Origin of the sequence: Delftia sp. WSY_16 (assembly GCF_043104415.1) — a bacterium.
GTDB lineage: Bacteria > Pseudomonadota > Gammaproteobacteria > Burkholderiales > Burkholderiaceae_C > Comamonas > Comamonas tsuruhatensis.
Genome location: NZ_JBICKS010000041.1, coordinates 1 through 57,373, shown reverse-complemented (window position 1 = coordinate 57,373; position 57,373 = coordinate 1). Strand labels below are relative to the sequence as shown.

At 64.9% G+C, this 57,373-nt stretch carries 48 protein-coding genes and 1 tRNA gene (1 of these 49 cut by a window edge); 14 read left to right on the top strand and 35 right to left on the bottom strand.

Translation table 11 applies throughout. The features are described 5' to 3' along the window. Window positions 1-809, bottom strand: the 5' portion of a protein-coding gene (locus ACF8O7_RS24990; RefSeq protein WP_160851911.1) for a TIGR03862 family flavoprotein. It extends 568 nt beyond the left edge of the window; only the first 809 of its 1,377 coding nucleotides appear in the window; its start codon is at window positions 807-809; its stop codon lies beyond the left edge, outside the window. 271 nt (window positions 810-1,080) lie between these two features. Here ACF8O7_RS24990 and trxA point away from each other — a divergent pair, with 271 nt between their 5' ends. Both trxA and rho read left to right on the top strand, forming a co-directional pair. Further along, complete coding sequence (gene trxA, locus ACF8O7_RS24985) at window positions 1,081-1,413, top strand: thioredoxin TrxA (RefSeq protein ID WP_016447450.1); 333 nt, start codon at window positions 1,081-1,083, stop codon at window positions 1,411-1,413. 267 nt (window positions 1,414-1,680) lie between these two features. Beyond that, the gene (gene rho / locus ACF8O7_RS24980; protein WP_016447451.1) at window positions 1,681-2,943 is read left to right on the top strand and encodes a transcription termination factor Rho; all 1,263 of its coding nucleotides are present in this window, start codon (window positions 1,681-1,683) and stop codon (window positions 2,941-2,943) included. Window positions 2,944-3,007: 64 nt separating this feature from the next. Here the strand turns inward: rho and ACF8O7_RS24975 are convergent, their stop codons facing one another. After that, window positions 3,008-4,417 carry a CoA transferase gene (locus ACF8O7_RS24975; RefSeq protein ID WP_392444544.1) on the bottom strand — a complete coding sequence of 470 codons (1,410 nt, stop codon included), beginning with the start codon at window positions 4,415-4,417 and terminating at the stop codon, window positions 3,008-3,010. 100 nt (window positions 4,418-4,517) lie between these two features. On the opposite strand from ACF8O7_RS24975, the gene ACF8O7_RS24970 reads away from it, so the two are divergent. The 4 genes from ACF8O7_RS24970 (at window position 4,518) to ACF8O7_RS24955 (ending at window position 9,330) form a co-directional block, all read left to right on the top strand. Next, window positions 4,518-5,711 carry a citrate synthase family protein gene (locus ACF8O7_RS24970; RefSeq protein ID WP_016447453.1) on the top strand — a complete coding sequence of 398 codons (1,194 nt, stop codon included), beginning with the start codon at window positions 4,518-4,520 and terminating at the stop codon, window positions 5,709-5,711. A gap of 114 nt (window positions 5,712-5,825) precedes the next feature. After that, the gene (locus ACF8O7_RS24965) at window positions 5,826-6,071 is read left to right on the top strand and encodes a type B 50S ribosomal protein L31 (protein WP_012206708.1); all 246 of its coding nucleotides are present in this window, start codon (window positions 5,826-5,828) and stop codon (window positions 6,069-6,071) included. A gap of 155 nt (window positions 6,072-6,226) precedes the next feature. Further along, window positions 6,227-7,966, top strand: coding sequence for a hypothetical protein (locus ACF8O7_RS24960; protein ID WP_392444540.1), 1,740 nt, complete (start codon window positions 6,227-6,229; stop codon window positions 7,964-7,966). Further along, window positions 7,963-9,330: an MATE family efflux transporter gene (locus ACF8O7_RS24955; RefSeq protein WP_392444538.1), complete on the top strand. Its 1,368-nt coding sequence runs from the start codon at window positions 7,963-7,965 to the stop codon at window positions 9,328-9,330. Before ACF8O7_RS24960 ends, ACF8O7_RS24955 begins: the two co-directional genes overlap by 4 nt. 28 nt (window positions 9,331-9,358) lie before the next feature. Here ACF8O7_RS24955 and phoR read toward each other — a convergent pair whose 3' ends face one another. The 7 genes from phoR to pstS form a co-directional block, all read right to left on the bottom strand. Continuing rightward, a complete protein-coding gene (gene phoR, locus ACF8O7_RS24950) occupies window positions 9,359-10,753 on the bottom strand; it encodes a phosphate regulon sensor histidine kinase PhoR (RefSeq protein WP_016447456.1) in 1,395 nt (464 codons plus the stop codon). Window positions 10,754-10,873: 120 nt separating this feature from the next. Further along, entirely contained in the window at window positions 10,874-11,569 is a 696-nt protein-coding gene (phoB, locus tag ACF8O7_RS24945) for a phosphate regulon transcriptional regulator PhoB (protein WP_016447457.1), read from the bottom strand. Between the two features lie 20 nt (window positions 11,570-11,589). Further along, window positions 11,590-12,291: a phosphate signaling complex protein PhoU gene (gene phoU / locus ACF8O7_RS24940; protein WP_016447458.1), complete on the bottom strand. Its 702-nt coding sequence runs from the start codon at window positions 12,289-12,291 to the stop codon at window positions 11,590-11,592. Between the two features lie 13 nt (window positions 12,292-12,304). Continuing rightward, window positions 12,305-13,087 carry a phosphate ABC transporter ATP-binding protein PstB gene (pstB, locus tag ACF8O7_RS24935; protein ID WP_016447459.1) on the bottom strand — a complete coding sequence of 261 codons (783 nt, stop codon included), beginning with the start codon at window positions 13,085-13,087 and terminating at the stop codon, window positions 12,305-12,307. Window positions 13,088-13,125: 38 nt separating this feature from the next. Then, window positions 13,126-13,989 carry a phosphate ABC transporter permease PstA gene (gene pstA / locus ACF8O7_RS24930; protein WP_034347746.1) on the bottom strand — a complete coding sequence of 288 codons (864 nt, stop codon included), beginning with the start codon at window positions 13,987-13,989 and terminating at the stop codon, window positions 13,126-13,128. Window positions 13,990-14,006: 17 nt separating this feature from the next. Beyond that, entirely contained in the window at window positions 14,007-14,945 is a 939-nt protein-coding gene (gene pstC, locus ACF8O7_RS24925) for a phosphate ABC transporter permease subunit PstC (protein ID WP_016447461.1), read from the bottom strand. Between the two features lie 172 nt (window positions 14,946-15,117). Further along, entirely contained in the window at window positions 15,118-16,158 is a 1,041-nt protein-coding gene (gene pstS / locus ACF8O7_RS24920) for a phosphate ABC transporter substrate-binding protein PstS (protein ID WP_016447462.1), read from the bottom strand. A gap of 247 nt (window positions 16,159-16,405) precedes the next feature. On the opposite strand from pstS, the gene ACF8O7_RS24915 reads away from it, so the two are divergent. Further along, on the top strand, window positions 16,406-17,890 hold the full coding sequence (locus tag ACF8O7_RS24915; protein WP_126312156.1) for a Ppx/GppA phosphatase family protein: 1,485 nt from the start codon (window positions 16,406-16,408) through the stop codon (window positions 17,888-17,890). A 117-nt stretch (window positions 17,891-18,007) separates the two neighbouring features. On the opposite strand, the gene ppk1 is transcribed toward ACF8O7_RS24915, so the two are convergent. Next, the gene (ppk1, locus tag ACF8O7_RS24910; protein WP_047473911.1) at window positions 18,008-20,452 is read right to left on the bottom strand and encodes a polyphosphate kinase 1; all 2,445 of its coding nucleotides are present in this window, start codon (window positions 20,450-20,452) and stop codon (window positions 18,008-18,010) included. Window positions 20,453-20,661: 209 nt separating this feature from the next. Between ppk1 and ACF8O7_RS24905 the strand changes: the two genes are divergently transcribed. Beyond that, entirely contained in the window at window positions 20,662-21,633 is a 972-nt protein-coding gene (locus tag ACF8O7_RS24905; RefSeq protein ID WP_016447465.1) for a Ppx/GppA family phosphatase, read from the top strand. Between the two features lie 109 nt (window positions 21,634-21,742). Next, window positions 21,743-23,596: an EAL domain-containing protein gene (locus ACF8O7_RS24900; protein WP_016447466.1), complete on the top strand. Its 1,854-nt coding sequence runs from the start codon at window positions 21,743-21,745 to the stop codon at window positions 23,594-23,596. A gap of 86 nt (window positions 23,597-23,682) precedes the next feature. On the opposite strand, the gene glmM is transcribed toward ACF8O7_RS24900, so the two are convergent. The 4 genes from glmM to ACF8O7_RS24880 all read right to left on the bottom strand — a co-directional run bounded on the left by glmM (window position 23,683) and on the right by ACF8O7_RS24880 (window position 28,765). Next, a complete protein-coding gene (gene glmM, locus ACF8O7_RS24895) occupies window positions 23,683-25,026 on the bottom strand; it encodes a phosphoglucosamine mutase (protein ID WP_046984523.1) in 1,344 nt (447 codons plus the stop codon). 16 nt (window positions 25,027-25,042) lie between these two features. Then, a complete protein-coding gene (gene folP / locus ACF8O7_RS24890) occupies window positions 25,043-25,879 on the bottom strand; it encodes a dihydropteroate synthase (protein WP_016447468.1) in 837 nt (278 codons plus the stop codon). Between the two features lie 138 nt (window positions 25,880-26,017). Further along, on the bottom strand, window positions 26,018-27,940 hold the full coding sequence (gene ftsH, locus ACF8O7_RS24885; RefSeq protein ID WP_016447469.1) for an ATP-dependent zinc metalloprotease FtsH: 1,923 nt from the start codon (window positions 27,938-27,940) through the stop codon (window positions 26,018-26,020). A gap of 171 nt (window positions 27,941-28,111) precedes the next feature. Continuing rightward, entirely contained in the window at window positions 28,112-28,765 is a 654-nt protein-coding gene (locus ACF8O7_RS24880; RefSeq protein WP_026062160.1) for an RlmE family RNA methyltransferase, read from the bottom strand. Between the two features lie 31 nt (window positions 28,766-28,796). Between ACF8O7_RS24880 and ACF8O7_RS24875 the strand changes: the two genes are divergently transcribed. Both ACF8O7_RS24875 and ACF8O7_RS24870 read left to right on the top strand, forming a co-directional pair. After that, the gene (locus ACF8O7_RS24875; RefSeq protein WP_012206726.1) at window positions 28,797-29,270 is read left to right on the top strand and encodes a YhbY family RNA-binding protein; all 474 of its coding nucleotides are present in this window, start codon (window positions 28,797-28,799) and stop codon (window positions 29,268-29,270) included. 13 nt (window positions 29,271-29,283) lie between these two features. Next, on the top strand, window positions 29,284-30,078 hold the full coding sequence (locus ACF8O7_RS24870) for a hypothetical protein (protein WP_016447471.1): 795 nt from the start codon (window positions 29,284-29,286) through the stop codon (window positions 30,076-30,078). 77 nt (window positions 30,079-30,155) lie between these two features. Here the strand turns inward: ACF8O7_RS24870 and ACF8O7_RS24865 are convergent, their stop codons facing one another. From ACF8O7_RS24865 to rpsB, 20 genes are all read right to left on the bottom strand, one after another. Further along, window positions 30,156-30,599, bottom strand: coding sequence for a DUF4149 domain-containing protein (locus ACF8O7_RS24865; RefSeq protein WP_016451337.1), 444 nt, complete (start codon window positions 30,597-30,599; stop codon window positions 30,156-30,158). A gap of 44 nt (window positions 30,600-30,643) precedes the next feature. After that, window positions 30,644-31,120 (bottom strand): transcription elongation factor GreA, encoded by a 477-nt coding sequence (gene greA, locus ACF8O7_RS24860; protein WP_016447473.1) that lies wholly within the window; start codon window positions 31,118-31,120, stop codon window positions 30,644-30,646. Window positions 31,121-31,371: 251 nt separating this feature from the next. Further along, complete coding sequence (carB, locus tag ACF8O7_RS24855; protein ID WP_016447474.1) at window positions 31,372-34,620, bottom strand: carbamoyl-phosphate synthase large subunit; 3,249 nt, start codon at window positions 34,618-34,620, stop codon at window positions 31,372-31,374. Then, window positions 34,613-35,785: a glutamine-hydrolyzing carbamoyl-phosphate synthase small subunit gene (gene carA, locus ACF8O7_RS24850; protein WP_016447475.1), complete on the bottom strand. Its 1,173-nt coding sequence runs from the start codon at window positions 35,783-35,785 to the stop codon at window positions 34,613-34,615. The genes carB and carA overlap by 8 nt, the downstream gene beginning before the upstream one ends. A gap of 174 nt (window positions 35,786-35,959) precedes the next feature. Continuing rightward, entirely contained in the window at window positions 35,960-36,751 is a 792-nt protein-coding gene (locus tag ACF8O7_RS24845; RefSeq protein WP_126313126.1) for an RNA methyltransferase, read from the bottom strand. A 64-nt stretch (window positions 36,752-36,815) separates the two neighbouring features. After that, window positions 36,816-37,523 (bottom strand): ribonuclease HII, encoded by a 708-nt coding sequence (gene rnhB / locus ACF8O7_RS24840; RefSeq protein WP_016447477.1) that lies wholly within the window; start codon window positions 37,521-37,523, stop codon window positions 36,816-36,818. After that, entirely contained in the window at window positions 37,486-38,676 is a 1,191-nt protein-coding gene (lpxB, locus tag ACF8O7_RS24835; protein ID WP_043792023.1) for a lipid-A-disaccharide synthase, read from the bottom strand. Before lpxB ends, rnhB begins: the two co-directional genes overlap by 38 nt. Window positions 38,677-38,697: 21 nt before the next feature. Then, window positions 38,698-39,495: an acyl-ACP--UDP-N-acetylglucosamine O-acyltransferase gene (gene lpxA / locus ACF8O7_RS24830; protein ID WP_017404505.1), complete on the bottom strand. Its 798-nt coding sequence runs from the start codon at window positions 39,493-39,495 to the stop codon at window positions 38,698-38,700. Window positions 39,496-39,502: 7 nt separating this feature from the next. Next, window positions 39,503-39,943: a 3-hydroxyacyl-ACP dehydratase FabZ gene (fabZ, locus tag ACF8O7_RS24825; protein ID WP_012206736.1), complete on the bottom strand. Its 441-nt coding sequence runs from the start codon at window positions 39,941-39,943 to the stop codon at window positions 39,503-39,505. Then, a complete protein-coding gene (lpxD, locus tag ACF8O7_RS24820) occupies window positions 39,940-40,947 on the bottom strand; it encodes a UDP-3-O-(3-hydroxymyristoyl)glucosamine N-acyltransferase (protein ID WP_046238472.1) in 1,008 nt (335 codons plus the stop codon). Before lpxD ends, fabZ begins: the two co-directional genes overlap by 4 nt. 24 nt (window positions 40,948-40,971) lie before the next feature. Beyond that, window positions 40,972-41,481 carry an OmpH family outer membrane protein gene (locus tag ACF8O7_RS24815; RefSeq protein WP_016447481.1) on the bottom strand — a complete coding sequence of 170 codons (510 nt, stop codon included), beginning with the start codon at window positions 41,479-41,481 and terminating at the stop codon, window positions 40,972-40,974. Further along, window positions 41,481-43,778 carry an outer membrane protein assembly factor BamA gene (bamA, locus tag ACF8O7_RS24810; RefSeq protein ID WP_392444531.1) on the bottom strand — a complete coding sequence of 766 codons (2,298 nt, stop codon included), beginning with the start codon at window positions 43,776-43,778 and terminating at the stop codon, window positions 41,481-41,483. The genes ACF8O7_RS24815 and bamA overlap by 1 nt, the downstream gene beginning before the upstream one ends. Window positions 43,779-43,823: 45 nt before the next feature. Further along, entirely contained in the window at window positions 43,824-45,194 is a 1,371-nt protein-coding gene (gene rseP, locus ACF8O7_RS24805; RefSeq protein WP_026062158.1) for an RIP metalloprotease RseP, read from the bottom strand. 82 nt (window positions 45,195-45,276) lie between these two features. Beyond that, on the bottom strand, window positions 45,277-46,455 hold the full coding sequence (ispC, locus tag ACF8O7_RS24800; protein WP_046238471.1) for a 1-deoxy-D-xylulose-5-phosphate reductoisomerase: 1,179 nt from the start codon (window positions 46,453-46,455) through the stop codon (window positions 45,277-45,279). Then, complete coding sequence (locus tag ACF8O7_RS24795) at window positions 46,452-47,306, bottom strand: phosphatidate cytidylyltransferase (RefSeq protein ID WP_034365565.1); 855 nt, start codon at window positions 47,304-47,306, stop codon at window positions 46,452-46,454. Before ACF8O7_RS24795 ends, ispC begins: the two co-directional genes overlap by 4 nt. A gap of 13 nt (window positions 47,307-47,319) precedes the next feature. Next, the gene (gene uppS, locus ACF8O7_RS24790) at window positions 47,320-48,066 is read right to left on the bottom strand and encodes a polyprenyl diphosphate synthase (protein ID WP_016447486.1); all 747 of its coding nucleotides are present in this window, start codon (window positions 48,064-48,066) and stop codon (window positions 47,320-47,322) included. Window positions 48,067-48,101: 35 nt separating this feature from the next. Continuing rightward, window positions 48,102-48,662, bottom strand: coding sequence for a ribosome recycling factor (gene frr / locus ACF8O7_RS24785; RefSeq protein WP_016447487.1), 561 nt, complete (start codon window positions 48,660-48,662; stop codon window positions 48,102-48,104). Between the two features lie 43 nt (window positions 48,663-48,705). Continuing rightward, entirely contained in the window at window positions 48,706-49,428 is a 723-nt protein-coding gene (gene pyrH / locus ACF8O7_RS24780; RefSeq protein ID WP_016447488.1) for a UMP kinase, read from the bottom strand. A 65-nt stretch (window positions 49,429-49,493) separates the two neighbouring features. After that, window positions 49,494-50,390: a translation elongation factor Ts gene (gene tsf, locus ACF8O7_RS24775; protein ID WP_016447489.1), complete on the bottom strand. Its 897-nt coding sequence runs from the start codon at window positions 50,388-50,390 to the stop codon at window positions 49,494-49,496. A gap of 114 nt (window positions 50,391-50,504) precedes the next feature. Beyond that, window positions 50,505-51,257 carry a 30S ribosomal protein S2 gene (gene rpsB / locus ACF8O7_RS24770; RefSeq protein WP_016447490.1) on the bottom strand — a complete coding sequence of 251 codons (753 nt, stop codon included), beginning with the start codon at window positions 51,255-51,257 and terminating at the stop codon, window positions 50,505-50,507. A gap of 367 nt (window positions 51,258-51,624) precedes the next feature. Between rpsB and ACF8O7_RS24765 the strand changes: the two genes are divergently transcribed. Together ACF8O7_RS24765 and ACF8O7_RS24760 are read left to right on the top strand one after the other, a co-directional pair. Next, a complete protein-coding gene (locus tag ACF8O7_RS24765) occupies window positions 51,625-52,896 on the top strand; it encodes an FAD-dependent oxidoreductase (protein ID WP_047326725.1) in 1,272 nt (423 codons plus the stop codon). Between the two features lie 45 nt (window positions 52,897-52,941). Beyond that, the gene (locus tag ACF8O7_RS24760) at window positions 52,942-54,522 is read left to right on the top strand and encodes an NAD(P)H-hydrate dehydratase (protein WP_392444528.1); all 1,581 of its coding nucleotides are present in this window, start codon (window positions 52,942-52,944) and stop codon (window positions 54,520-54,522) included. Window positions 54,523-54,528: 6 nt separating this feature from the next. On the opposite strand, the gene rnr is transcribed toward ACF8O7_RS24760, so the two are convergent. Beyond that, complete coding sequence (gene rnr, locus ACF8O7_RS24755; protein ID WP_392444524.1) at window positions 54,529-57,096, bottom strand: ribonuclease R; 2,568 nt, start codon at window positions 57,094-57,096, stop codon at window positions 54,529-54,531. Window positions 57,097-57,130: 34 nt separating this feature from the next. Here rnr and ACF8O7_RS24750 point away from each other — a divergent pair. Further along, a tRNA-Leu gene (locus ACF8O7_RS24750) sits at window positions 57,131-57,215 on the top strand. The last annotated feature ends 158 nt before the right edge of the window (window positions 57,216-57,373 follow it).

Genomic DNA, 57,373 nt, shown 5'->3' with positions numbered 1-57,373 from the left:
CCATCATCAAAGGACAGCGCCACCGACTTGAAAGGCTGGCCGGCAAAGCGCTCGGTGAAATAAGGGCTCCAGCCGCGCGCAGGCTGGGGGCTAGCCCCCAGCAGCTCGGCCATGAACTCCCTGCGATCGATCTGCCCGCCCGGCGCCGCACCGCCCAGGCCCACATCGAACCCGCAGTTGGAGGGCTTCAACGCAGCGACTTCCACGCCGCGCTGCTCCAGCCAGGGCATCCAGGCGCCATCCGAGCCCAGCCGCGCCCAGCTGCCGCCGCCCAGCGCCAGCACCACGGCCTTCGCGTGCACCTGCAGCCGCCCTTCGGGGGTATCAAAGCCCAGCGCATCGCCATCCCGCCAACCCAGCCAGCGGTGGCGCGTGTGCAGGACCACGCCCTGGGTCTGCAGACGCACCAGCCAGGCACGCAGCAAGGGCGCAGCCTTCATGTCCTTGGGGAATACGCGGCCCGAACTGCCCACAAAGGTTTCCACGCCCAGCTCGCCGGCCCAGGCACGCAGCTGATCCGGGGGCAGCAGCTCCAGCCAGCGCGAGACCTCGGCACTGCGCTCGCCATAGCGGGAGACAAAGGCGGGCAGGTTTTCGGAATGGGTCAGGTTGAGCCCGCCCTTGCCGGCCATGAGGAACTTGCGTCCTGCGGAGGACTTGGCCTCGAACACATGGACAGTCAGCCCCTTGCCGGCCAGCCCTTCGGCCGCCATCAGGCCCGCAGGCCCGGCGCCGATCACCGCCACATCGCAGTCCATCGTGCGCGCCGCCGCGCTGTGTTCAAAAGCATCCATCACATCAGTTCCCATTCCAAGCTCGCATTCAACTTTGCGCTGCCGGCAGACTCATATGCCTGCAGCGCGGGCGCGCAGAATACCCTGCCGCAGGCCGGCCTGCGCGCAGGCGCCACTAATTCCCGATGACCCCGCAACCCTGCTGCCGCCCCGTAAACAGCTATGACAGTCATAGCATCCAGCTACCGCCCATACGGTGCAGCAGGTGATAGGTTTCTGTCACAATCATTTCGCGGTGCGGATTTTCCTGCGCCTTCCTCATTGCGAAAAATCAAGGACATCACCCATGGCCAGCGAACTGATCAAACACATCTCCGACGCAAGCTTTGAAGCTGACGTCTTGCAACCCGGCTCCACGGTGCTGGTCGATTACTGGGCCGAATGGTGCGGTCCCTGCAAGATGATCGCCCCCATCCTCGACGAAGCAGCCCAGACCTACAAGGACAAGCTGTCCATCGCCAAGATGAATGTGGACGAGAACCGCGAGATCCCGGCCAAGTTCGGCATCCGCGGCATCCCCACGCTGATGCTGTTCAAGGACGGCCAGCTGGCTGCCACCAAGGTCGGCGCGCTCAACAAGGCACAGCTGTCTGCTTTCCTGGACCAGCACCTGGCCTGATTCTCCTGGCTGCCCCCTACACCGGGGCAGCCAAACATGCGGCCCGGCGCTGACCGCTGCACCGCATCGCACTGGCGCACAAACCCTGCGCCAGCGCAAATTTCCCTATGACCTGCGGATTTTTTCCTGTCATAATGCCCTTCATCACCGGCCTTATGCATCGAAGGCCGCGCTGAGACCCTCAGGCAAGCCAGCCCACTTCCACAGTGTTTCGCTTGGCTCAACGCCTCCCCCTGGTTTCTTTCCACTCCGTTCTGGAGTCTCTCCATGCACCTTAATGAACTCAAGGCACTGCACGTGTCTGAAGTCCTGAAGCAGGCCGAAGCGCTTGAGATCGAAAACGTCGGTCGCATGCGCAAGCAAGAGTTGATGTTCGCCATCATCAAAAAGCGCGCCAAGGCCGGGGAACAAGTGTTCGCCGACGGCGTGCTGGAAATCCTGCCGGATGGTTTCGGCTTCCTGCGCAGCCCCGACACCAGCTACACGGCCAGCACCGACGACATCTACATCTCGCCCAGCCAGGTCCGCCGCTTCAACCTGCACACCGGCGACATGATCGAAGGCGAAGTGCGCACACCCAAGGATGGCGAGCGCTACTTTGCCCTGACCAAGCTCGACTCCGTCAATGGCGGCTCGCCCGAGCAGAACAAGCACAAGGTGCTGTTCGAGAATCTGACCCCCCTGTTCCCCACCCAGCAGCTGCGCCTGGAGCGCGAGATCAAGGGCGAGGAGAACATCACCGGCCGCATCATCGACATCATCGCCCCCATCGGCCGCGGCCAGCGCGCGCTGATCGTCGCGCCGCCCAAGAGCGGCAAGACCATGATGATGCAGAGCATCGCCCACGCCATCACGGCCAACCATCCCGACGTTCACCTGATGGTGCTGCTGGTCGATGAGCGCCCCGAGGAAGTGACCGAGATGCAGCGCTCGGTCAAGGGCGAGATCATCGCCTCCACCTTCGACGAGCCCGCCACGCGCCACGTGCACGTGGCCGAGATGGTGATCGAGCGCGCCAAGCGCCTGGTCGAACTCAAGAAGGACGTGGTCATCCTGCTGGACTCCATCACCCGCCTGGCCCGCGCCTACAACAACGTCGTGCCCTCGTCGGGCAAGGTGCTGTCGGGCGGCGTGGACTCCAACGCGCTGCAGCGCCCCAAGCGCTTCTTCGGCGCGGCGCGCAATGTGGAAGAAGGCGGCTCGCTGACCATCATCGCCACGGCCCTGGTCGATACCGGCAGCCGCATGGACGAAGTGATCTTCGAAGAGTTCAAGGGCACGGGCAACAGCGAACTGGCCCTGAACCGCCGCCTCTACGAAAAGCGCGTGTTCCCCGCCATCGAACTCAACAAGAGCGGCACGCGCCGCGAAGAACTGCTGCTGGCTCCCGAGATCCTGCAGAAGACGCGCATCCTGCGCCAGTTCATGTACAACATGGACGAGATCGAGGCCATGGAGCTGATGATCAAGAACATGCGGGCCACCAAGACCAACGTGGACTTCTTCGACATGATGCGCCGCGGCGGCTGATCTCAGAGATCCAGCCCACGGCACCTGCGAACGCCTCGCTCACGCGGGGCGTTTTGCATTCAGCTCACCATGCAGCGGCAGCCGTACCCAGGGCGCAAGCCGCACGCTCCCAGTGCATGGGGGCGCCCGCCACCTCCACCGGCGCCCGCAGGCGCCGCGCGGGCCCCCAGGAAGTGGCCTCGACGGCCGCGCCGAAATCCGCACAACCGTCCACCGGCGCCAGCGTGCAGGGGTCCGGATCACCGACGCCCTGCCCCGCCAGGAGATGGGCCGTGCGCGCCAGCGAAGCTCGCACCGAGCTTCCGCCCAGCCCCTGGCTGCGCCGCACCAGCGCCATCACCACGGCGGCCGCCATCAGATAACCCGTTGCATGATCCAACGCCTGCAGCGGCAACGGCATGGGCCGGTCGCGGCCCAGCCGGTGCATGCCCGCATCGGCAATGCCGGCGCTCATCTGCACCAGACTGTCGAAACCGCGCCGCTGCTGCCAGGGCCCGCTCCAGCCATAGGCATTGAGCGACACGTCGATGAGCGAAGGATTCACCTGCCGACGCCACGCGGCATCGAATCCCAGGCCTTCCAGCGCGCCGTCCCGGTAGCCATGGACCAGCGCATCGGCCCCGGCCAGCAGTTGCGCGAACACGGCACGATGCTGTGGCGCCCGCAGATCCAGCCGGGCACAGCGCTTGCCCAGCGTGACCTCGGGCACCGTGCCGGGCTCCTCCCAGCCCGGCGGATCGATGCGCAACACCTCGGCGCCGTGACCCGCCAGCCATCGCGTGGCAGCGGGGCCGGCCAGAATGCGCGTCAGGTCCAGCACGCGCAGCCCCTGCAGCGGGCGCCTGGCCGATGGCTGCCAGGCACCCGCATGCCGGCTCGATTGCGGATGCGGATGTGGATGCATCTGCCACGCCAGCAAGGGCTCCCGCTGCACTGCGCGACCCTGCGGGTGCGCGGCCCATTCAGACAGCCCGCGCATGGCTGCGGCACAGCCGCCTTGCGCCACAACGGCCGACTCCAGTTCTTGTGCTGCCCAGCGCTCGACCGCGGCAGCCACGGCCTCGCGTTCGGCGGGCGCATCCAGAACGGCCAGTGCCGCTGCACGGTGATGGGGCGCATTGGTATGCAGGCGAATCCAGCCGTCCGCCGTGCGGTAGTCGCCGGCCACGGAATCCCACAGCGCGGGCATCTCCCAGCCCTGCGGATGCAGGCTATGGCCAAACCACAAGGAGGCAAGCCTGCGATCCACCACCACACGCGGCGCTGCAGCGTCGAGCTGCGCGATCAACTCGGATAGGCAAAGGCCTGCCACGCCCAGGCTGGCGGCCGCCAGATCGGAGACTGGGAACACGGAGGCCAAGGACCCACGACCTCGCTGCTCCAGACGTTGGAGCGCCACCGGATCACCATCCAGCGCCTCCCAGATCTGGCCGGTGCAATGGTCGAAAGCGCAGGGAAAAGGGAGACGGGACATGGAGCACTCCTGGCAGCTGAAACAAGGCTTGGAGCTCGCACCATAGGTTCCTGGTAAATATTGTCAATATTGATTCAATTAATCAACATATGATCGACCCATGCCCGACTACCTGAACTCCACCGAGGCCACCGCGCTGCTGGGCGTGAGCCGTGCCACGCTGTACGCCTATGTCAGCCGAGGCCTGCTGCAGGCCCACGCCGCAGACACGCCGCGCCAAAGCCGCTACCTGCGCGAAGAGGTCGAGCAGCTCGCACGCCAGCGCGGCCAGGGCCGCAAGCCGCGCGAAGTGGCGCAGGCCGCGCTCAGCTGGGGCCTGCCGGTACTGGAGTCCACGATCACATTGATAGAAAAGGGCCGCCTGTACTACCGGGGCGAGGACGCCGTGCACTGGGCGCGAACCCGCACGCTGGAGGAGACAGCCGCCCTCCTGTGGCAATGCCCGACCCAGGCAGCCTTCGCTGCAAACGCCGTGGAGGCCGCGCCTTTGCTGTCCGACCTGCAGCAGCGCATGGCAGGCCAACCGTGCGAAAACACATTGCTGCCCCTGTTCACCGTCGCCAGCGATGACACGGCCACCGCTGCCTGGCAGCAATCACCCGAACGGCTGGCGGCAGGCTGCGGTGCGCTGTTGCGCCTGCTGGCTGCCTGCCTGCTGGGCACCGTGCCGGACAAGGCCGCCATCCATCTGCAGTGCGCACGGGCCTGGAAGCTGGATGCGCCAGGCGCGGACCTCGTGCGCATGGCCCTGGTGCTGTGCGCCGACCATGAACTCAACGCATCAGGCTTCACGGCGCGCTGCGTGGCCTCCACGGGCGCAAGCCTGCGCGCTGCCGTGGTGGGAGGCCTTGCCGCCTTGACAGGCGGGCGCCACGGCGGCACGACCGCGCGCGTGGAAGCGCTGTGGGACGAGGTGGGCGAGCAGCAGATCGCCACCCGCCTGCGCCAGCGTCTGGCGCGCGGCGAATCCCTGCCCGGCTTCGGCCACCACCTCTACCCAGATGGCGACGTGCGTGCCGCCCTGCTGCTTGACATGCTGCCGGCGCATGGCCCGGCAACGATGCTGGCCAAGGAGGTGATGGCGCTGACGGGGCAGGCGCCTTCGGTCGATTTCGCGCTGGTGGCCCTGCGGCGGCATCTGCAGCTGCCACCGGGCAGCGCCTTCGGCCTGTTCGCGCTGGGCCGCTGCGCCGGCTGGCTGGCGCAGGCGCTGGAGCAGCGCGCCACCCGGCAAATCATCCGTCCGCGCGCGGCGTACACGGGCCCCAGGCCTGCGGGTTTGGCACGGAACTGAGCACTATGCGATAATGCAGGGCTTTTTCTTGCGGAAAGTACGCTTGATTTGAACCGCTACAAAGGTTGCAGCGGGTCAGGCACGGCTACCGCACTTGCATCAGAAGGAAAGATCATGAAAGAAGGCATCCACCCCAACTACCGCGAAGTGCTGTTCGTGGACCTGTCCAACGGCTTCAAGTTCGTGACCCGCTCCTGCGTGAACACGAAGGAAACCGAAACCTTCGAAGGCAAGGACTACCCCCTGTTCAAGCTGGACACCTCGTCCGAGTCGCACCCCTTCTACACCGGCACGCAAAAGTCGGTGGACAACATGGGCGGCCGTGTGGAGCGCTTCCGCAACCGTTTCGGCAAGAAGTAAATCCTGCTTCTCCGGCCAGAAGGGCAGCACGGGCAACCGCGCTGCCCTTTTGTTTTTCGCAGTCCGGCCAATCCATGCCGGCCAGGCATGCCCCATTCTTTTCGAGGCCCTTGCTTCGCGTATTCTTGCGCCCTCCGTTGCAGAAAGTCCTGTGAGTGAACCAGCCCACCCCTGCCATCGTTGCCCAAAGCGCCGTGCGCCGCCTGCCGCGCTGGTCGCTGCTGCTGCTGTGCCTGGCCTATGTCGTGCCCGGATATGTGGGGCGCAGCCCCTGGCGCATGGCCGACATGGAGGCCTTCGGCTACATGCGGGAGCTGGCCCTGGGCCATACCTCCTGGCTGGCACCGCGCATGGCGGGGCTGCTGCCCGAATCCGAAGGCCTGCTCTCGTACTGGCTCGGTGCGCTGGCCATGCAGGGAGCACCTTCCTGGCTGCACCCGGAGATGGCGGCACGCCTGCCCTTCATCGCCATGCTGGTGATCACGCTGGCGGCCACCTGGTGGGGCGTGTACTACCTGGCGCGCACACCGGGCGCACGCCCCGTGGCCTTTGCCTTTGGCGGTGAGGCCCAGCCTACCGACTATGCGCGCGCCATGGCCGACGGAGGGTTGCTGGCCCTGGTGGCCTGCCTGGGCCTGGCCCAGCTCTCCCACGAAACCACCAGCTACATGACCCAGCTGGGCTGCGCGGCCCTGCTGTTCTTTGCCGCCGCCGCCATGCCCTACCACGGCCGCACGGCCACGCTGGCATTACTCCTGGGCCTGCCCGGCCTGGCACTGAGCGGCGCGCCGACCGTGGCCACGCTGTTCGGCCTGGGCGGTACCGCCATGGCTTTCTTCTCGCGCACCTGGGGCGACGAAGCCACGCCCGCCCCACGCGCATCACGCCTGTGGACCGTGCTGTGGCTGGCGGTGACGATCTTGGCGGCCGCACTGTCCTGGTGGCTGGACCAGTGGGCCTGGCGCGTGGTGGACAGCGGCACTGCCAAGGAATGGCAAAGCCTGGTCAGGCTGCTGCTGTGGTTCAGCTGGCCCGCCTGGCCGCTGGCACTGTGGACGCTGTGGGTCTGGCGTCGCCAGATCGCCACGCCCCGGCGCTATCCCCATCTGGCGCTGCCGCTGTGGTTTGCCATCATTCCGGTGATCGCTTCGTTGAGCACGCTGCCAGCAGACCGCGCCCTGCTGCTGGGCCTGCCCGCCATCGCCACGCTGGCGGCCTTTGCCCTGCCCACGCTGCGCCGCAGCATCAGCGCCCTGATCGACTGGTTCACCCTGCTGTTCTTCAGCGCCGCGGCCATTGCCATCTGGGTGATCTGGCTTTCGCTGCAGACCGGCATTCCCGCCAAGCCCGCCGCCAATGTGGCAAGGCTGGCCCCGCAGTTCACGCCGGACTTCTCGGTGCTGTCCTTCGCCGTGGCGGTGGCCGCCACCCTGGCCTGGTGTGTGCTCGTGGCCTGGCGCACCTCGCGCAACCGTGCGGCCATCTGGAAGAGCCTGGTGCTGCCCGCCAGTGGCGCCACGCTGGCCTGGCTGCTGCTGATGACGCTGTGGCTGCCGCTGATGGACCATGCGCGCAGCTTCGAGCCACAGATGCGCCTGGTACTGGCCGAACTGCCCAGGGACGGCAGCTGCGTTCAAACCTATGGCCTGCCGCGCGCCCACATTGCCGCGCTGCGCTACTACGGTGACATCGATACCCAGCGCCTGAGCATGGCCGGTGCCGCGCGCTGCGACTGGATGGTGGCCGAGGAAGAAACCTGGCTGGATCCTCACAGCGCACGTCTGCAGGCCACCTGGGAGACCGTGGCCCGCGTGGTACGCCCCACCGACCGCAAGGACTTCCTTCTGGTCTTGAAACGCAGGCCTGAGGCGAGGCCCGTCCAGGTCAAGCCATGAACCTGCCAGCGCACGCCCCCCTGAGCGCTGAGCGACGCACCATTGCCCAGCATGCCTTGACCGTGCTGGCCGGGCAGTTGGCCGTGATGGCCTTCGGCGTGACCGACACCATCGTGGCGGGCCGCTATTCAGAGGAGGCGCTGGCGGCGCTGTCCGTGGGATCGGCCATCTTCGTGAGCGTCTACGTCTCTCTGATGGGCATTTTCCAGGCCCTGCTGCCGCTGTGGGCCGAGCACCGCGGCGCCGGACAGCCCCAGGTCATAGGCCGCACGCTGCGGCAGGCCATGTACATGCTGCTGGCGGCCTGCGCCGTGGGCATGGGCGTGCTGCTGTTTCCCGATGCACTGCTGCGCTGGGCCGATGTTCCGCTGCCGCTGCAGGTGCAGGTGCGGGCCTATCTCTCGGTGCTGGCCTGGAGCCTGCCGGCCGCCCTGCTGTTTCGCATCTACAGCACGCTCAACCAGGCGCTGGGCCACCCCTTGCTGGTGACCTGGCTGCAGCTGCTGTCGCTGCTGCTGAAAATCCCCCTGTCGATCTGGCTGGCCTTTGGCGGCGCCGGCCTGCCTGCGCTGGGCGCCGAGGGCTGTGCCTGGGCCACGCTGGTGGTGAACTACGCCATGGTCGCCCTCGCATTCGTGCTGATGCGCAGCCAGAGTCTGTATGCGCCCCTGGCGCTGTGGCAGCGCATGGAGCCCCCGAACTGGCCGCAACTGGCGCAGTTCGCTCGACTGGGCGTTCCTGCAGGGCTGGCAATTTTGGTGGAGGTGACCTCGTTCACGCTGATGGCCTTGTTCGTGGCGCGCCAGGGCACGCTGGCCTCGGCCAGCCACCAGATCGCCGCCAACCTTGCGGCGCTGTGCTACATGGTGCCTCTGTCACTGGCCATTGCCACCAGCGCACGGGTCAGCTACTGGCGCGGCGCCGGCGACGAGGTCACGGCGCGGCGCCTGGTCGCCATGGGCTGGCGACTGGCGGCAATGGGCGGATTGGTGCTGGCCTGTGCACTGTTTCTTTCCCGCGAGGGCCTGGCCCGCATCTACAGCGGCAACCCCGAGGTGGTGGCCATCACCGCCAGCCTGCTGGCCTGGGTGGCTGCCTACCATGTGGCGGACGCCATCCAGACTTTCTGCATCTTCGTGCTGCGCTGCTACCGCATCACCGTGGCGCCGCTGGTCATCTATTGCCTGCTGCTATGGGGTGGCGGTCTGGCCGGCGGATACTGGCTGGCCTATGGCACGGACAGCGTCCTGCCCGCCTGGCTGCACCCGGGCACGCCCGCCCCCTTCTGGGCCGGCAGCGCCTGTGCGCTGCTGGTGACCGCCGTGGTGTTCAGCGCGGTCGTACGCAAGGCCACAAACCGCTGAGCGGGTAGCGGCCATCCGTCAGAGCGCGCTATGCGGCGCGGCTGCCCCGGCTGTCGCTGCTGTCACGGGCCTCGGGCGCAGGAATGCGTACCCGGCTGGCCGGAAAGGTCACCGAAAACTCCGATCCCTGGCCCGGCGCGCTGGTGATGCCCAGCTTGGCACCATGGCGCTGCAGCACATGCTTGACGATGGCCAGGCCCAGGCCCGTGCCGCCGGTATCGCGCGAACGGCTGCGGTCCACGCGGTAAAAGCGTTCCGTCAGGCGCGCCAGGTGCTTGGGCTCGATCCCTGGCCCGGAGTCCTGCACGGCAAAGCGTGCCGATCCATCGGGCAAGGTCTCCCAGGTGACGTCGATGCGCCCGCCTGCCGGTGTGTAGCGCATAGCGTTGGCCAGCAGGTTGGAGAAGGCGCTTTGCAGCTCGGCGCTGGCGCCAGCAACCTCGCCGGCCTGCGCCAGCATCTCGGCCGACGGAAAGCTCAGCGCATGCGGCAGGGATTGCTTGCGCGTCAGCATGGACGACAGGCCGCGCGCCTCGTTTTCGCAGCGCTGCATGAGCTGGGCCACGGGCACCCATTCGTTGCTGCTGGGCAGCGGACTGCCCTCCAGGCGCGACAGCGCCAGCAGGTCTTCCACCAGATGCTGCATGCGCTCGGCCTGCTGGGCCATCAGGCCCAGGTAGCGGTTGCGTTCCTCGGGCTCCAGCGGCAGGTTCTGCAGCGTCTCGACAAAGCCCACGAGCACGGTCAGCGGCGTGCGGATTTCATGCGAGACGTTGGCCACGAAGTCACGGCGCATGGCCTCGGCCTGCTCCACCGCGGTCACATCGCGCGCCAGCAGCAGCTTGCGCCCTTCGCCATAGCCGTACAGTTGCACCGACAGCTTGACGGGGCGCGAGGCCGTGCTTTCGCGGCCCTGCATGACCAGATCGCGCGAGAAATCCTGGGTGGCGAAATAGGCGCTGAACTCGGGGTCGCGCACCAGGTTGCCAATGCTTTGCAGCAGGTCGCGTTCGGCATCGAAGCCGAACTGGCGCGCCGCGATCTGGTTGCACCATTCGATGCGGCCGTCGGCATCCAGCAGGACCACGCCGTTGGGACTGGCCTGCAGGGCAGAAAGAATGTCATTGAGCCGCTGGTCGCCCTGCTGCACCTGCTGCACGCTCTGGCGCAGCCAGCGGCGCATGCGCACGCTGGCTTCTCCCCAGATGCCGCTGAGTTCAGGCGCCTCCCGCAGCTCCGACTGGCGCAGCCAGGACAGCAGGCGCATGGCGTTCCAGCTGTCCACCAGCCACCAGATCCAACCCGCGCACAACGCACCCGCCAGGGCCGCCACGGCCTGTGACGCCATGCCAGGGCTGGAGGCCGCCATGGCGCCCCACAGCCACCATCCCAGCAATGCGCCCGCGATCTGGGACGCCAACAAGCGAAAACCTCGCCAACCCATACTTGCGCCTTCTTTGCGTTGTATTCGCTGCCTGGGGCAGCGGCGCCCGGGCATGGCCTGCGGGGGCCATGCGTGGATTCATTGGAACGCAGGACCGCCTCAGGCCAGCGCCTGCGCGCTGAGCCGGTAGCCGGCGCCCCGCACCGTTTCGATCAATGCACCGGCCATGCCCAGCGCCTCACGCAGCCGCTTGACGTGGACGTCCACCGTACGCTCCTCGATGAAGACGTGATCGCCCCAGACCTTGTCCAGCAACTGGGCACGGCTGTGCACACGCTCGGGGTGCTTCATCAGATAGTGCAGCAGCTTGAACTCGGTGGGGCCCACCTTGATCATGTCGCCCTGCCAGCTCACGCGGTGCGCGGCGGCGTCGAGCACCAGCTCGCCGATGCTGACCTTGTCCTGGATCTGCTCGGGCGCGCGGCGCCGCAGCACGGCACGGATGCGCGCCAGCAGCTCCTGGGTCGAGAAAGGCTTGGTGATGTAGTCATCGGCACCCGCATCGAGCCCCGCCACCTTGTCCGGCTCATCGCCGCGCGCCGTGAGCATCAGGATGGGCACGGCCTTGGTGCGGCTGTCGGCGCGCCACTTGCGCGCCAGGGCCAGACCGCTGGCACCGGGCAGCATCCAGTCGAGCAGGATCACGTCGGGCAGCACGGCATCGAGCTCGCGCTGCGCGGTCACGCCGTCCTCGGCCCAGACCGGCTGGAAGCCGTTGTGCCGCAGGTTGACAGCGATCAGCTCCGCGATGGCGGGCTCGTCCTCGACGATAAGGACCATGGGCATCTTCTTCATCCGTTGTTCGCCTCCGGCACTTACAGCACTGCCGACTCGATGGCATCCATGGTCTGGTGGCGGACATCCTTGCCCTCCACCAGATAGATGATCAGCTCGGCCACATTCTTGGAGTGGTCACCGATGCGCTCAATGGCCTTGGCCAGGAACAGCAGGTCCAGGCTGGCCGAGATGGTGCGCGGGTCTTCCATCATGTAGGTGATGAGCTTTCGCACGAAGCCGTCGAACTCCTGGTCGATCAGGTCATCTTCCTTGAGGATGGCCACGGCCGCCTTGGTGTCCAGCCGCGCAAAGGCGTCCAGCGTCTTGCGCAGCAGGCCCGAGGCCATCTCGGCCGCAGTGCGCAGGTCGCCCGTGGGCAGGGAGCGTGCGGCGCCGCTTTCGATGATGGACTTGACCATGCGCGCCATCTTGTGCGCTTCGTCGCCCATGCGCTCCAGGTTGGCCGTGGCCTTGGAGAAGGCGATCAGCAGGCGCAGATCGCGCGCCGTGGGCTGGCGCCGGGCAATGATGGACGACAGTTCGTGGTCGATCTCCACTTCCATGGCATTGACGCGCTTTTCTGCGGCATCGACTTGCTCCACGGCCTCGATGCTGAAGCGCGACAGCGCATAGACGGCCTGGCGGATCTGGGACTCGACCAGGCCGCCGAGTTCCATGACGCGCGCCGAGACGCGGTTGAGTTCGCTGTCGAACTGGCTGGAAAGGTGTTTTTCGGTCATCGATGGCTCCTGCTCAGCCGAAGCGGCCGGTGATGTAGTCTTCCGTTTCCTTGCGCTGGGGCTTGAAGAACATCTGCTCGGTGTCTCCGAATTCCACCAGGTCGCCCAGGTACATGTAGGCCGTGTAGTCGCTGCAGCGGGCCGCCTGCTGCATGTTGTGCGTGACGATGACGACGGTGTAGTCGTTCTTCAGTTCGGCAATCAGCTCCTCGATCTTGGCCGTGGAGATCGGGTCCAGGGCCGAGCAGGGCTCGTCGAGCAGCAGCACTTCGGGCTTGATGGCAATGCCGCGTGCAATGCACAGGCGCTGCTGCTGGCCGCCGGACAGGCCCGAGCCGCTTTGCTGCAGCTTGTCCTTGACCTCGCCCCACAGGGCCGCCTTGCGCAGTGCCCATTCCACACGGTCGTCCATGTCGGAGGAGCTGAGGTTTTCAAACAGCTTCACGCCGAAGGCGATGTTGTCGTAGATGGACATGGGAAACGGCGTGGGCTTCTGGAACACCATGCCGACCTTGGCACGGATCAGCGCCACGTCCTGCTTGCTGGTCAGCAGGTTCTCGCCGTCCAGCAAGATCTGGCCTTCGGCGCGCTGCTCGGGATACAGCTCGAACATGCGGTTGAAGGTGCGCAGCAGCGTGGACTTGCCGCAGCCCGACGGGCCGATGAAAGCCGTGACCTTCTTTTCGGGAATGTCCAGGTTGATGCCCTTCAAGGCGTGGAACTTGCCGTAGTAGAAGTTCAGGTCGCGCACCGTCAGCTTGGAAGAGGTCAGCGCGCTGGAAGAGGTCGCAGTCATTGCGGAATCCTTGTCCTGGTTGATTGCTTGTTGCTGCATTACTTCTGGCGTGTCAGGAAACGCGCCAGGATATTGAGACCGAGCACCGCCACGGTGATCAGGAACACACCAGCCCAGGCCAGTTGCTGCCAATTCTCGTAAGGGCTCATCGCGAACTTGAAGATGGTCACCGGCAGGCTGGCCATGGGCTTGGACAGGTCGGCATTCCAGAACTGGTTGTTCAGCGCCGTGAACAGCAGCGGGGCGGTCTCGCCGGCAATACGGGCCACGGCCAGCAGCACGCCGGTGATCACGCCGGCGCGCGCTGCACGCAGCGTCACCATGATGATGACCTTCCACTTGGGCGTGCCCAGCGCGTAGGCGGCTTCGCGCAGGCTGGCAGGCACCAGCACCAGCATGTTCTCGGTGGTGCGGATGACCACGGGAATCACGATCAGCGCCAGCGCCACCACGCCCGCATAGCCGGAAAAGCTCTTGAAGCGCGCCACGACCACGGTGTAGACGAACAGGCCGATCACGATGGACGGCGCCGACAGCAGGATGTCGTTGACGAAGCGTGTGGTATTGGCCAGCCAGCCACGCGCATCGTATTCGGCCAGGTAGACACCGGCCATCACGCCGATGGGCGTGCCCACGAACGTGGCCAGGGCCACCATGATCAGCGAGCCGAAGATGGCGTTGGCAATGCCACCGGCCTCATTGGGCGGAGGCGTCATCTCGCTGAACAGTGCCAGGCTCAGGCCGCCGATGCCCAGGGTGATGGTCTCCCACAGAATCCAGATCAGCCAGAACACGCCGAAGGCCATGGCAGCCAGGGACAGGGTCAGCGCCACCTGGTTCACACGCTTGCGCTGGGCATACTTGGCCTGGCGCACGCGCGACAGCTCGGCGGCATTGATCATCTTGGTGGAGGTGCTGCTCACGAGCGTGCTCCTTCATTCTTTTGCAGGCGGTTGAGCAGGACCTTGGAGCAAGCCAGCACCACGAAGGTGATGAAGAACAGCACCAGACCCAGATAGATCAGCGAAGCCTGGTGCAAGCCCTCGCCCGCTTCGGCGAACTCGTTGGCCAGGGCCGAGGTGATGCTGTTGGCAGCCTCGAAGACCGACAGCGAGTTGAGCTGGTTCATGTTGCCGATCACGAAGGTCACGGCCATGGTCTCGCCCAATGCACGGCCCAGGCCCAGCATCACGCCGCCGAGCACGCCGGTCTTGGTGTAGGGCAGAACCACCTTCCAGACCACTTCCCAGGTCGTGGAACCCAGGCCATAGGCGGACTCCTTGAGCAGGGCCGGAGTGACCTCGAACACATCGCGCATCACGGAGGCGATGAAGGGAATGATCATGATGGCCAGGATGATGCCGGCCGACAGGATGCCGATGCCCACCGGCGGGCCGGACACGAAGGCCTCCAGATAGGGAACGCCCTGGAACAGCTTTTGCAGGGGCTGCTGCACATAGGTGGACAGCACGGGGCCGAACACCATCAGGCCCCACATGCCGTAGACGATGGAAGGCACGGCGGCCAGCAGCTCCACGGCCGTGCCCAGCGGGCGCTTGAGCCAGGCCGGCGACAGCTCGGTGAGGAACAGCGCGATGCCGAAGCTCACGGGCACCGCAATCAGCAAAGCGATGGCCGAGGTGGCCAGCGTGCCGTAGATCATGACCAGGCCGCCGAATTCGTTGCGAACGGGGTCCCAGACACTGCGGCCGAGGAAACTCAGGCCGTATTCATAGATGGCGGGCCAGGCACCGACCAGCAGCGAGGCCAGGATGGCCAGCAGCAGGCCCAGCGTCAGCAGCGCGGCCAGACGCGCGAGAGCGCCAAACAAGCGATCCGCTACGCGCCCCGACAGCATCGGGGGGCGTAGCGGAGAAGGTGTGCGTCGCTGGGAAGCCTGTGCAGAGGCGGCCAGCGAGTTCGAGGGCGACGTTGTGGACACGTGAGGCGCCTTTATTCGCGGTTTGTGAAGGGATCAGGGGAGCCATGATGCACCTGCCGGCGGTGCGCCATGGTCCCCTTTTCAGGGTTTACTTCAGGGAAATGGCAGTGCCGGAGGTGTCCTTGATCTGGCCCCAGGATTGGAAGATCACGTTCTTGACGGCGTCAGGCATGGGCACGTAGTCCAGGTCGGTGGCGGTCTTGTCGCCGGACTTGTAGGCCCACTCGAAGAACTTCAGCGAGGCAGCGGCCTGTGCAGGCTTGTCCTGGGCCTTGTGCATGATGATGAAGGTGGCCGAGGTGATGGGCCATGCCTCCTTGCCAGGCTGGTTGGTCAGGATCTGGTAGAAGCTCTTGGCCCAGTCGGCACCGGCAGCAGCGGCCTTGAAGGTGGCGTCATCAGGGGACACGAAGGTGCCGCCTGCGGTCTGCAGCTGGGTGTAGGTCAGCTTGTTTTGCTTGACGTAGGCGTACTCGACGTAGCCGATGGAGTTGGGCAGGCGACCCACGAAGGCGGCCACGCCTTCGTTGCCCTTGCCGCCTGCGCCCGTGGGCCAGTTCACGGCCTTGCCTTCGCCAACCTTTTCCTTCCACTCGGCATTGACCTTGGACAGGTAGTTGGTGAAGCCGAAGGTGGTGCCCGAGCCGTCAGCGCGGCGCACGGGAGCGATGGTGGCATCAGGCAGGTTCACGCCCGGGTTCAGGGCCTTGATGGCCTCGTCATTCCACTTGCTGATCTTGCCCAGATAGATGTCGCCCAGCACCTGGCCGGTCAGCTTGAGCTGGCCGGGCTGGATGCCCTTGATGTTGACCACGGGCACGATGCCGCCGATCACGGTGGGAAATTGCACCAGACCCTTCTTAGCCAGTTCTTCATCCTTGAGCGGCTCGTCGGAGGCGCCGAAGTCCACGGTCTTGGCTTCGATCTGCTTGATGCCGGCGCTGGAGCCCACGGACTGGTAGTTGATCTTCACGCCGGTGGCCTTGTTGTAGTCCGCAGCCCACTTGGAGTACAGCGGAGCCGGGAAGCTGGCGCCTGCGCCGGTGGCTTCCTGCTGAGCCAGGGCCTGGCCCACGCCGCCCGCAGACAGAGCACCAGCCACCAGAATGTGAATCACAGACAACTTCATGTACAGACCTCTTAGGGGTTGAAAGATGCGATGGCTGGACTGTAAGAAGGCTTTGTGACATTGATGTGACATGGAAAAAAGGCGTCACAAACAGCAGGCCTTCCCATGTAAGAACCCGGTCATCGCGATGTCACAATTCCGTCTTAGTCTTGTGTGTCGCACGAGCAGGCACCAGACAGGTGCAGCCCTGCCTCCTCGGACATCGCTGTGCAATCGTGCTCGACGAATCTTGATTGGCGTTTCTTTCATGGCACCAGAATCCCTGCTCGCTGCCGTTGACCTCGGGTCCAACAGCTTTCGCCTCGAAATAGGCCGCGTCGGCAGCCACCAGCGCATAGAGCGCGTGGAATACCTCAAGGAAACCGTGCGCCAGGGCAATGGGCTCAACGAGCGCCATGAACTGACTGACGAAGCCATGCAACGCGGCTGGGACTGCCTGGCACGCTTTGGCGAACGGCTGGCCGGCTTTGCGGCCGACCAGGTCCGCGCCGTGGCCACACAGACCCTGCGCGAGGCCCGCAACCGCGATGTCTTCATCGCGCGAGGCAGCACCCTGCTGGGCTTTCCCATCGAAGTCATCTCGGGCGAGGAAGAGGCCCGGCTGATCTATCGCGGCGTCTCCAGCCTGCTGCCGCCGTCGTCTCAACGGCGTCTGGTGGTGGACATTGGCGGGCGCTCTACCGAAGTCATCATCGGCCAGCATGGCGAAGCGCGCCAGGTGGCCTCCTACCCCATAGGCAGCGTGGCCTGGAGCACGCAGTTCTTTGGCGAGGGCACGCTGTCGCGCGCGCACTTCTCGGCCGCCATCAAGGCGGCGCAGGCAGCCCTCACCCAGACCGTATCGGCCTATCCAGCCACCGCCTGGGACTGCGCCTATGCATCGTCAGGCACGGCCAACGCCGTGGGCGACATCCTGGCTGCCAACGGCTACTCCGGGCGGCTGATCACGCCCGACAGCCTGCGCTGGCTGCATGAGCAGCTGATGGAGGCCGGCCATGTGGACCGCATCCGCCTGGCCGGACTCAAGGAAGACCGGCGAGCCGTCATCGCCGGCGGCCTGAGCATTCTGATGGCCGCCCTGGGCCTTCTGGGCATCGACGAACTGGAGGTTGCACAGGGCGCGCTGCGCCAGGGCGTGCTGCACGATCTGCTGGAACACGAGCCGCCTGCCGATCGCGAAGCCGCCGAGATCGCGGCGCTGCAACAGGACTTCGGCATTGACGCATCCCACGCTCTGCGTGTTCGCAAGGTGGCACGCTGGGCCTGGCAATCGCTGCAGGCGCAGCAGCCGCCCGATGCACTGGCCACGCACGCACTGGACACGGCTGCCAGCCTGCATGAGATCGGCATGCGCATCTCTCTGAGCGCCTACCACCGCCACGGCGCCTACATCACCGAACACTGCAGTGCTGCCACCTGGCCCGTGGAGCTGCGCGAACGCATCACCCAGCTGGTGCTTGGCCACCAGGGCAAGCTGCGCAAGCTCGAGGCAGCCATCGAGGACAGGGCTGTGGCCTGGCCACTGCTGGCGCTGCGCCTGGCCGTGCAGCTGTGCCACGCCCGGCGCGATCCCGATCTGCAGGGCATGCGCCTGCACCGCTCGGACAGCGTCTTTCACCTGACCGTGCCGGAAGGCTGGACCAGGAGCTACCCCCAGTCCGCCCAGTTGCTGCGCACCGAAGCCGTGGCCTGGCAGAAGACGCCCTGGACGCTGCAGTTGCATCTGCACTGAACGCCGAACGTCTCCGGCTGCCGCAGCGACAAGCAAAAAGCCCTGCCAGCGCAATGCGTTGGCGGGGCTTTTCGATTGCACAGGGCAGGCACGCGGCGCCCTGACAGGATATGCGGCTCAGGCCCGAGGGCCGTAACGCTCCATCAAGGCGTTCTGCGCCCCCAGGCCCGTGGTCGGATAGGGTGCGCGCTGGTAGGCGCCATTGGCTTCCAGCGTCCAGGCGTCGCGGTTGTCATGCAGGCTGGCGACAAGACATTCGTCTATCACCTGCTGGCGCAACGCCGGATCGCGCACAGGCCAGGCCAGCTCCACCCGGCGCATCATGTTGCGGTTCATCCAGTCCGCACTGGACAGCAGCAACTCCTGCTGATTGCCCCAGGCGAAGTAGAAGACGCGCGAATGCTCCAGGAAGCGGCCGATGATGGAGCGCACGCGGATGTTGTCCGTCCAGCCCTTGCGCTGCGGCGGCAGCATGCAGGCGCTGCGCACGATGAGATCGATGCGTGCGCCCTGCTGACCGGCACGCACCAGGGCCTGCATGAGCAACTCGTCAGTCAGCGCATTCATCTTCAGCACAATCCGCGCCTCTTCGCCGCGCTGTGCGGCCTCGCCCACCTGGGCAATCAGCGCCAGCATGCGATCGTGCAGCTGGAACGGTGCAATCACAAGCTGGTGCAGCTTGGGCAAGCGGTTGTGGCTGGACAGGTGGCTGAATACGGCATCCATATCGGCCGTGATCTGTGCATCGCAGGTCAGTTGGCTGATGTCCGTGTACAGGCGCGCCGTGCGCACGTTGTAATTGCCGGTGGACAGGTGCCCGTAGCGCTTGAGCTGACCGCTGCGCTTTTCGCGCCGGGTAATCAGCAGCATCTTGGCGTGCGTCTTCAGGCCCAGCACGCCGTAGACCACCTGGGCGCCCAAGGCCTCTAGCTTCTCGGCGGAGTTGATGTTGGCCTCTTCGTCAAAGCGGGCCTTGAGTTCCAGCACGGCCAGCACTTCCTTGCCACGGCGAACCGCCTCGGCCAGCAGCTGCATGATCTCGGAGTCCGACCCCGTGCGGTAGATGGTCTGCTTGATGGCCAGCACCTCAGGGTCATTGACGGCTTCGCGCAGCAGCTCCAGCACGCCGTCGAAGCTCTCGAAGGGCTGGTGGATCAGCACATCACGCTTGCGGATCTGGGCCATCACCGAGCGGCCCGGCTGCAGCTGGCGCGGCCATGCCGGACGCCAAGGCGGAAACAGCAGCGCGGGGTCATCGACCAGATCCACCAGCTGCGACTGGCGCACCAGGTTCACGGGCCCCTTGACGCGGAACAGTGCCTCGGTCGGCAGGCCGAACTGGCCCAGCAGCAGGTCGGACAGCATGGGCGAGCAGGCAAAGGACACCTCCAGCCTCACCGCCTGGCCGTAGTGGCGATGGTGCAGACCCTGGCGCAGGGCCGTGCGCAGGTCGCTGACGTCTTCCTCATCCACTGCCAGGTCCGAATGGCGCGTGACACGGAATTGCGCAAACTCCGCCACCTCACGCCCCGGGAACAACTCGACGAGATGAGCACGCACGATGCTGGAGATGCTCACGAACAGGCGCTGCTTGCCCGCGATCTTCTCGGGCAGGCGCACCAGGCGCGGCAAGACACGCGGCACCTTGACGATGGCCACCTCGTTGGCACGGCCAAAGGCATCGACACCTTTGAGGCGCACGATGAAGTTCAGCGCCTTGTTGGCCACCTGGGGGAATGGATGGGAGGGGTCCAGGCCCACGGGCATGAGCAGCGGCTGGACTTCGCGCAGGAAGTACTCGCGCACCCATTTGCGCTGGGCGCTGCTGCGCTCGCCATGGGATACCACGCGTATGCCCTGCCCCGCAAAGGCCGGAATCAGCGACTGGTTGTACAGCGTGTACTGGCGCAATACCAGCTCATGCGCCTTGTCCATCAGCGAGCGGAAGCTCTGCAGGGTGTACAGGCCCTTGGCGTCGCCGGCCTTGGCGGCCGTCACATGCGGGGCGCAACGCACCTCGAACCATTCGTCGAGATTCGAGGAGACGATGCACAGATAGCGCAAACGCTCCAGCAGCGGCACATCTTCACGCACGGCCCAGTCCAGCACGCGCTCATTGAAGGCCAGGATGCAATGGTCACGGTCAAGAAACTGTTGCTGCTGCTCTTGCACTTCACCGCTTTCGGCTGTGGCGTGCAGTCCAGTGTATTCGGGGGCGGGAAGCCTTGCAGAAGAAGCAGAGGCAGAAGCCGCAATGGCCTGGCCCTGCAGCTCCGACAAGGCGGTGGAGAGGCTTTTCGCCAGAGGCATCATCGGGACATTCAGGGGTGCAGAGACGGGTATGGGAGCTGTCTGGCGGGCCATGCCCAGCGAAGCCGGCCCTGCGGGCACGGCACGCGCTCCCTGTTCATGTTCTGGTTCGGCAGGTGCGGCAGAGGCGCCACCGGGAATCGGCGTGAATGTCTGGGGCATGGATGCAGGGGCCCGGCCTGGGCAGGACCCGGTAGTCACCCCGCTAGCCGGGGATTCGGGCAGTCTGCCCCGGATTTGTGACATGTTCATGACATCCATTCCTCTGTTCATGACATCTGTCATACAAGCCAAGCCAGGCGCAAGCAACGGCGCAGAAACCGTCACGCAAAAGTCATGACCCAGTCACACCGGCACGAGAGCGACGCGACATCGCCGGGGTGCTAAGCTAGCTGCCTTCCCCTGGATGCCGTTGGCTGCTGCAAACCTGCCGCAGCCGTGCCGTCGTCCGCCTTTCGCGCATGTCCTCTTCCAATCCCCCCGAAAGCCGCCTGGCCGCCATCGACATTGGCTCCAACAGCTGCCTGCTGGCCATGGCCCGCAGCGACGGCGCAAAGGTACAGCTGCTCAGCCATCGCAAGGAAGCCATACGCCTGGGCAGCGCCCTCGACGCCCAGGGCGCGTTGAGCCTGGAGGCCATGCAGCGCGGCTGGGCTTGCCTGGAGCGCTATGCGCAGGTGCTGGGTGATTTGCCCCGCCACCGCGTACGTGCAGTGGCCACGCAGACGCTGAGAGAGGCATCGAATCGCCAGATCTTCCTGGACGAAGGCCAGCGCATCCTGGGCTGCCCCATCGAGGTCATTGACGGCGAGGAGGAAGCACGCCTGATCTATCGCGGCGTCGCCCAGTTGCTGCCGCCCGGCGCCCAGCGGAGGCTGGTGGTGGACATCGGCGGCCGCTCGACCGAGCTGTGCCTGGGTCAGCAGCGGCAAGTACTGCAGGCACGCTCCTTCGCCTTCGGCAGCGTGACCTGGGCCTTGCGCCACTTCCCCGATGGCGAGTTGTCGGCCCAGGCCCTGTCCCAGGCCGAAGCAGCCGTGGCCGACATCATTGCGCCCGAAGCAGGACTTTTCGCTGCCGGGCAATGGAGCCATGCCTATGGCTCCTCGGGCACGGCCGGTGCCATTGTCAAGGTCCTGGCCCATGCGCCCGGGGGCACGGCCGGCTGGATCACGCGGCAAGGGCTGGACTGGCTGCATGCGCAGTTGCTGCGCGCAGGCCATGTCGACCGTGTGAACATGGACGGACTCAAGGAAGAGTTGCGCCCCATGATCGGCGGCGGCATGAGCGTGATGCGGGGCATCTTCTCCAGCCTGGGCATCGAGCGCATGCGCGTCACGCACGGCGCCCTGCGCCATGGCGTGCTCTATGAATTGGCCCACAAGCTCGATGCGCAGGCCAAGGGCCGGCAACGACAGTCCACCGGCACCTGAAAACCAAGGCCCTGCCCTCGCCAGGGAACGACAAAATGCTGTTTTGCGCGCAAGTGCTACACTTTGTAAGTTCCCCCTCATCCCTTTACCACCGCCCTACCGCTTCGCCATGTCCGCGCCGACGATTGCGTACGACCCTGTACTCGAACGTCCGTCTTCGATGATGGCGGCGTCGCTGCAGCGCAGCCTGCGCGAGCAGCAGGCACTGCTCGACAATGCCGGCGTGGGCATCGTCTTCATCCGCCAGCGCGTCATCGTCCGATGCAACCAGTGCTATGCCGACATCTTCGGCTACGCGGGCGAACATGCGCTGGTCGGCATCAACAGCGAGCACCTGCACCCCAGCCGCGACGAGCTGCGCAGCCTGGGGCGCGAGGCCTATCGCACGCTGAGCGCGGGCCTGTCCTTTCGCACGCAGCGCCGCCTGCGCCGCAAGGATGGCAGCCTGTTCTGGGGTGAACTGACGGGCCGGCTCATCAATCCGGGCGATGCACGCGAAGGCTCCATCTGGATCGTCAGCGACATCGACGACCGTCTGCGCGCCCAGCAGGCCCTGAGCCAGGCCCACGAACTGCTGGAGCAGCAGGTGCGCGACCGCACACGCGAACTCAGCGCCACGGTGGAGAACCTGCACCGCGAGATCGCCGACCGCAAGCTGGACCAGGAACGCATCTACTGGATGGCGCACTACGACGCGCTCACCGGCCTGCCCAACCGCACGCTGCTGGCCGAGCGCAGCGCCCGCGCCATCGAGCTGGCCAAGGTCAACGACACGCCACTGGCCGTGATGTTCCTGGACCTGGACCATTTCAAGCATGTCAATGATTCGCTGGGCCATCGCGTGGGCGATGCCCTGCTGGTGGAGATTGCCCGCCGCCTGCGTGCCGTGGTGCGTGACCGCGATACGGTGGCCCGCATCGGCGGCGACGAATTCGTGCTGCTGCTGCCCGGTGCCAATGCCCAGGGTGCGGCCCGCGTGGCAGGCAAGCTGCAGGAGGCGTCGCGCCAGGCCTACCAGATCGACCGCCACGAACTGACCATTGCGCCGTCCATGGGCATCGCGCTGTACCCGCGCGACGGCCACGACATCGACTCGCTGACACAGGCCGCCGACGCGGCCATGTACCACGCCAAGCAGGCCGGCCGCAACACCTACCGCTTCTTCACTCCGCAGATGCAGGCCCAGTCCCTGCGCGCCCTGCAGCTGGAGAACGCCTTGCGGCGGGCGCTGGAGCGCAATCAGCTGTATCTGCACTACCAGCCGCAGATCACCCTGAGCACCGGGCGCGTGCGCAGCGTGGAGGCACTGCTGCGATGGGAGCACCCCGAGCTGGGCTCGGTCTCGCCCGCGGAGTTCATCCCCGTCGCCGAGGACAGCGGCCAGATCCTGCAGATCGGCGAATGGGTGCTGCGCAGCGCCATGCAGCAACTGCAGGCCTGGCGCAATGCGGGGCTGCGGGACCTGAAGGTGGCCGTGAACCTGTCGGCCATCCAGTTCCACCAGCAGCAACTGCCCGAAATCATCAACCGCATCCTGCTCGACAGCGACCTGCCGGCAGATTCTCTGGAGCTGGAGCTGACCGAGGGCGTGGCCATCCATGATCCGCGCCAGGCCACGGCCACCATGGACCGGCTGCGCGAGCATGGCGTGCGCCTGGCCATGGATGACTTCGGCACCGGCTATTCATCCCTGAGCCAGCTCAAGCGCTTTCAGATCTACAAACTCAAGATCGACCAGTCCTTCATCCAGGACCTGGACCACGACAGCAATGACCGCGCCATTGTCAGCGCCATCATCCGCATGGCCCAGGCCCTGGGCATGCAGACCACGGCCGAAGGCGTGGAAACGGAGGCGCAGCTGGAGTTCCTGCGCGAGCAAGGCTGCGATGAAGCCCAGGGCTACCATTTCAGCCGCCCGCTGCCGCCCCAGGCGCTGGAGGCCTTTCTGCGCAGCCAGGGCTGAACGGCTCACCGCGCCACGGTCTGCAGACGAAAAAGCCGAAGACTGCAGCTTCGGCTTTCCATGGCCGGGAGCGTGCCGCACGCCGCTCAGGGCATGGGTGAATTCTTCGCCACGCTGGCCAGGCGCTCGGCGCAGCGGCTGGCCTGGTCGCCATCGCGTGCCTCCACCATCACGCGCAGCAAAGGCTCGGTGCCGCTGGCGCGGATAAGCACGCGCCCCGTATCGCCCAATTCGGCCTTGACGGCCTCGGTGGCTTCCTCAAGCTGGGTGTTGCGCTTCCAGTCCTGGCCCGGCTGCAGCCGCACGTTGAGCAATACCTGGGGAAACAGCTGGACCGAAGACAGCCACTGCGACAGGCTCTTGCCCGAACGCACGCAGGCCTGCAGCACCTGCAGCGCGCTGACCAGGCCATCGCCCGTGGTGTGCTTGTCCAGCGCCAGCAGATGGCCCGAGCCCTCGCCCCCCAGTGTCCAGCCCTGGCGGTGCAGCTCCTCCAGCACATAGCGGTCGCCGACCTTGGCGCGCACAAAGCCCACCCCCTGGGACTTCAGCGCCACCTCCACGGCCATATTGGTCATCAGTGTGCCCACGGCACCCGGCACGGCCTCGCCACGCGCCAGCCGGTCGGCCGCCATCAGGTACAGCAGTTCGTCGCCGTTGTAGAGCCGGCCAGCCGCATCGACCAGCAGCAGCCGGTCGGCATCACCATCCAGCGCCACACCGAAGTCGGCCTTGTTCGCTCGCACGGCCAGCACCAGGGCCTCGGGATGGGTGGCACCCACGCCTTCGTTGATGTTCAGTCCATCGGGCGCACAGCCAATGGCCACCACATCGGCCCCCAGTTCATGGAAGACCTTGGGGGCGATCTGGTAGGCCGCGCCATGGGCCGCATCGACCACGATCTTCACACCCTTGAGCGTGAGCGCATGGTCGAAGGTGCTCTTGCAGAACTCGATGTAGCGCCCTGGCGCGTCTTCAAGGCGCCGGGCCTTTCCCAGAGCGGCAGAGTCGACCCATACGGGATCTTCGGTCAAGGCCTGCTCGACCTCTTCCTCCCAGGCATCGGGCAGCTTGGTGCCCTGTGCGCTGAAGAACTTGATGCCGTTGTCGTAATAAGGGTTGTGGCTGGCGCTGATGACCACGCCCAGGCTGGCGCGCTGGGCGCGCGTCAGATAGGCCACGCCCGGCGTGGGCAAGGGGCCCAGCAGCATCACGTCCACGCCGGCAGAGTTGAACCCGGACTCCAGCGCGCTCTCCAGCATGTAGCCCGAGATCCGCGTGTCCTTGCCGATCAGCACCATGGGACGGGCTTCCTTGCGCCGCAGCACACGGCCCACGGCATGCGCCAGACGCAGCGCGAAGTCGGGGGTGATGGGCGAACGGCCCACCAGGCCGCGAATTCCATCGGTACCAAAATATGTGCGTGCCATAGTGCTCCTTTGTTGTTCAGTCGTTGTCGTGCATGGTCTGCCAGACCGTCAATGCCGCCACCGTATCGGCCACGTCGTGCACGCGCACCACGCGCGCGCCACGCTCCACCGCCAGCAGTGCCGCCGCCACGCTGGGCACCATGCGCTGGCCCTGTGGACGGCCACTGACCTGCCCGAGCGAGCCCTTGCGCGACCAGCCGGCCAGCAGCGGGAAGTCTAGGCCCAGCAATTCATGCTGGCGTGCAAGCAGGGAAAAATTCTGTGCCACGCTTTTGCCGAAGCCGATGCCATAGTCCCAGACGATGCGCTCCCGCGCCACGCCCCGGGCCAGCAGGGCATCGCTGTGCAACTGCAGGAAATCGCGCACGGCGGGCACGGCATCGCCTTGCATGGGCGTGGTCTGCATGTCCTGCGGCGTGCCATGCATGTGCATGAGACAGATGCCGCAGCTCGGGTGCGCGGCCACCACCTGCTGCGCGCCCGGCTGGCGCAGCGCCCAGATGTCGTTGACGATGTCGGCCCCCAGATCCAGCACGGCCTGCATGACCTCGGGCTTGTAGGTATCGACGGAGACAGGCACGCCCAGTTGCACTGCGCCCTGTACAACAGGCAGCACGCGCCGCAACTCCTCATCCAGCGGAACAGCCGGTGAGCCGGGCCTGGTGGACTCGCCGCCAATATCGAGGATGTGCGCGCCCTCACTGACCAGTTGCTCTGCATGCCGCAAGGCCTGCTCCACCGTGTTGTGCCGCCCGCCGTCGGAAAACGAGTCGGGCGTCACATTGACGATGCCCATGACCAGTGGACGCTGAAGGTCTAGAACAAAGCGCGAAGTCTGCCATTGATGCGGCATGGGATTTCCTGAAGGTAGGCGCCTGCCGGACCGGGTTCATCGCTGGCCGTTGCGGGCAATTGAACACATCCTGCAAGCAAAGCAAAAGGGCCCCTCAGGGCCCTTTGCATGGGATTGACCGATTCTGCGGCAAGCAGCTCAGGCCGTGGTGGGCGCAGGGTCGGCATCCACTGCCGGCGTGCCGCCGGACGAGTTGCCACCGTCGGACGACGGCGGGTTGCGCGGCACCCAGTCCTTGGGAGGACGCGGCTCACGGCCGGCCATGATGTCATCGAGTTGCTCGGCGTCGATGGTTTCCCAGTCGAGCATGGCCTTGGCCATGGCATGCATCTTGTCGGAGTTATCCTCGATCAGCTTGCGCGCCAGTCCGTACTGCTCGTCGATGATGCGGCGAACCTCCTGGTCCACCTTCTGCATCGTCTGCTCGCTCATGCTGTTGGTCTTGCTCATCGAGCGGCCCAGGAAAGGCTCGCCTTCCTGCTCCGCATAGACCATGGGACCCAGCGCGTCGGTCATGCCGTAGCGGGTGACCATGTCGCGTGCGATCTGCGTGGCCCGCTCGAAGTCGTTGCTCGCGCCCGTGGTCATCTGGTTCATGAACACTTCTTCGGCAATGCGTCCACCGAACAGCATGGCGATCTGGTTGAGCATGAACTCCTTGTCGTAGGAGTAGCGGTCCTTCTCGGGCAGGCTCATGGTCACGCCCAGCGCACGGCCGCGCGGGATGATGGTGACCTTGTGCACGGGATCGCACTTGGGCAGCAGCTTGCCGATCAGTGCGTGGCCTGCCTCGTGGTAGGCCGTGTTGCGGCGCTCTTCCTCGGGCATGACCATGCTCTTGCGCTCGGGACCCATGATGATCTTGTCCTTGGCCTTCTCGAAGTCCTGCATCTCGACGGTGCGCGCATTGCGGCGCGCGGCCATCAGGGCTGCTTCGTTGCAGAGGTTGGCCAGATCGGCTCCCGACATGCCGGGCGTGCCGCGGGCGATCACGCCCGGATTCACGTCCTGGCCGACAGGGATCTTGCGCATGTGCACATTGAGGATCTGCTCGCGGCCGCGGATATCGGGCAGCGTCACATACACCTGGCGGTCGAAACGGCCGGGGCGCAGCAGCGCCGCATCCAGGATGTCGGGACGGTTGGTTGCAGCCACGACGATCACGCCGAGGTTGGTCTCGAAGCCGTCCATCTCGACCAGCATCTGGTTCAGAGTCTGCTCACGCTCATCGTTACCACCACCCAGGCCTGCGCCACGCTGGCGGCCCACGGCATCGATTTCATCGATGAAGATGATGCAGGGTGCATTCTTCTTGGCGTTCTCGAACATGTCGCGCACGCGGGCCGCGCCCACGCCGACGAACATTTCCACGAAGTCGGAGCCCGAGATGCTGAAGAACGGGACCTTGGCTTCACCAGCGATGGACTTGGCCAGCAAGGTCTTGCCGGTACCCGGAGGCCCGACCAGCAGCAGACCACGCGGAATGCGGCCGCCGAGCTTCTGGAACTTGTTGGGGTCCTTCAGGAAGTCCACGACTTCCTTGACCTCTTCCTTGGCTTCGTCGCAGCCTGCAACGTCGGCAAAGGTCACGGTGTTGTTGTTCTCGTCCAGCATGCGCGCCTTGCTCTTGCCGAAGCTGAAAGCACCGCCCTTGCCGCCACCCTGCATCTGGCGCATGAAGTACACCCACACGCCGATCAACAGCAGCATGGGCCCCCAGCTGACGAGCAGGGTCATGAGGACCGAGCCTTCTTCGCGGGGCTTGACGTCGAACTTGACGTTGTTGTTGATCAGGTCACCCACGAGCCCGCGATCCAGGTAGGTGGCGGTGGTGCGCACCTTGCGGTCATCGTTGGTCGTGGCCACGATCTCGGTGCCGCCGGGGCTTTCCTGGATGGTGGCGCTCTTGATGCGATTGCTTCGCACCTCTTCCAGGAACTCGGAGTAACCGACATGGGACGCGCCAGCGCCGCCACGGGTGTCAAATTGCTTGAACACCGTAAACAGCACCATGGCGATGACCAGCCAGACGGCAATTTTTGAAAACCACTGATTGTTCAAGCGGGGCTCCAATGGGGGATACAGATAAAACGACTTCCAGCGTGCTCGAAGCGTATTTGCGGTCCATTTTAGGTGTTTCAAGCTGGCTGGTCGCCTATATCCCTCTATAGCAGCCATAGCTTGAATACGGTCTTGACCCGGGTCAGGGCAGCGCCGGGCGGCTGCACAGGGCTACTTGAGCCCCATGCCCACCAAAAACGTCTCCGAAGACTTGTCACGCGAGGACTTGGGCTTGATCGGCTTGACCACCTTGAAGGTCTGCCGGAACAGCGCAACCAGGTCATCGTAGGCCCCGCCGTGGAAGAGCTTCACCACCAAGGCGCCTTCAGGTTTCATATGGTGGATGGAAAAATCAACCGCCAGTTCGACCAGCAGCGCAATACGCGCCGCATCCGTCGTGCCGTTGCCCGACAGGTTGGGAGCCATGTCGGAGACCACCACGTCGGCCTTGCCCCCGCCCAGGGCCTCCTGGAGCTGGGCCAGAACCGGCTCCTCGCGGAAATCGCCCTGGATGTACTGCACGCCCTCAATGGGCTCCATGGGCAGCAGATCCAGCGAGATGATGCGGCCGTTGAGAGCGCCGACGGCCGCCCCGTTGGGCGACAGGCAACGGCGCACATACTGGCTCCAAGCCCCGGGTGCGCAGCCCAGGTCCACCACCGTGGCACCCGGCCGGATGAGCTTGAGCTGCTCGTCGATCTCCTTGAGTTTGTAGGCCGCGCGCGCGCGGTAGCCGTCCTTCTGGGCGGCCTTGACGTAAGGATCGTTGACGTGGCTGTTGAGCCAAGCCTTGTTGACCTTCTTGCTTTTTGTTTGGACTTTCATGCTGGATTCTTTCAGCCTCGATAATACGGCCATGCCCCAAATTCAATTGACTCCCGCCGAGCGCCGGGAACACCGCGCCAACGCACACCACCTGGACCCCGTGGTCCTCATCGGGGGTGACGGCCTGACGGCTGCCGTGCAAAAGGAGGTCAACGCCGGCCTTAACGCACATGGCCTGATCAAGGTCCGTGTCTTCAACGACGACCGCGCCGCACGCGAGCAGATGTATCTGCAGCTGTGCGACGAGCTTGGCGCTGCACCCATTCAGCACATCGGCAAGCTGCTGGTGCTCTGGCGCCCCATGCCGGAAAAGGAAAAAGCCATCGACGAGAACCGCATGCCCGGCCCTCGCGATGTCAAGCTGCTCAAGTTCAGCAAGCGCTCCGGCCAGAAGCCCGAGGTCAAGCAGATCCGCGTGCTGGGCAACCAGCGCCTGACGGCAGGTGGCCAGGTCAAGCGCGCCAAGCCCAAGCAGAAGTCGGTCAAGAAGCGTCAGGCAGACTGAGTCCGCCGCATCCATGACCGTAGCATCCCATGCCGCCAGCGTGGCCCAGGCCGCGCAACCGCCCTCCGCCTCCCCCTCTGCGCAGCAGCGCTTCGTGATCTGCATGAAGTGGGGCAAGAAGTACGGTCCGGAGTATGTCAACAGGCTCTACGCCATGGTGCGTCGGCATCTGAAGGGCGATTTTCGCCTTGTCTGCCTGACCGATGACGGCGTGGGGATTCGCGACGAGGTCGAATGCCTGCCGATTCCTCCGCTGAACCTGCCCGCGGGCATTCCGGAGCGTGGTTGGAACAAGCTGGCCACCTTCAGTGCCGACCTGCACGGCCTGCGCGGCACGGCGCTGTTTCTTGACGTGGACGTGGTCATCACCGGGCCGCTGGACGATTTTTTCACCGAACCCGGCGAGTTCCTGATCATCCACGACTACAAGCGTCCGTGGCGCATCACGGGCAATTCCTCGGTGTACCGCTTCGAGCTGGGTGCCCACCCCGAGGTGCTGGACTACTTCCGCACGCATTTCGAAGAGATACGCCGCAACTTTCGCAATGAGCAGGCCTATCTGTCCGACATGCTGCACAAGCAGGGCAAGCTCAAGTACTGGCCGCAGGCCTGGTGCCCCAGCTTCAAGTACCACTGCATTCCCGCATGGCCGACGAACTACTGGAAGCCGCCCTTCGTGCCGGATGGTGCGCGCGTGGTGATCTTCCACGGCGAATGCAACCCGCCTGACGCGTTGGCCGGCCGGCGCAATCGGCGCTTTCGCTATATCCGGCCTGCCACCTGGGTGGCCGAGCACTGGCACGAGTGAGCAGCTCGACCCACAAAAAAACGCCCGCGCTTGCGGGCGTTTTCGTTTGGCATGGTGCCGAACCGGCAGGACCGGGATCAGGCCGTGGCCCGGGTGTTCGCTTGAGACGAACGGCCTATGCGCCACAGCACGACGAGCGCACACAGCCACTGCAGCGCATACATCACCGTGCCCACGCTGTGCCACAGCTTGAGGTTGTCGCGTGCAACGATGCGCGGCGACACGCCGTACTGGACGACAAATGCCAGCAGCATGCCTGCGATCACAAAGCCCAGGCAGGCCTTGGCCCAGGGCTGCACGACCGACTCCTTGCTGCGCCGGGACAGGACCAGCAGCACGGCCGCGCAGGCGATGGACACCCAGGTCTGCGCGGCAAACAGCTTGGCAGCCATGAAGCCCGCGACAGCCGGCGTGGGCAAGTGGGCGAACAGCATGGGTACGGCCATGAAGCCGATGGCCGACAGGCTGCCCCACCACAGGGCAGCGGCCAGCAGGGGGACGCGCTCGTACAGGTTGCTCATGGGCTTAAGCCTTCCTCAACGATCGAGGCACAGGCACCGACGCATCAGAGGTAGCGCACCGACACCACTTCATAGCGGCGCTCGCCGCCCGGTGCCTGCACGACAGCGGTATCGCCTTCTTCCTTGCCGATCAGCGCGCGTGCGATGGGGCTGGAGACGTTGATCAGGCCCAGCTTGAGATCGGCCTCGTCCTCGCCGACGATCTGGTACTTGACCGTGTCGCCGCTGTCCTCGTCTTCGAGTTCAACCGTTGCACCGAAGACCACGCGGCCGCCGGCATCCACGGCGGAAGGATCGATGATCTGGGCTGCGGACAGCTTGCTCTCTACCTCGGCAATGCGGCCCTCGATGAAGCCTTGGCGGTCCTTGGCGGCCTCGTACTCGGCGTTTTCGCTCAGATCGCCCTGGGCACGGGCCTCGGCGATGGCCTGGATGATGGAAGGACGCTCCACGGTCTTCAGACGGTGCAGCTCGTCCTTGAGTTTCTCGGCTCCGCGCTTGGTGATGGGAATGGTGGCCATTGAAAAGTCTCCATGTGCAGCAAACGCCGCGCGTTGCGCGGCTTCTTTGGCACAGGCGGGCCGGCAGTATGGCGGCAGGGCCTGCGCCCCAAAAGCAAACCGCCGCACGTTGCCGCGCGGCGGTTTCATCAAGTCATGTGGTCCATTATGCCGCGTTTGACCACCAGCTTCGGTGGGAAAACCCGGCGGCACTGTCGGACAGTGCCGCCGGCTGCACCTCGTCAGAAACGAGGGGCGGCAGTGCGGAAGGATCAGGCCGTCTGCAGCTGGGCGTGCAGTTCCTGGACGGAGTGCACATCCATGTTGCCCATGGACTTCATGCCTTCGACGGCGGCTTCGGCACCGAAGATGGTGGTGAAGGTGGTCACGCGCGCCAGCAGGGCGCTGGTGCGGATGGCGCGCGAGTCGGCGATGGCGTTGCGGCGCTCTTCCACCGTGTTGATGACCATGGCGATCTCGCCGTTCTTGATCATGTCCACGATGTGGGGGCGGCCCTCGGTCACCTTGTTGACGAGCTGCACTTCGATACCTGCCTCGGAGATGGCCGCTGCCGTGCCGCGCGTGGCGCACAGCACGAAGCCCATGGCAGCCAGTTCCTTGGCCACGGCCACGGCGCGCGGCTTGTCGGCGTTCTTCACGGTCAGGAAGACCTTGCCCTGGGTGGGCAGTGCCACGCCGGCGCCCAGCTGGCTCTTGACGAAGGCTTCGCCAAAGGTCTTGCCCACGCCCATGACTTCGCCGGTGGACTTCATCTCGGGGCCGAGGATGGTGTCCACGCCCGGGAACTTCACGAACGGGAAGACGGCTTCCTTGACGCTGAAGTACGGCGGCGTGACTTCCTTGGTGATGCCTTGCTGGGCCAGCGTGTCGCCGGCCATGCAGCGCGCAGCCACCTTGGCCAGCTGGATGCCCGTGGCCTTGGAGACGAAGGGCACGGTGCGCGAGGCACGCGGATTGACTTCCAGCACGTAGATCACGTCGCCATCGGCCGTTTCCTTGATGGCGAACTGCACGTTCATCAGGCCGACCACGCTCAGCGCGTTGGCCATGGCAGCCGTCTGGCGCTTGATCTCGGCCACGGTCTCGGGCTTGAGGTAGTAAGGCGGCAGCGAGCAGGCGGAATCGCCCGAATGCACGCCGGCCTGCTCGATGTGCTCCATCACGCCGCCGATGAAGACGGCGCCTTCGCGGTCACGCACGCAGTCCACATCGCACTCGATGGCGTTGGACAGGAAGTGGTCCAGCAGCACGGGCGAGTCATTGCTGACCTTGACGGCTTCGCGCATGTAGCGCTCCAGGTCACGCTGCTCATGCACGATTTCCATGGCACGGCCACCCAGCACATAGCTGGGACGCACGACCAGGGGGTAGCCCAGGCCGGCCGCCTTTTCCAGCGCTTCGGGCTCGGTACGGGCCGTGGCATTGGGCGGCTGGCGCAGGCCCAGCTCATGCAGCAGCTTCTGGAAGCGCTCGCGGTCTTCGGCCGCGTCGATCATGTCGGGCGTGGTGCCGATGATGGGCACGCCTTCCTTTTCCAGGCCCAGGGCGAGCTTCAGGGGCGTCTGGCCACCGTACTGCACGATGACGCCGACCGGCTTCTCGACAGCCACGACTTCGAGCACGTCTTCCAGCGTCAGCGGCTCGAAGTACAGGCGGTCCGAGGTGTCGTAGTCGGTGGACACGGTTTCGGGGTTGCAGTTGACCATGATGGTTTCATAGCCGTCCTCGCGCATGGCGAGCGCGGCATGCACGCAGCAGTAGTCGAACTCGATGCCCTGGCCGATGCGGTTCGGGCCACCGCCCAGCACCATGATCTTTTTCTTGTCCGTCGGCTCGGCTTCGCACTCCTCGTCATAGGTGGAGTACATGTAGGCGGTGTCGGTGGCGAACTCGGCAGCGCAGGTGTCCACGCGCTTGAACACGGGGCGCACGCCCAGTGCCTTGCGCGCCTCGCGCACGGCCTTGTCGGTGCTGTGCAGCAGCTTGGCAAGGCGGCGGTCGGAGAAGCCCTTTTGCTTGAGCGTGCGCAGCGTGGTGGCGTCCAGTGCAGCCAGCGCGGCATCGCCCTTTTCCTCGTAGACCTTGTCCAGTTCGAGTTCGATCTTGACGATCTCTTCGATCTGCACGAGGAACCACTTGTCGATCTTGGTGATGTTGTGCACTTCGTCCAGCGTCCAGCCGGCAGCAAAGGCGTCACCCACATACCAGATGCGGTCCGGACCTGGTTCGCCGAGTTCCTTTTCGAGGATCTCGCGGTCCTGGGTCTTTTCGTTCATGCCGTCCACGCCGACTTCCAGGCCGCGCAGCGCCTTCTGGAAGGATTCCTGGAAGGTGCGGCCAATGGCCATGACCTCGCCCACGGACTTCATCTGCGTGGTCAGGCGGTTGTCGGCAGCCGGGAACTTCTCGAACGCGAAACGCGGGATCTTGGTGACCACGTAGTCGATCGAGGGCTCGAACGACGCAGGCGTCTTGCCGCCCGTGATGTCGTTCTTGAGTTCGTCCAGCGTATAGCCCACGGCCAGCTTGGCAGCGACCTTGGCGATGGGGAAGCCCGTGGCCTTGGAGGCCAGCGCCGAGGAACGCGACACGCGCGGGTTCATCTCGATGACGATCATGCGACCGTCCTTCGGATTCACCGAGAACTGCACGTTGGAGCCACCCGTGTCCACACCGATCTCGCGCAGCACCGCCAGCGAGGCGTTGCGCATGATCTGGTATTCCTTGTCGGTCAGCGTCTGCGCGGGCGCCACGGTGATTGAGTCGCCGGTGTGCACGCCCATGGGGTCCAGGTTCTCGATGGAGCAGATGATGATGCAGTTGTCCGCCTTGTCGCGGACGACTTCCATCTCGTACTCCTTCCAGCCGAGCAGCGATTCCTCGATCAGCAGCTCATTGGTCGGCGACGCTTCCAGGCCGCGCTTGCAGATGGTCTCGAACTCTTCGGGGTTGTAGGCAATGCCGCCGCCCGTGCCGCCCAGCGTGAAGCTGGGGCGGATGACGGTGGGAAAGCCCATCTCCTTTTGCACGGCCCAGGCTTCGTCCATCGAATGGGCGATGCCCGAGCGTGCCGAACCCAGGCCGATGCGCGTCATCGCATCCTTGAACTTGAGGCGGTCCTCGGCCTTGTCGATGGCCTCGGGAGTTGCGCCGATCAGCTCGACCTTGTACTTGTGCAGCACGCCGTTGCGCCACAGGTCCAGCGCGCAGTTCAGCGCGGTCTGGCCGCCCATGGTCGGCAGGATGGCGTCGGGACGCTCCTTGGCGATGATCTTCTCGACCGTCTGCCAGGTGATGGGCTCGATGTAGGTGACGTCGGCCGTGGCCGGGTCGGTCATGATCGTGGCAGGGTTGCTGTTGATCAGGATGACCTTGTAGCCCTCTTCGCGCAACGCCTTGCAGGCCTGCACGCCGGAGTAGTCAAACTCGCAGGCCTGGCCGATGACGATGGGACCGGCGCCAATGATCAGAATGCTTTTGAGGTCGGTGCGCTTAGGCATTTTTGTGTTTCTCCATCAGCGCCGTGAAGCGGTCAAACAGGTAGGCGATATCGTGCGGGCCGGGCGAAGCCTCGGGGTGGCCCTGGAAGCAGAACGCAGGCTTGTCCTTGTGCTCAAGGCCTTGCAGCGTGCCGTCGAACAGGCTGATGTGCGTGGCGCGCAGCGTGTCGGGCAGCGATTCCATCTCCACCGCAAACCCGTGGTTCTGGCTGGTGATGCTCACGCGGCCGTTGTCCAGGTCCTTGACGGGGTGGTTGGCGCCGTGGTGGCTGTTGGCCATCTTGAAGGTCTTGGCGCCAGCGGCCAGGGCCATGATCTGGTGACCCAGGCAGATGCCGAAGACGGGCTTGCCGGACTCCACCAGTTCCTTGGTCGCGGCAATGGCGTAGTCGCAGGGCTCCGGGTCGCCAGGGCCGTTGGACAGGAAAACGCCGTCGGGGTTGAGTGCCAGCACATCCTTGGCGGGCGTCTTGGCCGGCACCACGGTCAGCTTGCAGCCGCGCTCGGCCAGCATGCGCAGGATGTTGAACTTCACGCCGAAGTCATAGGCCACCACATGGAAACGCGGGGCCTGCTGCTGGCCGTAGCCTTCGCCCAGCTTCCACTCGGTTTCCGTCCATTCGTACTGCTGGGCGGCGCTCACCACCTGGGCCAGATCCAGGCCCTTCATGCTGGGGGCCGCCTTGGCCGCAGCCAGTGCCTCGTCGATGCGCGCCTGGGTCACTTCTTCGCCAGCGGCCAAACCGACGATGGCGCCGTTTTGTGCGCCCTTGTCGCGCAGCAGCCGTGTGAGCTTGCGCGTGTCGATGTTGGCAATCGCCACCGTGCCGCTGCGCGTGAGGTAGTCGGGCAGGGTCTCGGACTTGCGGAAGTTGCTGGCCAGCAGCGGAAGGTTCTTGATGATCAGGCCCGCCGCATGGACCTTGCCAGCCTCGACATCCTCTGCGTTGACGCCGTAGTTGCCGATGTGCGGATACGTGAGCGTCACGATCTGCTGGCAGTAGCTGGGGTCGGTGAGGATTTCCTGGTAGCCGGTGATTGCCGTGTTGAAAACGACTTCACCAACCGTGGTGCCTTGCGCACCGATCGAGTTGCCAACAAAGACCGTGCCGTCTGCGAGCGCCAGGATGGCGGATGGGAATGCTCCCTTGAGAGACAAAAGCACTGGGTTCTCCGGTTCTAATTACGGTTACGCCCAGCGTGCCGCACGGACGGGTCCGTGCGGTTTACAGCTTGTCTGCAGGGGGTGGCGAGGAAGCGTCGCTAGGCGTATTGTGGAATGCTTGAAAGCCGCCCATTATAGGCTGGTCGCGCTTCAGCCTCCTGACAGGAGGCGGGATTACCCTTGACGTGAGCCGGCACTCACGCTGCTTGCGTGCAGGCATATCGCCGCTGCCGCAGCCACGTTCAGAGACTCTTCACCACCCGGCTGGCCGATGCGCACATGCTGCGCCGCCTGCTGCATCAGCGCCTCGCCAACGCCCTGCCCTTCATGGCCCATGGCCCAGGCGCACGGCCAGGGCAGAGCGGCGCCCTGGATCAGTTCACCTTGATGGGAGCTGGTCACGATCAGGGGCAAGCCAAGCGCACTCAGATCCTCGGGTGACGCCGACTCCACCAAGTGCAGCCCGAAATGCGCGCCCATTCCGGCGCGCAGCACCTTCTGGCTCCACAGCGCAGCCGTGCCCTTCAAAGCCACGATCTGGCCGAAGCCGAAAGCGGCCGCACTGCGAAGAATGGAGCCCACGTTGCCTGCGTCCTGCACACGGTCGAGCACCACGGTGGCCACGCCGGCACGCACGGCCGCCGACGCCTGCCAGTCCATCAGAAAGCCGATGCGCGCCGGAGACTCCAGTCCACTGACCTCGGCAAACACGGCATCGGACAGCACCACGCACTTGCCTGCGCCCTGCACCCACTCCAGCGGCACCTGAGGCCAGAAGGACTCGGCCACCACGGCCACGGCGGGCTGCATGCCGCGCGCCAGGGCAGCACGGCACAGATGGTCCCCCTCCAGCCAGACACGTCCTTGTTTGCGGTAGGCCCCGCTGTCCTGGGCAAGCCTTCGCAAATCCTTGACCAGGGCGTTGTCACGGGACTGGATCGATGTAGCGGCAGGTTGTCGGCTCATGGCAAGGCTTCCGGGCAAAGAGAACAGCGAAGAACAGCGCCACGGGCGCAGAAAGCGAAGGCGCTCAGGCCGACAACAGCAAGGCCTGCGCGCCCTGCGCCGCAGCGGCCACGCGGGCGGCTGCCAGCGGCTCGGCCCTGCGGGCAATGCTCACGACATGGGCCACAGGCGCGAAGGTTCGCCGGTGCTCCTGGCAGGCGCCATGCAGGCGCAGCGCGGCAAGATGGGCCGCCGTGCCATAGCCCTTGTGGCCGTCGAAGCCGTATTCCGGGTATTGCTCATGCAGGCGCTGGCACCACCGATCCCGCGTGACCTTGGCAAGAATGGAGGCCGCCGAGATGGACTGCACCAGGGCGTCGCCCTTGACGATGGCCTCGGCCTGCACATCCAGCACGGGCAACTGGTTGCCATCCACCAGAACCAGTACCGGCTTCAATCGCAGGCCCAGCACCGCGCGGCGCATGGCCAGCAGCGTGGCCTGCAGGATGTTCAGGCGATCGATCTCTTCGACCGAGGCCTCGGCAATGCTGCAGCACAGCGCCTTGGCACGGATCTCGTCATAGAGTGCCTCGCGGCGCGCAGCCGTGAGCTTCTTGGAATCGTTCAGGCCCTCGATGGGATGGAGATCGTCAAGAATGACAGCGGCGGCCACCACGGGGCCGGCCAACGGGCCGCGGCCCGCTTCGTCCACGCCCGCAACCAACCCCGGCGGATGCCAGGGCAGGCACGCCTGTTCAGGCGGCAGTGGGGGCAATGATTTTCTCGATCGCATGGGCGGCCAGTTCGGCAGTATCGCGCCGCAATTCATGGTGCAGCGCTGTGAAGCGCTGTACCAGCGCTTCGACGGTTGAAGGGGAATGCTCGCAGGCCTGCAGCCATTGCAGCACGGCCGCGCTCAGCGCCTGGGGCGTTGCCGCATCCTGGATCAGCTCGGGCACGACGAAATCGCCGCACAGGATGTTGGGCAGGCCCACCCAGGGCTGCAGTTGCTTGCCACGCATCAGACGCCAGCTCCACGGGTGCATGTTGTAGCCGATCACCATGGGCCGCTTGTACAAGGCGGCTTCCAGCGTGGCCGTGCCGCTGGCTATCAGCGTCACGTCACAGGCTGCCAATGCGTCATGGGACTGGCCGCGCACGATGTGCAGCGACGAAGCCATGCCGGCTTGCGCGGCAATGCGCTGCAGCTCGTCGAATTGCGAAGGCACAGCAGGCACTACTATTTTAATAGCTGGCAGCGCCTTCCGAACCAAAGCTACCGCCTGAAAGAAGCGGGCAGCCAGGTAACGTATTTCAGAGCGCCGACTGCCGGGCAGCACGGCCAGCACCAGACCATCTTCGGGCAGCCCTAACCGGCGGCGCGCAGCTGCGCGGTCGGGCTGCAGCGGAATCACGCTGGCCAGGGGATGGCCCACGTAGGTCGCGTCTATGCCATGGCGGGCCAGCAACTCGGGCTCAAAGGGGAAGATGCACAGGACATGATCGGCCGCGCGGCGGATCTTGTCGACGCGATCGGCACGCCAGGCCCAGATCGAAGGACAGACGAAATGCACGGTCTTGATGCCCGCAGCACGCAGATCGGTTTCTAGCCCCAGGTTGAAGTCCGGCGCGTCGATGCCGACAAAGACGGCCGGCCGCTGCTGGAGCAGTCGCTGACGCAGCTGGCGTCGGATATTCAGAATCTCGGCCAGCCGGCGAAACACTTCCCAGCTGTATCCATGCACGGCCAAGCGCTCGCTGGACCACCAGGCTTCAAAGCCGCGCTGCTGCATCTGCAGCCCGCCGATGCCAAAGGCCGAGGCCTCTGGCCAGCGGGACTGCAGCCCCCCCAGGAGCAAGGACGCCAGCAGGTCGCCAGAGGTTTCTCCGGCGACCATGGCAATCGATGGACTCAGGCGCGCCGATGGCGCCGCGTTCTCTGTCATGCCGTCCTTTCGCGCGCCAGATCAGCGCGCAATGCCCCGGGTCGAAGCCGCCAGGAAATCCAGCATCAGCGATACATCGGCCGCGGCCTCGGGCAGTTCACCCTCCAGCGAAGCAATGGCTTCTCGCGCAGCTTCAAGGGTCAGTCCCTGGCGGTACAGCAGACGGTGCATCTGCTTGACGGCCTGAATGCGCTGCGGCCCGAAGCCGCGACGGCGCAAGCCTTCGATATTGAAGCCGCGCACGGCCAGCGGATTGCCATCCACCATCATGAAGGGCGGCACATCCTGCGAGATATGACTGGCAAAGCCGGCCATGGCATGGGCGCCCACCTTGGTGAACTGGTGCACACCCGTCAGGCCGCCCAGGATGACATGGTCGCCCACGTGCACGTGGCCGGCCAGAGTGGCGTTGTTGGCCAGGATGGTGTGGCTGCCGACAACGCAGTCATGGGCCACATGCACATAGGCCATGATCCAGTTGTCGTCGCCGATGGCCGTGACGCCCTGGTCCTGCACGGTACCGGTGTTGAAGGTACAGAACTCCCGCACCGTATTGCGATCGCCGATAACCAGCCGGGTAGGCTCGCCTGCGTACTTCTTGTCCTGGGGCTGCGCGCCCAGGGACGCGAACTGGAAAATCCGGTTGTCGCAGCCAATGCGGGTATGGCCTTCGACAACGCAATGCGCGCCGATGGTGGTGCCGGCGCCGATTTCCACATGCGGTCCGATGACGGCATAGGCGCCGACCGACACCGACGAATCCAGCTGCGCAGCGGAATCTATCAGTGCCGTGGGATGGATGCGTTCAATGCCAGCCATGCGCCCGTCAGCCCACGTTGCGCATGGTGCACATCAGCTCGGCTTCGCAGGCCACTTCGTCTTCGACGCGAGCCACGCCCTTGAACTTCCAGATGCCGCCGCGCACACGGTCGATGGTGATCTCCAGCACCAGCTGGTCGCCCGGCTCCACGGGACGCTTGAAGCGCGCCCCGTCGATGCCCACGAAGTAGTAGATGTTGTTTTCGTCGGGAACCTGGCCCATGGCATCGAAGGCCAGCAGGCCGGCAGCCTGCGCCAGCGCCTCCAGGATGAGCACGCCCGGCATGACGGGACGGCCTGGGAAATGGCCCATGAAATAGGGCTCGTTGAACGTGACGTTCTTGATCGCCTTGATGCGTGTATTGCGCTCAAGCTCCGTGACCTTGTCCACCAGCAGGAAGGGGTAGCGGTGGGGCAGTTGCTTGAGAATTGCGTGAATATCCATCATTGCGTTCCGTTATGGCCTTGATCCGCCGATTGCTGCAGTTGCCGCTCCAGGGCCTTGATGCGATCGCGCATGGAGTGCAGCTGCTTCAGCGTCGCAGCATTTTTTTCCCATTTGGCGTTTTCATCCACGGGAAACATGCCCGTGTAAACACCTGATTGTGTCAGCGAACGGGTCACTACCGTCGCTGCCGAAATATGCACCCGGTCAGCCAGCTGCAGATGGCCCAGCACGATGGCCCCGCCTCCCACGGTGCAATGCGCGCCAATGCGCGCGCTGCCGGCCACCCCCACGCAGCCGGCCATGGCCGTATGCCTGCCGACGTGCACGTTGTGACCGATCTGAATCAGGTTGTCGAGCTTGACCCCATCCTCGATCACCGTGTCGTCCAGCGCACCCCGGTCTATGCAGGTATTGGCGCCGATTTCCACATCGTCGCCGATCCGCACGCCGCCGAGCTGCTCGATCTTCACCCATGCGCCGTTCTCAGGCGCGAACCCAAAGCCGTCCGCCCCCAGCACCACGCCGGAATGCAGCAGACAGCGCGCGCCCACATGGCAGTTCTCGCCAATGGTGACGCGCGACTTGAGCACGGTGTGGGCACCGATGGTGGCACCCTCCTCGACCACGCACAGCGGGCCAATGGTGGCCGATGCATCAACGATGGCGCTCTCGTGCACCACGGCGCTCGGATGGATACCGGCCGGCGCCACGGGCCTGCAGTTTCGCTTCCACCACTGCGTGGCCCTGGCGAAATACGCATACGGATCAGGGACCACGATGCAGGCACCCCGATGCTGCGCCAGCTCGCGCATGGCGGGCGCCACAATAACGCAGGCCGCCTCGGAGGCGGCCAGTTGCTGGCGGTAGCGGGGGTTGCTCAGAAAACTGAGATCCCCGGCCCCGGCAGAGTCCAGCGGTGCGATGCGGGAGATGGACATCTCCCTTTCGCCACCGACCAACTCGCCACCGAGTGCATCGAGGATCTGGCCCAACAATACGCTCACGGCATGCAGCCCTGGACAGCTGGCTTACTTGCCGCCGCCGTTCAGCGCCTTGATCACCTTGTCAGTGATGTCGTACTTGGGGTTGATGTAGACGGCTTCCTGAAGGATGACGTCGTACTTCTCGGATTCGGCCACTTGCTTGACCACCTTGTTGGCGCGTTCCAGCACCTGGGCCAGTTCTTCGTTCTTGCGGGAGTTCAGGTCTTCCTGGAACTCACGGCGCTTGCGCTGGAACTCGCGGTCCTGATCCACCAGCTGGCGCTGGCGCGAGACGCGCTGGCTTTCGGCCATGGTGGGAGCTTCACGCTCGAACTTCTCCGAAGCGCTCTTGAGCGAGTTGCCCTGGTCAATCAGCTCCTTCTCACGCTTGGAGAATTCCTGCTCCAGCTTGGACTGCGCAGCCTTGGCAGTCGATGCTTCACGGAAGATGCGATCCGTATTCACAAAGCCGGCCTTGAACTCCTGGGCGTGCGCGGAAACGGCCATGGCGCCAAGCAGCACAGCCAGGGAAAAATGGCTAGATAGAGATTTCATTAGAAAGAGGTTCCGATTTGGAATTGCAGTCGCTGGATTTTATCCCCGGTCTGCTTGCGGATGGGTTGAGCAAAGGCCAGGCGCAGGGGACCCAGCGGGGAAATCCAGCTGATGCCCAGGCCCGTGGATGCCCGCAGCTCCCCGAGATCGAAGTTCTCGTTGGCTCCGTAGACATTGCCCACATCGAGGAATGTAAAAAGACGCAAAGTCCTGTCATTGCCGGCACCAGGGAACGGAACCATGAACTCGGCGTTCAATGTCACCTTCTTGGAGCCGCCAAGCGCCAGGTTTTCCTTGGTGTCGCGCGGACCCAGCGAGCCCTGCTCGAAGCCACGCACCGAGCCCAGGCCACCCGAGAAGAAGTTCTTGAACAGCGGGAACGGACGGCCATTGAGGCCCTTGCCGTAGCCCAGTTCACCGTTCAGTGCCAGCGTGTACTTCTTGCTCAGAGGGATGTACTGCTGGATCTGGTAGTTGGCTCGCACATAGCGGGCCTCGCCACCCACCGACCACTCGGTGTTCAGGCGCTGGTAGAGACCGGAGTTGGGCGCCAGCGCGCTGTCACGGCTGTCGCGTGACCAGCCCAGGGTCAGTGGTATGCCGGTGTTGGAGTAGCCGTACTTGTCGGCATAGTCCTTGTACGCCTGGGGCAGGTAGGTGCCGGGCTTGATTTCGGAGCGCTCCACGCCGCCGCCGAAGTAAACGGTGTCGATCTCGCTGAAGGGAACGCCAAAGCGGACGCTGCCGCCCGAGGTGACGATCTTGTAGGCCGCATCGTCGTAGTAGGGACGGTCAGTGCGGTAGTACAGGTCGTAGGTGCGCGAGATGCCGGTGTCCGTGAAGTACGGGTCCGTGGTCGACAGCACCATGGTGCGGCGGTACTTGCTGGTGTTCACGTCCACGCCCAGGTAGTTGCCCGAGCCGAACACGTTTTCCTGCTTGATGCCGAAGGACAGCGAAACCTTTTCAGCGCTGGAAAAACCAGCGCCCAGCTGCAGCGAGCCGGTGGGCTTTTCAGCCACCGAGATGACCAGATCCACCTGATCAGGCGAACCCGGCACTTCCTGGGTTTCGACGTTGACTTCGGTGAAGAAGCCCAGACGGTCCACCCGGTCGCGCGACAGGCGAATCTTGTCGCCGTCGTACCAGGAAGCCTCGTACTGGCGGAATTCGCGGCGGATCACTTCGTCGCGCGTGCGGTTGTTGCCGCTGAGATTGATGCGTCGCACATAGGCGCGGCGAGAAGGCTCGGCGTGCAGCACCAGGGCCACCCGGTTGGTCGCACGGTCGATGTCCGGCACGGCCTCGACGCGCGCGAAGGCAAAGCCGAAGTTGCCGAAGTGCTCGGTGAAGGCCTTGGTCGTTCCCGTGACCTGATCGGCGTTGTAGGGCTCGCCGGGCTTGATCTTGACCAGGGACTTGAATTCGTCGTCGCGGTCCAGGTAGTTGCCTTCCAGCTTGACGCCGGAGACCACGAAACGCTCGCCTTCATGGATGTTCAGGGTCAGCGAGATGGTCTGCTTGTCGGGCGAGATCGCCACCTGGGTGGAGTCCACGCGGAACTCCAGGTATCCACGCTGCAGGTAGTACGAGCGCAGCGTTTCCAGGTCGGCGTTGAGCTTGTTGCGCGCATAGCGGTCCGACTTGGTGTACCAGCTCATCCAGTTGCCGGTGTCCTGGTCAAAAAGGTCCTTGAGCGTGGATTCGCTGAAGGCCTTGTTACCGACGATATGGATCTCGTTGATACGGGCGGGATCACCTTCGGTCACCGTGAAGGTCAGGTTGACGCGGTTGCGCTCGATGGGCGTGACCGTCGTGACGACTTCGGCGCCATACAGGCTGCGGTTGATGTACTGGCGCTTGAGCTCCTGCTCCGCGCGGTCGGCAAGTGCCTTGTCGAACGGACGCCCCTCGGCCAGGCCCACATCGCGCATGGCCTTTTGCAGGGTTTCCTTGTCGAATTCCTTGGTGCCGGCGAAGTTCACTTCGGCGATGGTCGGGCGTTCTTCGACCACGACGACGAGCACGTTGCCGTTGGCTTCCAGGCGGATGTCCTTGAACAGGCCCAATGCGAACAGCGAGCGGATGGCGGCTGCACCCTTGTCGTCGTCATACTGGTCACCCACGCGCAGGGGGATGGAAGCGAAGACCGTGCCCGGCTCCACGCGCTGAAGACCTTCGATGCGGATGTCCTGTACGCGGAAGGGCTCCAGTGCCCAGGCTGCATTGGCAGCCAAAACCATGGCAGCCAGGGTCGATGCAGCGCGCACGCCCAGGCGATTGATACGTTTAGTCATGAATGGATTTGCCGCCGCTGCGGCTTGCCGAAAACGGCTGAAAAGTTAGCCCCAAAGCCGGTTGATATCGTTGAAAAAGGCGACGGACATCATCATCATCAAAACCGCCACGCCTGCACGCTGCAAGCGTCCGGCCCAGACTTCCGACACGCTTCGGCCAGTCACGCCCTCCCAAAGATAATACATCAGGTGCCCACCATCGAGCACCGGCAGGGGGAGCAAGTTGAGAACCCCCAGGCTGATGCTGATCAGCGCCAGGAACGAGAGATATTGGACCAGGCCCATGCTGGCCGAACGCCCCGCGTAGTCGGCAATGGTCAGGGGCCCGCTGATGTTCTTGAGCGAGGCCTCGCCGATCACCATGCGGCCCATCATGCGCAGTGTCAGCGACGACAGCTCCCAGGTGCGCTGCACGCCGGCCCACAGACCCTCCAGCGGACCGCGCTGCACCAGCGCCATTTCCGGGGCGCTGCCGATGTAGGCGCCGATGCGGGCGATGCTTTCCTTGCCGTCTTCCGATCGGCCCAGGTCGGGCAGCACCGGGATCTGCAACTGCCGCCCCTCGCGCTCCACCAGCCAGATCTGCTGCTGGACCTGGCCCGATGCGCCCATCTTGCGGATGAGATTGCGCAACTGCGTGCCATCGTCCACCGAGGTGCCACCCACGCGCAAAACCAGATCGCCCTGGCGCAGGCCCGCCTTCTCAGCGGCACCACCGGCAATCACCTTGTCCAGCACGGGCTGCGTCCAGGGGCCAAGCAAGCCCAGGCGCTCGAAGAAGGCGGCATCGGGCTCGCCCTGAACCTGACCAGCCAGCGCGAGCCGCAGTTCGGACGGGGCGGTGCGGCGGGCCTGGAGCACCTCCATGCGCACGGACTCGTCATCGAGCGCTGCACGGGTCAGCGTCCAGCGCAGATCATTGATGGAGCGGACCTCTTCCCATTCCTGGTCACCCAAAGCCATGCGCAAAACGCGATCGCCGCCTTGAACACCCGCCATTTGCAGCACCGTGCCTGCTGGCGGTGTTGCCAGCCGTGCAACGGGCTCCTGCATGCCGACCCAATTGACGATGGCCAGCAGCGCAATGGCCAGCACGAGATTGGCCACGGGGCCTGCGGCCACGATGGCTGCACGCGCACGCAGCGGCTGGGTGTTGAATGCCAGATGGCGTTGGTCGGCAGGCACCTCGCCCTCACGCTCATCGAGCATGCGCACATAGCCGCCAAGGGGCAGTGCACCGATGACAAATTCCGTGTCCGAACCCTTGCGCTTCCATCGCAGGATGGGGCGGCCGAATCCGACGGAAAAGCGAAGCACCTTCACGCCGCAAGCCACGGCGACGCGGTAGTGGCCCCACTCATGCACGGCAATCAGCAAGCCCAGTGCGACCACGAATGCGACAACGGTCAGCAACAATTGATACTCCTTTGAATCCAATGCGCCTCTGGATTCCGCCGCAGGCCCATCAAGAAAACCATCCTGACCTGCGAAGCCGGCATCACAGCTGCCACTGCCGCGCCACGGTCTGCGCGATTTCGCGCGCCTGCGCGTCCAGGGCCAGCAGGTCTTCCAGGCTGCCCAGTGTAGGCGGCAGCAAGGTCTCGAGCGTGCGCAAATTCACAGCGTGGATACGGTCAAATGCCAGGCGCCGCTCCAAGAAGGCGGCAACGGCGACTTCGTTGGAAGCGTTGAGAACCGCCGTGGTTCCCTCGCTGGCGTGCAGCGCCTGCCAGGAAAGGTGCAGGCCCGGAAAGCGCACGGCATCCGCCGCCTCGAAGGTCAGGGCCGACAGCTTGGCGAAATCCAGGGGCGCCGCACCGCTGGCGATGCGGCGGGGCCAGGCCAGGCCGCAGGCGATGGGCACGCGCATGTCGGGCGTACCCAGTTGCGCGAGCACCGAAGCATCCTTGAACTGCACCATGGAGTGCACGATCTGCTGCGGATGGATGACGACCTTGATCTTGTCAGGCGCCATGTCGAACAGCCAGCGGGCCTCGATCACCTCCAGCGCCTTGTTCATCATGGTGGCCGAGTCCACGGAGATCTTGCGCCCCATGGAGAAATTCGGGTGCGCGCAGGCCTGCTCCGGCGTGATCTCGGACAGGGTGGACGGATCGCGCAGGCGAAAAGGCCCGCCCGAGGCTGTGAGCAGCAGACTGTCCACGCGATCGGGCCAACTGGTGCGGTCTTCGGGCAGGCACTGGAAGATGGCCGAGTGCTCACTGTCAATGGGCAGCAGCGTTGCGCCGTGGCGCTTGACGGTGTCCATGAACAGTGCACCGCCAACCACCAGCGCCTCCTTGTTGGCCAGCAGCAGACGCTTGCCGGCGCGTGCGGCAGCCAGGCAAGGCGCCAGGCCCGCCGCACCGACGATGGCCGCCATGACGGCATCGGCTTCAGGATGCGAGGCGATCTGCTCCAGCGCGTCAGGCGACTGCAGCACTTCGGTGGCCAATCCATTGCTGCGCAGCTGCTCAGCCAGCAGCCTTGCATGCGGCGCGCTGGCCATGACGGCGTAGCGGGGCTTGAATTCGGCACACTGGCGCAGCATCAGGTCCACCTGCGTGGCCGCGCTGAGCGCAAAGACTTCGTAGTGATCGCGGTGGCGCGCCACCACATCCAGCGTATTGGTACCGATGGAGCCTGTGGAGCCCAGGACGGTGATTTTCTGCTTCATGAATGCGCGAAAGAGGAAAGCATCAGGGCCAGCGGCAGGGTCGGCAGCAGGGCATCGACGCGGTCGAGGACGCCGCCATGACCGGGCAGCAGGCCACTGCTGTCCTTGACGCCGACGCTGCGCTTGACCAGGGATTCGACCAGGTCGCCGACCACGCTCATCGCGGCCATGAAAACAACCGCCAGCAGCAGGAACCAGGCCCCGCGCGCCAGCAGCAATGAATAGAAACTGGGCACGGCCACCGCGTAGTGGCGGTCGGCCCAGACCCAGACCAAGGCCAGCACCAGAACGCCTGCCATGCCGCCCCATACGCCTTCCCAGCTCTTGCCGGGGCTGATCGTGGGAGCCAGCTTGGATTTGGTGAATTTCAGGCCCAGGGTCCGTCCTGCGAAATACGCGAACACATCGGCCACCCAGACCAGCACCAGCACCGACAGCAGGAAGTTGATGCCCATCATGCGCGCCTGCACCACGGCGACCCAGGCCAGCCACAAGGCCAGCACTCCGCCGACCAGGCGCACAGGCGCTGCAATGCGAGGCCAGCCAGCCACGCCGGCACGCAGCAGCGCCCCGCCACCCAGCACCCAGGCAGCACCGGCAACAATCCAGAGCGCTGACAGCGGACGCTCCAGCCAGCCGGCAGCCCAGGCGCCCAGGCACATCGCCGTGCAGATGGCGCCTATGCCGATGGCGCCCGCGGTGCCAAAGCCGTTGAGACGCCCCCATTCCCAGGCACCTGCCGCCATGAGCACGAGCACGACCACGGCGAACGGAATACCCGTGGGATAGAACAGCGCAGGCAACAGGATGGCCAGCAGGATCAGGGCGGTGATGACTCGCTGCTTGAGCATGGCTCCCCCTTGTTCAGGACGTCTGCGGATGGGACGACGTCGGTTGTGATTGTTGTACTTGCGCGGAAGTCTGGCCGAAGCGCCGCTCGCGTGAAGCGAAAGCCGCGATGGCCTCGTCCAGGCAGGCCTCATCGAAATCAGGCCACAAGCTGTCACTGAAGAAAAGCTCGGAATACGCAGCCTGCCACAGCAGGAAGTTGCTGATGCGCATTTCCCCGCCGGTACGGATCAGCAGATCCGGGTCGGGCACATGGGCCAGCGCGAGCGCGCGGTCCAGGCTCTGCGGGGTGATGGGCTCGCCCTTCTCTGCCAGCCGGGCAGCTGCCTGTGCAATGTCCCAGCGTCCGCCGTAGTTGAAGCAGACGTTGAGAACCAGGCGATTGTTGTGCGCAGTGACGGTCTCGGCCTGCGCAAGGCCCGCGCACACTTTATCGCCCAGGCCACTGCGGTCACCGATGAAATGCAGGCGCACGCCGTCGCGGCTCAGTTGCTGCACTTCCTTGGCAAGCGCATTGGCCAGCAGGCCCATGAGACCGGAAACCTCCTCTTCGGGACGGTTCCAGTTCTCGGAAGAGAAAGCGAAGACGGTCAGGACCTGCACGCCGCGCTGGACGCAGGCGCGGGCGCAGCGGCGCAGTGATTCCACGCCCTGCTTGTGGCCGGCCAGTCGCGGCAGAAAGCGGCGATTGGCCCAGCGTCCATTGCCATCCATGATGACGGCAATATGGCGCGGCACCGCGCCGGAGTCTTGTTTGGTCAAAGGTACGGACCCTGAGGCAAATGAGGCAGGACGCCTCAGACCGCCATGATGTCTTGTTCCTTGGCCGCCACCAGCGTATCGATCTCGGCGATGTGCTTGTCGGTCATCTTCTGGACATCGGCTTCGCAACGCTTTTGATCGTCTTCCGAGGCTTCCTTGTCCTTGACCAGCTTCTTGACGGCTTCGTTGGCATCGCGGCGCAGGTTGCGCACGGCGACCTTGGAAGCTTCGCCTTCATTGCGCGCCAGCTTGGTCATTTCCTTGCGGCGCTCCTCGCTCATGGGAGGCATGGGCACGCGGATCAGGTCGCCCAGCGAGGCGGGGTTCAGGCCCAGATCGCTTTCGCGGATGGCCTTCTCCACCTTGGCCGACATGCTCTTTTCCCAGGGCTGGACGCTGATGGTGCGCGCGTCAAGCAGGGTGACGTTGGCCACCTGGGACAGCGGCACCATGGAGCCGTAGTACTCCACATGGATGGAGTCCAGCAGCGATGGATTGGCACGACCGGTGCGCACGCGCGCAAGATTGTTCTTGAGCGCTTCGATGGACTGGCCCATCTTGGACTCGGTGGTCTTCTTGATGTCTGCAATCGTCATGTTCTTGTTCCTTGAAGAGCTGTGTAACGCGGTATCAAAACGCTCAAGCGTACACCAGCGTGCCCTCGTCCTCGCCCATGACCACGCGCTTGAGCGCGCCGGGCTTGACGATGGAGAACACCCGGATCGGCAGCTTCTGATCGCGGCACAGCGCAAAGGCGGTGGCGTCCATGATGCCCAGGTTGCGCGAGATGGCCTCGTCGAAAGCCAGCTTGTGGTAGCGGGTCGCGTCGGGGTTCTTCATCGGGTCGTCGGTGTAGACACCGTCGACCTTGGTGGCCTTGAGCACCACCTCGGCGCCGATTTCAGCGCCACGCAGCGCGGCGGCCGTGTCGGTCGTGAAGAACGGGTTGCCGGTGCCGGCAGCGAACACCACCACCTTGCCCTCCTCGAGGTACTGCAGGGCCTTGGGGCGCACATAGGGCTCCACGACCTGCTCGATGGCAATGGCCGACATCACGCGGGCTGTCAGCCCCTGCTTGTCCATGGCATCGGCCAGGGCCAGGGCATTCATGACCGTGGCCAGCATGCCCATGTAGTCGGCGGTGGCACGGTCCATGCCGACCGAGCCGCCAGCCACGCCGCGAAAGATGTTCCCCCCACCGATCACCACCGCCACCTGGACACCAACCTTGGTGACCTCGGCAATTTCGGAAACCATGCGCTCGATGGTCGCACGGTTGATGCCGAACGAGTCATCCCCCATGAGTGCCTCACCGGACAGCTTGAGCAGGATGCGCTTGTGGGCCGGTGTGGCGTGGGTCATGGTGTTTCTCCGAAGTGGTGGATGATGATGGATGGTGAAGGGAACGGTTCGGTCGCCCGGAAGGATCAGGCGCCGGCCTTGGCGGCAGCCACCTGGGCAGCCACTTCGGCAGCGAAGTCGTCGACCTTCTTTTCAATGCCTTCGCCGACCACGTACAGGGTGAAGCCCTTGACGTTGGTGTTGGCGGCCTTGAGCATCTGGGCCACGGTCTGCTTGCCGTCGGCAGCCTTCACGAAGACCTGGTCGGCCAGCGAGACTTCCTTCAGGTACTTCTGCACCGAGCCTTCGACCATCTTGGCGACGATGTCGGCAGGCTTGCCGGACTCGGCAGCCTTGGCGGCAGCAACGGTACGCTCCTTCTCGATCAGCTCGGCGGGCACGTCGGCGCTGGTCACGGACACGGGCTTCATGGCGGCCACGTGCATGGCGACATCCTTGGCAGCCGTGGCATCGCCGTCGAACTCGACGACCACGCCGATGCGCGAGCCGTGCAGGTAGGAAGCCAGGCTGGAGCCTTCGAAGCGCTTGAAGCGGCGGAAGGACATGTTTTCGCCGATCTTGCCGATCAGGCCCTTGCGCACGTCTTCCAGCGTGGGGCCGAAGCCGTCCTGCTCATAGGCCAGTGCGCTCAGCGCGGCCACGTCGGCGGGGTTTTGCTCGGCGACCAGCTTGGCGGCGGCGTTGGCCATCGCGATGAAGCTGTCGTTCTTGGACACGAAGTCGGTTTCGCTGTTGACTTCGATCATGGCACCCTGGTTGCCATTGATGAAGGCGGCGATCACGCCTTCGGCGGTCACGCGCGAGGCAGCCTTGCCAGCCTTGGTGCCGAGCTTGACGCGCAGCAGCTCTTCCGCCTTGACCAGGTCGCCTTCGGCTTCGGTCAGGGCCTTCTTGCACTCCATCATGGGCGCGTCAGTCTTTGCGCGCAGTTCAGCCACCATGCTTGCGGTAATTGCAGCCATCGTATTTCTCCAATGTCAGTTCGATTCGTTACAGGATTTCGGCTTAAAAAAACGGGGCTACCCTGAGCCCCGCTTTTTATTCGGCGACGAGGTCGCTCAGCCGGACAAGCTCAATCAGGCAGCGGATTCTTCCACTTCCACGAACTCGTCACCGCTCTCGCCGGATGCGGCCTTGACCACGTCGGTCAGTGCAGCAGCGCGGCCTTCCAGGATCGCGTCGGCGATGCCTTGGGCGTACAGTTGCACGGCCTTGGCAGAGTCGTCGTTACCGGGGATGACATAGTCGATGCCTTCGGGATTGTGGTTGGAGTCAACCACGCCGACCAGGGGGATGCCCAGCTTCTTGGCTTCGGCCACGGCAATCTTGTGGAAGCCCACGTCGATCACGAAGATGGCGTCGGGCAGGCTGTTCATGTCCTGAATGCCGCCGATGTCCTTTTCCAGCTTTTCCAGTTCGCGAACGAACATCAGCTGTTCCTTCTTGCTCATGGCTTCCAGACCGGCTTCCTGCTGGGCCTTCATTTCCTTCAGACGCTTGATGGACGTCTTGACGGTCTTGAAGTTGGTCAGCATGCCGCCCAGCCAGCGCTGGTCAACGAAAGGAACGCCAGCGCGCTGGGCTTCGGCAGCCACCAGCTCGCGGGCCTGGCGCTTGGTGCCGACCATCAGGATGGTGCCGCCGTTGGAAGCCAGCTGCTTCACGAACTTCTGGGCGTCCTGGAACATCGGCAGCGACTTTTCCAGGTTGATGATGTGGATCTTGTTGCGGTGGCCGAAGATGAAGGGGGCCATCTTGGGGTTCCAGAAACGGGTCTGGTGACCGAAGTGGACGCCTGCTTCCAGCATATCGCGCATAGTGACGGACATATGAATACCTCAAAGGTTAGGTCTAAAATCCAGCCCGACAATTGCCCCCCGGATACAGGAAGCAACACCTTGAAGGGACTGGTTTGCGATTGACTTTGCAACGGGGGTTGCAAGCATGGGCAGGCATTCATGACGAACACCTCGCACCCCAAAGCCATCACCTGATCTCCGGCAATTCCGAAGAAAATCAGGGTGAACCCCTAGCAAAGCCGCAAGATTCTAGCATACGCCATCCCAAGACTGAGGCTTCGCACCCAACGCGCGCTCACACCCCGCATAGCCACGGCTGCCGCATCGGCCACACACTCCTGTAGTGATAGCTACATCCGCTTGATAATTCAGGCACTTCAGCAGATTCCACCCCAAAATGAACATCGCGATTGTGGGCGCCGGCAGCATTGGCGTTGCGACAGCCCACGCACTGGCCCAGGTCGGGCACGAGGTCACCGTCTACGAGCGCCATGGCACGGTGGCCGAGGAAGCCAGCTTCGGACATGCCGGCTGGCTGGGCCCCAGCCTGCTCCAACCGTGGAGCGTCCCCGGTCTCTCCACCACAGAACGCTCACCCACGCTTCCCGGCCGGCAGGCTTTGCCACGCCTCGGCTCCGGAAACCTCGCAGCCCAGCTGCGCTGGCTATGGCAATGGCGCCAGGCTGGGCGGCGCCTGCGCAAAGCCGGCGAACCCACAGCCACGATGGCGGCACTGGAGACACTCACCCAGCGCAGCCAGCAGTTCCAGCAATCGCTGTGGCGGCAGTGGGAGCTGGACCCGGAATATGTCTCCGGCAGCCTGGTGCTGCTGGGCAGCGAGGCCGACCATGAGCAACTGAAACCTGCACTGGCAGCGCTGGCCGAGGCCGGCACGCGCTGCGAGGCACTGGATGCCGCCCAGACCCGCCTGCGTGAGCCCGCGCTGGGCGAGGAGACCGCACTCGCAGGCTCCTTGTATTTCCCGCAGGCTGGCGCCGCCAACGGCCGCCTGGCCACGCTGATGCAAAGGCAGGCCGCACAGTCCGCAGGAGCACGATTCGAGACGCAACGCCTTGTGCAGCGACTGCAGCCCGGCGGCGCCGAGCGCACCGCTCGCCTGCAGCTGCAAGGCGAAGACACGCCCCGGTCGCACGATGCCATCGTCGTCTGCGCTGGCGCCGAGGCCGCAAACCTGCTCGCGCCGCTGAGCCTGCGCCTGCCCATGATCGCCCTGCGCGGCTATGGCATCAGTGCTCCGCTGCGCGAACAAGGCTACGCGCCCCGCCACGCCATCGTCGACTGGAGCGAGCAGATGACCCTGGTGCGCCTTGGCCAGCGCATGCGGGTCGTGGCCGGCGCTGAACTGGGCAGCCACGGCCCCATGCACGAGGCCACGCTGCAGCGCATGTACCACCGACTCAACATGGTCTTTCCCGGCAGCGCCGTGCTGACCTCGGGCGTTCAGATCTGGCATGGCACACGCATGTGCACAGCCGATGGACTGCCCCTGCTGGGCGCCAGCGGTTTGCCCGGCATCTGGCTCAACCTGGGCCATGGCAGCTGTGGTGCCGCCATTGCCCAAGGCTGCGCCAGCATGCTGAGCGACCTGATGGACAACCGCACCAGCTTCCTGGACAGCGCATTGCTGGATCCGCGCCGCTTCGGCTGACCGCTGCGGACACCCCGCCCTGCGGCTGGCGGCTATGCTCAGGCCATGCTGCGCATTCCCACATCCACCGCATTGCCACTGTTCGATACAGTGGCCACACGCACCCTGGAACAGCAGGCCGCGGCCCGACTGCCCGAACACTGCCTCATGCAGCGCGCAGGCATGGGGCTGGCACGCCTGGCACGCGCCATCGCCCCTCACGCCAACCGCATCTGGATCGCCTGCGGCCCTGGGAACAACGGCGGAGACGGCTTGCAGGCAGCCGCCTGGCTTCAACAGCACCTGAACACGATGCCGGCACGATCCTGCAATTGCCGCATCCTGGTCAGCTGCGTGCGCGAACGCGTCCGCATGCCCGCCGACGCGCGTGCCGCATGGGATGCGGCCCACAAGGCCGGCGTGCAATGGATCGCCCACATGCCCCCTGACATGGGGCCTCAGGATCTGTGCATTGATGCCTTGCTCGGCATCGGCCTGCGCCGACCCGACACGGCAAGCCCACCCACCCGAAAAGATGACCGATTGCTGTCGCTGCTGCGCAGCCTGCAGTCCGGCATCAGCCCCGTCCTTTGCGTGGACATCGCATCCGGCCTGGATGCCGACACCGGGCAATACCTGCCTGGATTCGAGCCCATGAACCTCCCGGTCAGCGCACGGCATACGCTGGCTCTGCTGACACTGCATCCCGGCCTGTTCACAGGAAGCGGCCGCGACGCCTGCGGCCAGATATGGTGGGACGATCTGGACACAGGACTGGCAAGCAGCGCGCCACCCTTCGCCATCTCACCGTGCGCACAACTTTTCTCCCCGGAAGCCCGCGCCCCGCGTCCGCATGCCAGCCATAAGGGGAGCTTTGGCGACGTGGCCATTCTGGGCGGAGAGGGGCTGGAATACCGCGGCCTGTCCATGACCGGCGCCGCCTGGCTGGCCGCACTGGCAGCCTTGCACGGCGGGGCGGGACGCGTGATGCTGGCACTGCTCGATGCCTCGCACGGGTCAGGCCAGGCTATCTCCCCCTGGCCCGAAATCATGTTGCGCAGCCCCGAAGCACAAGACTGGCGCGGCGCCACTGTCGTGTTCGGATGTGGCGGCGGCATGGCGGTGCGCGCCTGGCTACCCCAAATTCTGGATCAGGCGCCCAGGCTGGTACTGGACGCAGACGCACTGAACGCGGTTGCCGAAGATGAGTCGCTGGCCCTGCTTCTGAAAGAACGCAGCCGACGCAGCCAGCACACGGTGCTGACACCGCACCCGCTGGAGGCCGCCCGCCTGCTGAAAATGAGCACTGCCCAGGTCCAGGCCCAGCGACTTTCAGCAGCCAGGCAGCTGGCGCTGCAATTCCACTGCACGGCGTTGCTGAAGGGCTCGGGCACCGTGATCGCCGGATCGCAGGGCGACGGCAATGCATCGCCGCCCTGCTGGATCAACCCCACAGGCAACGCCCGGCTGTCCACCGGAGGAACCGGAGATGTTCTCGCCGGGCTGATTGCCGCGCTATGGGCGCAAGGGCTGGACCCCGCGCAGGCCGCAACACTGGCGGCCTGGCGCCACGGCCATGCGGCAGACCAATGGCCCGCGCAAATGCCGTTCAGCGCCAGCGCGCTGGCCCAGCGGCTGGGCCAATAGACGCCCTCAGGGCTTGCGCCGGGGCTTGGATGTCTTGCCTGCCACCTTGGACTTGACGGCCCCCAAGGCCTTCTTACCCAAGGCGCGCAGCGCCTGCACCGGCGATGGCGGCGGCAACTGCGGCAGACCGTGGTCAGCATCGATGGCGACAGACTTGCGCGCTTCAGCCGCCCTGCCCTTGCGGGAGGCGCGTGCCGCAGGTACGGACGAACCTGGCACCACGGCCGGCTCACTCACGTCGCTTTGACGCACTGGCGCGGCCGGGCGGGACTGGGCACTCGCATATTCAGCCTCCAGCGCGGCCAGGTTCACGCCCTTGACCATGGCCTTCTTGGACGCCTTGCGCCCCTGCTTGCCGGAAGACACCGCGCCGTCGGATTCAGACCGGGCTTCGCCGGCACCGCCGGAGTTACGCTGCGCACGCTTTTCCTTGGCGTCGCGGCGCCCCCATTTTTCGCCCTGATGGGCTTCCGTGCGCGCCGGCGCCCTGCCGGAACGACCCGAAGCCGGCTGCTCTTCGCCGTCGCGCACCAGGCGGAAATCGATGCGCCGGCCATCCAGGTCCACACGGCTGACCTGAACGCGCAGCCGCGTACCTATGCCGTAGCGAATGCCCGAGCGCTCGCCCCGCAGTTCCTGGCGCGCCTCATCAAAGCGGAAGTAGTCCCCCCCCAGCTCGGTGATGTGGACCAGACCCTCCACATACATGGCATCGAGCGTGACGAAGATGCCGAAGGTGGTGACCGCAGAGACCACGCCTGCGAACTCCTCCCCCAGATGCTCACGCATGTACTTGCACTTGAGCCAGGCCTCGACATCTCGGCTGGCCTCATCGGCGCGGCGCTCGTTCGCGCTGCAGTGCAGGCCTGCAGCCTCCCAGGCCTGGACCTCGGCGGCGGGCGCGCGCTTGCGCGGCTTCTGGCCGGGTGCACTGACACGCGAGGCCAGACGCTTGGCCAACTTGGCTTCGGCCTCTCCAGGCGTGGGCAGTTCGGGCAGGCGATAGTGAGTGCCTTCAAGCTCGGCCTTGATCACGCGGTGCACGAGCAAGTCGGGATAGCGGCGAATCGGACTGGTGAAGTGCGTATAGGCATCGAAGGCCAGCCCGAAGTGGCCCGAATTTTCAGGCGTGTAGAAGGCCTGCATCATCGAGCGCAGCAGCATGGTGTGGATCTGCTGGGCATCAGGCCGGTCCTTGGTGGCATTGGCAATGGCCTGGAATTCGGACGTGGCCGGATTCTCGCCAAGCGCCATACCCACTCCCATGGCCTTGAGGTAGTTGCGCAGGATGTCCTGCTTCTCCAGCGAGGGCTTGTCGTGCACGCGGAACAGGCCAACGCGGCCGCTGTGCTCGATGAAGTCCGCGCTGCAGACGTTGGCGGCCAGCATGGCCTCCTCGATCAGCTTGTGCGCCTCGTTGCGCGTGCGCGGCACGATCTTCTCGATGCGGCCGTTCTCGTCACAGACGATCTGCGTCTCCGTGGTCTCGAAGTCCACGGCGCCGCGTGCTTCGCGCGACTTGAGCAGCGCCTGGTACACCCCATGCAGATTCAGCAAGTCGCCCACGCGATCGGAGCGCTTGGCAGCCTCCGGGCCACGCGTATTGGCCAGGATGGCAGCCACCTCGTTATAGGTGAAGCGCGCATGGCTGTGCATCACCGCGGGGTAGAACTGATAGGCATGGATATCGCCCTTTGCAGTGATCAGCATGTCGCAGACCATGCACAGGCGATCCACATCGGGATTGAGCGAGCACAGGCCATTGCTGAGCTTCTCGGGCAGCATGGGGATCACGCGGCGCGGGAAATAGACGCTGGTGGCACGGTCATAGGCATCGATATCGATGGCACTGCCCGTGGTCACGTAGTAACTCACATCGGCAATCGCCACCAGCAGGCGCCAGCCCTTGCCGCGCCCGACCTTGGCAGGCTCGCAGTAGACGGCGTCGTCGAAGTCGCGCGCATCCTCGCCATCGATGGTGACCAGGGGCACATCGGTCAGATCGATGCGATTCCTGCGATCGGCAGGCCGCACCCTGTCCGGCAGGGCCTTGGCCTGTGCCAGGCAGGCATCGGAAAACACATGGGGCACGCCGTACTTGCGCACCGCAATCTCGATCTCCATGCCGGGATCGTCGACCTCACCGAGCACTTCAATGATGCGCCCCACGGGCTGGCCGAACAGTGCAGGCGCCTCGGTCAACTCCACCACGACCACCTGCCCGATCTTGGCCGAACCCGTCGCGTTGGCAGGGATCAGGATGTCCTGGCCATAGCGCTTGTCTTCGGGAGCGACCAGATACACGCCGCTTTCCTGCAAGAAGCGGCCAATGATGTTGTGCGCAGGCCGCTCGATGATCTCGACCACGCGGCCTTCAGGCCTGCCGCGGCGGTCCTGCCGCACGATGCGAACCTTGACACGGTCCTTGTGCAGCACCGCACGCATTTCATTGGGAGGAAGGAAGATGTCGCCTTCGCCGTCATCACGGATGACGAAGCCATGTCCGTCGCGGTGCCCCTGCACACTGCCCCCGATTTCGTCGTTCGCGTCGGCACTTTTTGCGTGAGGGTTCATTTTCTTGGTATACAATCTAAATCTTTCCTGAGATGCCCAGGTGGCGGAATTGGTAGACGCACTAGTTTCAGGTACTAGCGGGTAACTCCGTGGAGGTTCGAGTCCTCTCCTGGGCACCAAGTTTAACGACAACCTGCAGAGGTTGCGGTGAACTGAGGAACTATCTTCACAAGAAGGTGGCTCCCTGGCTTCATGACTTGGCCGATCACAGTCTCAAGAAAAAAATCGAAGATCAGGACTTCGCTGCAAAAAATGCAGTAGAATTTCAGCTTCAGCA

What these genes read in the sequence shown, in the direction of transcription:
- trxA (WP_016447450.1), top strand. Translation starts at nt 1,081, where the DNA reads ATGGCCAGCGAACTGATCAAACACATCTCCGACGCAAGCTTTGAAGCT.
- rho (WP_016447451.1), top strand. Translation starts at nt 1,681, where the DNA reads ATGCACCTTAATGAACTCAAGGCACTGCACGTGTCTGAAGTCCTGAAG.
- ACF8O7_RS24975 (WP_392444544.1), bottom strand. Translation starts at nt 4,417, where the DNA reads ATGTCCCGTCTCCCTTTTCCCTGCGCTTTCGACCATTGCACCGGCCAG.
- ACF8O7_RS24970 (WP_016447453.1), top strand. Translation starts at nt 4,518, where the DNA reads ATGCCCGACTACCTGAACTCCACCGAGGCCACCGCGCTGCTGGGCGTG.
- ACF8O7_RS24965 (WP_012206708.1), top strand. Translation starts at nt 5,826, where the DNA reads ATGAAAGAAGGCATCCACCCCAACTACCGCGAAGTGCTGTTCGTGGAC.
- ACF8O7_RS24955 (WP_392444538.1), top strand. Translation starts at nt 7,963, where the DNA reads ATGAACCTGCCAGCGCACGCCCCCCTGAGCGCTGAGCGACGCACCATT.
- phoB (WP_016447457.1), bottom strand. Translation starts at nt 11,569, where the DNA reads ATGAAGAAGATGCCCATGGTCCTTATCGTCGAGGACGAGCCCGCCATC.
- phoU (WP_016447458.1), bottom strand. Translation starts at nt 12,291, where the DNA reads ATGACCGAAAAACACCTTTCCAGCCAGTTCGACAGCGAACTCAACCGC.
- pstB (WP_016447459.1), bottom strand. Translation starts at nt 13,087, where the DNA reads ATGACTGCGACCTCTTCCAGCGCGCTGACCTCTTCCAAGCTGACGGTG.
- pstA (WP_034347746.1), bottom strand. Translation starts at nt 13,989, where the DNA reads ATGATCAATGCCGCCGAGCTGTCGCGCGTGCGCCAGGCCAAGTATGCC.
- pstC (WP_016447461.1), bottom strand. Translation starts at nt 14,945, where the DNA reads ATGCTGTCGGGGCGCGTAGCGGATCGCTTGTTTGGCGCTCTCGCGCGT.
- pstS (WP_016447462.1), bottom strand. Translation starts at nt 16,158, where the DNA reads ATGAAGTTGTCTGTGATTCACATTCTGGTGGCTGGTGCTCTGTCTGCG.
- ACF8O7_RS24915 (WP_126312156.1), top strand. Translation starts at nt 16,406, where the DNA reads ATGGCACCAGAATCCCTGCTCGCTGCCGTTGACCTCGGGTCCAACAGC.
- ppk1 (WP_047473911.1), bottom strand. Translation starts at nt 20,452, where the DNA reads ATGAACATGTCACAAATCCGGGGCAGACTGCCCGAATCCCCGGCTAGC.
- ACF8O7_RS24905 (WP_016447465.1), top strand. Translation starts at nt 20,662, where the DNA reads ATGTCCTCTTCCAATCCCCCCGAAAGCCGCCTGGCCGCCATCGACATT.
- ACF8O7_RS24900 (WP_016447466.1), top strand. Translation starts at nt 21,743, where the DNA reads ATGTCCGCGCCGACGATTGCGTACGACCCTGTACTCGAACGTCCGTCT.
- glmM (WP_046984523.1), bottom strand. Translation starts at nt 25,026, where the DNA reads ATGGCACGCACATATTTTGGTACCGATGGAATTCGCGGCCTGGTGGGC.
- folP (WP_016447468.1), bottom strand. Translation starts at nt 25,879, where the DNA reads ATGCCGCATCAATGGCAGACTTCGCGCTTTGTTCTAGACCTTCAGCGT.
- ACF8O7_RS24880 (WP_026062160.1), bottom strand. Translation starts at nt 28,765, where the DNA reads ATGAAAGTCCAAACAAAAAGCAAGAAGGTCAACAAGGCTTGGCTCAAC.
- ACF8O7_RS24875 (WP_012206726.1), top strand. Translation starts at nt 28,797, where the DNA reads ATGCCCCAAATTCAATTGACTCCCGCCGAGCGCCGGGAACACCGCGCC.
- ACF8O7_RS24870 (WP_016447471.1), top strand. Translation starts at nt 29,284, where the DNA reads ATGACCGTAGCATCCCATGCCGCCAGCGTGGCCCAGGCCGCGCAACCG.
- ACF8O7_RS24865 (WP_016451337.1), bottom strand. Translation starts at nt 30,599, where the DNA reads ATGAGCAACCTGTACGAGCGCGTCCCCCTGCTGGCCGCTGCCCTGTGG.
- greA (WP_016447473.1), bottom strand. Translation starts at nt 31,120, where the DNA reads ATGGCCACCATTCCCATCACCAAGCGCGGAGCCGAGAAACTCAAGGAC.
- carB (WP_016447474.1), bottom strand. Translation starts at nt 34,620, where the DNA reads ATGCCTAAGCGCACCGACCTCAAAAGCATTCTGATCATTGGCGCCGGT.
- ACF8O7_RS24845 (WP_126313126.1), bottom strand. Translation starts at nt 36,751, where the DNA reads ATGAGCCGACAACCTGCCGCTACATCGATCCAGTCCCGTGACAACGCC.
- rnhB (WP_016447477.1), bottom strand. Translation starts at nt 37,523, where the DNA reads ATGCGATCGAGAAAATCATTGCCCCCACTGCCGCCTGAACAGGCGTGC.
- lpxB (WP_043792023.1), bottom strand. Translation starts at nt 38,676, where the DNA reads ATGACAGAGAACGCGGCGCCATCGGCGCGCCTGAGTCCATCGATTGCC.
- lpxA (WP_017404505.1), bottom strand. Translation starts at nt 39,495, where the DNA reads ATGGCTGGCATTGAACGCATCCATCCCACGGCACTGATAGATTCCGCT.
- fabZ (WP_012206736.1), bottom strand. Translation starts at nt 39,943, where the DNA reads ATGATGGATATTCACGCAATTCTCAAGCAACTGCCCCACCGCTACCCC.
- ACF8O7_RS24815 (WP_016447481.1), bottom strand. Translation starts at nt 41,481, where the DNA reads ATGAAATCTCTATCTAGCCATTTTTCCCTGGCTGTGCTGCTTGGCGCC.
- bamA (WP_392444531.1), bottom strand. Translation starts at nt 43,778, where the DNA reads ATGACTAAACGTATCAATCGCCTGGGCGTGCGCGCTGCATCGACCCTG.
- ispC (WP_046238471.1), bottom strand. Translation starts at nt 46,455, where the DNA reads ATGAAGCAGAAAATCACCGTCCTGGGCTCCACAGGCTCCATCGGTACC.
- ACF8O7_RS24795 (WP_034365565.1), bottom strand. Translation starts at nt 47,306, where the DNA reads ATGCTCAAGCAGCGAGTCATCACCGCCCTGATCCTGCTGGCCATCCTG.
- frr (WP_016447487.1), bottom strand. Translation starts at nt 48,662, where the DNA reads ATGACGATTGCAGACATCAAGAAGACCACCGAGTCCAAGATGGGCCAG.
- pyrH (WP_016447488.1), bottom strand. Translation starts at nt 49,428, where the DNA reads ATGACCCACGCCACACCGGCCCACAAGCGCATCCTGCTCAAGCTGTCC.
- tsf (WP_016447489.1), bottom strand. Translation starts at nt 50,390, where the DNA reads ATGGCTGCAATTACCGCAAGCATGGTGGCTGAACTGCGCGCAAAGACT.
- rpsB (WP_016447490.1), bottom strand. Translation starts at nt 51,257, where the DNA reads ATGTCCGTCACTATGCGCGATATGCTGGAAGCAGGCGTCCACTTCGGT.
- ACF8O7_RS24765 (WP_047326725.1), top strand. Translation starts at nt 51,625, where the DNA reads ATGAACATCGCGATTGTGGGCGCCGGCAGCATTGGCGTTGCGACAGCC.
- ACF8O7_RS24760 (WP_392444528.1), top strand. Translation starts at nt 52,942, where the DNA reads ATGCTGCGCATTCCCACATCCACCGCATTGCCACTGTTCGATACAGTG.
- rnr (WP_392444524.1), bottom strand. Translation starts at nt 57,096, where the DNA reads ATGAACCCTCACGCAAAAAGTGCCGACGCGAACGACGAAATCGGGGGC.